Source organism: Mesorhizobium sp. M0833 (assembly GCF_040319905.1).
Classification (GTDB): domain Bacteria; phylum Pseudomonadota; class Alphaproteobacteria; order Rhizobiales; family Rhizobiaceae; genus Mesorhizobium.
Genome location: NZ_JAMYOQ010000042.1, coordinates 1 through 49,859, shown reverse-complemented (window position 1 = coordinate 49,859; position 49,859 = coordinate 1). Strand labels below are relative to the sequence as shown.

Here is a 49,859-nt window from a genome sequence, read left to right as displayed (position 1 = left end):
TCAAGACCAACATGGCTCCGCTGCGCGGTTGGGGGCCGAAGGGCGAGCGGCTGCGCGGCTTGGCCCCGCACGGCCACTGGCGCACGCTGACCTTCGTCGGCGCGCTGCGCTGCGATAACCGACCGAGCCGGCCAGCCACATGATGCCCGCCGCGCCGAAAGGTGCGGCGGGCTTTGTTTTTGCTGGGGTTCTGAATAGGATTACCTGCGCAAGGAAGGGGGCCGTGTTATGCCGATTCGTCGAAACGCTGAGCGAGCTGGTGTTTTCACCCCGTCCGAAATTGCCCTACTGGGCCGCGTGTTCGATCGGCTGAAGGTCAACGCTCAATCTGATCACGAACGTGAGGCTCTCGCATCGCGAATAATCGCAAATTCATGGCCGGCATAGAGGACGATGACAACCTTGTTTCGGCCTCCAAGCTACCGCAGGGGCGGTAGGCGCGACGCCGCCATTGAGTGTCGGACCAGAGCCCGCCCGAAAAGCGCGGCCGGTTCTTTGCATTTAGGAGCCCGGATTGACTTGCACGCCCGATCATAAAACGGAATGAGAACATCCAACCGTGGGTTTTCATGCATTCCGCCATCGATATCTCCGGCATGCCTGCCGGCGACCAGGTCGACAGCTTCATCATTCTTCCGCCGTCCGGAGCTCGGTCCGACTCGGGCTTGCGGGAGGTAGAGGCCTTCCTGAAGGGGTGTTTTCCGGAATATGAGTTCCTCGCCAATGGCGAGAGCATGCCGTTCGACGGCGAATACCAGGTGCTGCCGATCTGCGGTGTCGGGGGCGACGAACCGGGTACGCTGCGCGTGCTCGACCATCCCGACCAGTCGGTGATGATGGGTATTGCCGCCGCGCTGAAGGGTTTCAGGCCGGGGCAGAAGCCGGCGTTGAACTAGCTGGCGCGCAACGTTTTCACAGCTTCGGTCAGGCGTGCGCGATCATTGCCATGCGTCTTGATCAGCTGGCGCGCCTGGTCTGGCGTGATGCCATTCTGCTCGGCGAAATATTCGACCTCATAATCTTCGTCCGCGGAGACGCGGTTGCGGTCGCGGAAATCTCGTTTGCGCTTGTCGTCGGCCATCCGGATCCTCCTTCTTGGATCAATGGCAACGCTGGCAAGCTACTTTCGTGGCGACAGCCATGCGGAATCACGTTTCGTTCACTCTGGCTAATATAAGCTTTGTACCTAGTATTGACTGGGTGCGTAAAATTGTAAGTACCGGCGGCGGCCGCCTACGCCGGGCTGCCCGACTTCGACGCGCTGCAGAAGGCCGTGCACAGCGATCCCTACGCGATGATCCTCGGCGCGTTCGACATTCTGCATTTGAACGGCCACGATCTGCGCGACATCGGCTGCAAGGCGCGCAGGGAAATGCTCTTCGGCATCATCAAGCCGAACAGCAGGATCCAGTTCAGCGAGGCTCTACCCGGTGATGCGAAGTCGATTTTTATCTCGCCGACCAGGCGGGGCTAGAGGGGATCGTCTCCAAGCGCGCCGACAGCGCGTATCGAAGCGGCCCGACCAGCGACTGGCTGAAGACCAAGAGTTTCGTCGTCAACGAATATGAGCTGATGGGCGTCGAGAACGAGCCGGGTAAGGCCGCCATGGCCCTTTTGGCGCAGCCTGGCACCGGGCAATATGTCGGGACAGCCTTTATCTCGCTCAGCCGTGACATGAAGAAGCGGTTCTGGCAGCGCGTCCAGGATCATGCCGCCCACAAGCCCGAGGCTATTAGGAAACGCCTGCGACCAAGTGGGTGAAGCCGGGAGAGGTGAAGCTCCGCGTCAAGCACCTCCGCGGCGAGCACAAATATACACGCCATGCCTCGCTGCTGGGTTTCGACGATAAGAGCTAGGCCTATCTTTCCTAGCCCGCTGGCAGAAATCTGTCCGAAAGCGTACAATAGCAGATCGTCAGCAACAAAACATGGCCGCTGACGCTTAGGAGCGACCATCGCGCTCTTGGCCCAATACGAGGCATGCGGTGTGATGTCAGAAGAAAAAGGGCGCCCCGCCCTGAAACCCCAAATAGTAAGCGATCTTGCGCGGGAGTCAGGGGCCACCGAACAACAAATACGCGAGATAGCGTCGCTGGTCGGCTTCGATCGCAGCTCGATCTTGCGGGAAGCTCGTCTCCTCAAAAACAACAAATAACCTCAGTGGGCTTCATTCGCGAGTGAGCCGCTCGGTCGAGCCACGCTGCCTCACGGTGGCGGGCTATTTACCTTGCAGGTCGCTAGTCAGAACTCTAACGCGGCCGGCTTCGTCCAACTGCCCTGCATCGTACTTTTTAAATGCCATTTCACGGACGGCATCCAGGCCGAAGTCTTCGATCGCTTCGGTCGATGTCACGACGAGGACGCGCTCTGTTCCATCAAAGGCTTCAAGCACCAACTCGAACCGCTCAGTGGTTCCCTCTTCGCCAGTAAAAACCAGACCCATATCCCTTTCTCCCTTCCGATTAAGGTCTCGCCACTGAAAACAGCGGGAGAACAGCGAAGGCTGCCGACCCTTTTGAGCCTTTTGAGTGTTCGCTGTGGGGCCTTGTATGAAAAATCTCGCTCCGGATTTCGCGAGGAACGGCCGGAATTATCGAGATAGCCGTTCGACGGTTTCAATGATGGCCTTGGCAAGGGCCCTGATGGCCGAACGCCGGCACATGGCGCTATGTCGGGAAGCGCGTCCAGGAACACGCAGGCCTTGCGCCGAAGGGCATGAAGCGGCCGGCGACGCAATGTGTGAAGCCAGGGCTGATCGGCCGCGTGAAGCACTTGCGCGGCGAGGAAGATCGGGGGCATGCCTCTTGCAAGACTTCAGGGAAGAGAAGGGCTAGCGGGGCCATGTATTCCTCCCTGTACTTAGCCAAGATTTTAGGCAGGGATTGTTGCGGCTTTCAAGGCTTCGTACGATACCGAACAGTCGCGTTTCGGACCGGCTAAGCTGGCCCAAGCACCTCGTCGAATGGCATTACGAGGACCACTCTGCCGCTCTCGTCGGTGACCTCGAAACTGCAGTCGAACCAGTTGCGGATCGTGTACATGCGTGTGCGGAAGACGAGGTCCCGCGCATTGGCAAGCGCATGGGCGCGTAGAGCCTCATCGTCTGGCAGTTCGTCGCCTTCGGCGTCAGGTATCATCCGACCGCGATAGCGAACATTCAGGAAGTAGCGCAAGGCCGCCACTCATCTCTCTCGCTTGATCGGGAATTGGAACACGTTGGAGTATTCCTTCTCGGCGAAGCCGTAGGACTGGCCAGCAATCTGTTCCAGCTTCTCGCGATCCCGAAGCGTGATGTTTCCACGCGTGGCTCTGATCGCGCCGACGCTCTCCAGCATCTGCACCGCAATCGTGACGCCGGGCCGACGTGAACCCAACATGATGCTCATGAACTCATGCGTGAGAGGCATGTCGTCATGCTCCAGCCGGTCATGCGTCATGAGCAGCCATCGCGCCAGCCGCTCCTCGATGGAGTAGCCGGCATTGGCATAGGCCGTCTGGCTGACTTGAACGATAAAGGTATGCACGAAGCGCAGAAGGAGCGCGCGCAACGCGGGGCTCTGGTCCATCGCAGCGTGTAGGTCTCCGGCGCCAATGCGGAATGCTTCGCCCGCAGCCTGAACCATGCAGGAGTGCGGCGTGCGGTCCACGCCCAGCACCAAAGCTGTACCCACCAAACCCTCCGATCCCACCATGCCGACCTCAAACCGTCCTTCCCCGGTGTCGGCGACGATTGATGCAATCCCGTATTCTGGGAAGGTCACATGCGCGATTGTTTGATCGGCTCTGAACAGATGTTCTCGCAACTCAAATGTGACCGCCTCAAGATGCGGCTGCACCAGTGCAAAGTCGTCAGGCGACAAAGACGTCAGCAGACGATTGCGAATCATTGATTGCTGGGGCTGAGCCATGCTCGTCGCCTCCCTATCGGGCAAGAGCACGCGCATCTCTCAGTCGCTTGCGCCCTGATGTCAGCAAGCGATGGCCAAATATCCTCCTAATCCCTGTCTCTAGCAATGATATCCGGCGCTAAGTCCGCATGAGTACGAATCCGTACACAAGTTTCGGTCTGGATCGACCGGTTCGACCGTTGATGGTTTCGGCGTCTGCTGGAACTTAAAGCTTTGGTCCACCTTATGGCGATATGAGCACACGCGGGATAAACTTCCTCGACAAATGGATGCAGAACACCTGCCGGATACCGTCGGCACAGAAGTCATCTGGGTGAGCGAACTGACCCAGAAACTGTTTGCCGACGCAATGAGAGCTGAAAAGTGGATGCCCTCAAACGAACATATCGTCTGCAGTTCATCCTCAAAGCCGAGGAACTCGCTGTCCTGGACGCTTGGCGGTCTGAGAACAGACTGCCGAATCGTGCTGAGGCAGTACGGGCGTTGCTGCAACGCGGGCTCATGGCAAAGGATTATGCAGAGCCAAGCGCACGTTCGGGCGATTTCAGAATTCTCAAGCGCCCCGACGACTAGAGCGTGCATAACGCTAGGGTGGCATAGCAGCCTACTCGCGCTCAAAAAGCTCGGCCTGATCAGCCAGAAGACAAAGCTCGCCGAGGCGATCCGCTACGCTCTCTCGCGCTGGCAAGGCCTGACCCGCTTCCTCGACGACGGTCGCATTGAGATTGACAGCAACACGGTCGAGCGGTCCATCCGGCCCATCGCGCTCAACCGCAAGAACGCGCTCTTCGCCGGCTCCGACGGCGGTGCCGAACACTGGGCGGTCATTGCGTCGCTAGTCGAAACCTGCAAACTCAATGGCGTCGAGCCACTCGGCTATCTCGCCGACGTCCTCACCAGGATCGTCAACGGCTATCCCAACAGCCGAATCAACGATCTCCTGCCATGGGCCTACGTCACCGCACCCAATCTCAAGGCCGTGATCTGAGTTCGGGTGATACGCGGCCTCGCCAACTCATTCGGCTAGTTCAAGACGCCCCTGAACTCGCTGCTCGATCGCCTTCAGGAAATGGTCGGACGTCGATGTCCATCCAAAGAGTATCTGCACGAGCGTGATCGAGGCATCATGATTGCTCCTAGAGGCGTCCCAGGCGATGGGCTCGCTAGTGCAATCCGTCAGCAGTATACAGTGATAGTCCCTGAAGAAGGCATCCCGAATTGTCGACTCCACACACACGCTGGTCGTGCATCCTGTCACGATGAGGTGTTTGATGCCTGCGGTCTTCAGAACAGAATCGAGTTCGGTCTCGTAGAAACCGCTGAACCGCGTTTTGTAGAGGACGACATCCCCTGCCTTTGGCTTGAGGTCGTCAACGATATCTGTTCCCCAGGTGTCGCGGATCAGAATCCGGCTCTCGCTACCATCCGGGGCTGTCATGCTCTCACCGACCCCAAAGATCTGGAGATGTCGGATACGGTTGGGGGCGTCCGATGTCCCAAGGTCCGAGAGGTCGGAATAATACCCCATCTTCAGATAGACGATGGGCACTCTCAAATTGCGAGCGGCAGCTATTACGCTGGCAGTAGGGTCGACAGCCCGTTGAATGCCGGAGATATCGATTCCGGCTCTGTCGAACATTCCACCTTTGGAGCCGAAGTCATTCTGCATGTCCACGACGAGAACTGCAGCGTTAGCGGGATCAATTGAAATAGGTTGAGGCTTCGCGTCAATGACAAGTGGCTGCATTTTTATCCTCCCACCAGCATGAGGTGTCGCTCTTTGCGCCCTTGGTTATCATGATCCGCCACCTACATCGCGTCAACAAAGGGGGGAGCTACATCCCTGCTTAGGCGGCCCAGGAACAGCGGTTACTTCTCATCCATCGGCGTTGCTTACAAACTTGGTGCGGACGTGCTCGTTCTCTTCCATAAGCAGGATACTGGCGATTGAACCTACGACTCGGAGAAAGCGAACATGAGCCACCAAGCTGCAGTAACGCGCGCACTTCTCGTTGGCATCCCTTTCCTGATCCTGATGGCGTTTCTGCTTTGGATGGCGAACCGCTCAAGGATCGTCATGGCAAACGCCGCGAACGAGATCGCCAAAGAAATTCGGGAAAATACGGCAGCGGTGAAGGCTCTTAGCGAGCGTATCGACAAAATGGAGCGTTGAGCCCGCGAAACGGAAGTGGCGATAGAGCAACCGTCTAGGCTCAGTCGCTCGCTACTTCATTGCTTGTGAATCGTTCTTCACCAAGCAGTCTGCCGCCTCGATCAGACGCCGTTGCGCGCGTATCCTGCTGCACAGCGCGATATTCTGGGCCAGCATTTCTTCTGTGCGTCTAAGCGCGAGCTCAGTCCGATTGATGCGCTCCCTGGCATCGGCCATCGCGCGTCCGTGGGATTCCATTGTGTTGATCATGATTTGCTAACTCATGACGGACCGAATCGTTCCTCATGCCGACCGCCTCATCCTTGCTCGGGACGGTTCCCCTCCCCCGCCTTCAAAGCATGTCCAGAACCAGATGCCGGCGCCGTAGTCGTAGGAGCCAGAGGTGGTGACGGCTTCAGACGCCAGGCGGATGATAGGCGAACATTGTTCGCCGACCATCTGGTCAGCCGGTATATACGGCTTGATCGTGATCGGATTGAACGGCCTGCCCTCGGCGATCATCGTTCCCATGACCTCGTAGAGGTCGCCGTGGAGCTTTTCGCTGAAATGTTCGGCTTCAGGAATCCGGCCACGCGCCAGTAGCATTCGTTCGAATTCAGGATGGCGCCGAGCAATGCGGCCTCGGCCTCGATGGCGTCAGGGAGCGGTTGTTTGAAGTCGCGGGGATGCGCGTTCATGCAACCACCGCCAGGTCTTCGCGTTTAACCGCCTTCAACCATGGCGGGGGAGAAAAATGATCGCGTTCATCCCGATTACAATCTACCTGAATGGCAAGTCGACGGTGGTCGCATCGATAGCCGACGCTGCGATGGCACTCGAGGAACCATGGCCATATAAGGCCAAACCGCGACGGCTCGAAGCGGTCCGAATGATCAAAGAATGCATGGCGGGTCATTGCAACCAACAAGCTGCGATAGATGCCTTCAAGGCGGCCGCAGCAGAACAGGGCCTTCTTAAGCAAAGGCCTCCGCTCGTGGGTCTGAAATGACTTGGCGGAATTGTTGAAGAGCTGATCTGAAGTCACGCCGCCCTCGCCATTTTGAACCGCTGGCAGGCCTCGCCAGCCATCGCTATGCCGACGGCTTCCGCGGCATCCGCATTCTTCACGTCGATCTTCAGAACCCGGCAGCGCTCGACGGCGGTGCGCTTCCACATGGCGCGGTCGAAACCAGGCGAGCGTCCCATGCCGAGGAAATGCTTTCGCCACGTCGACGATGGGATGGTTCCCATGGAATGCCGTAGCTGCCGCCGATGATTGCCACGGCGGCGCAGACCAGCCCCTCGAGTTGCAAGGCGTTCGGGTTGAGTCCACAGGGTTGGTAAGCGTCTGGCGGGTCTTCTTGAACGAGACGACGTTGCACATCGGCTGCTCGATCGCCACGAAGTCGGGCCGGTTGCCCTTTATCATGTCGCGAAGCTGGCGACCGAGCGATTCCGCCTTCTCCTCGGCGTTCTCGCCGATGGCTTTGATGAGACCGTCTTGATCGAGGAGAGTGAGGAACCGGGCTCATAGCAGGCGAAGCCAGTTACAGTGGCGATGTCGAGGCCGAGGATAATCATGACGTCCTCGCCAACGGATTAAAAGGGTCTCCTGCGCGGTATGGCCGATCCGCTGCTCGCACCGACCTTGCGCCGGATTGACGCGGATCCAGGTCGCAGCATGAAGGTGGAAACACTCGCGCGGGATGCTGCCATGTCCGGTTCGACCTTCTTCGATCGTTTCCGGAGGGAGGTTGGCCTGGCCCCGATGGAATACGCGACCGGCTGGCGCATGGCACTGGCGAAGGAATTCCTTCGCAAGGATGTTGCCACGGCGGAGATTGCGCAACGCGTCGGCTATGGCTCGGCAAGCGCCTTCAGCGTCGCGTTCAGTCGGCATGTGGGAATACCGCCCAGCGCCTATTCGCGGGTAAACACCGCTGGGTAACGCCGGCCCGATTGCAAAATGTCGAGCAGCTGCTTTGGCCCCTCACTTGCCGATGTAGGCCGCCAGTTCATCGGGCGTTCCGTTGGGAAAACCCTGCTTCAGAAAATCCAGGAAGGCAGATACACGCGCGCTCAACAGACGCCGCGACGGGTAAAGCGCCCACAGCGCGATCTCGGAACCCTCGATATCACCCCAGTGCAGCAAAGTGCCGTCGGCCAGGTCGTGACTCACCAGCGAAATCGGCATACGAGCAGCGCCTACGCCGGTTCGCACGGCATCCCGAACCATGATGAGGGACGACAGTGCGAGAATGGGCTCGATCCCGATCGTCGCGGATCCTTCTGAAGTCACGACGTTCCAGGTCTGCCGATCGCTGGCCCCACGCACGACACCTAGCACCGAGAGATCTGCGGCCGGCCGGGGCAGATCGGGGCTTGCCACGACGACCAGGCGATCATGCAGAAAGGCTCGGCCGACAAGACTTTCATCTGGGTCCGGATTGACCCGGATGACCAGATCATAACCTTCCTCGATCATGTCCACGGCTCGGTCCTCTGTCGTGACTTCCAACCGCACGTCGGGATATTTCAATGCAAAGCCCGCCGCGATCCTGCCCATGGCTGTCTGCGAAAACAGCAGCGGCGCGCTGATCCGTAACCTGCCGCGCGGCTTGTCCCCGCCCGCCGCGATCGTGGCCGCCGTTCCGTCGAGCTCCGTCAGCAGAGAGGCTGTCCGTTCATGAAGGGCGCGTCCTTCCTCAGTGAGTTTGAGGTTGCGCGCGCCACGTTCAAAGAGCCGAAGTTGAAGGGCAGCCTCTAGTTCCGTAATCCGTCGGGACAAGGTCGCTTTGGGACGGCCGGACGCCCGCGACGCTTTGCCGAAGCCACCGTGACGCGCGACAAGGTTGAAATCGGCAAGGGCGACGAGATCCATAATCGTTCCACCTATGAGACGAACTGTCCAAATTAACGTCCTATTGGTTTAAGAATGAACCAGCCATATTCCGGGTGTCAAGCAACACCAACCCGGAGAAAATCCCATGACCATTCTCGTTACCGGCGCCACCGGCAATATCGGCGGCCAAGTCATCCATCACCTCGTCGACCGCGGCGCTGATGTCCGCGCTCTCGTCCGCGACCCCTCCAAGGCCAATTTCCCGGCAGGTGTTGCCGTCGTCAAAGGTGACTTCCTGGACGTCGACTCCCTACGTACCGCCTTCGACGGTGTCTCGACGCTCTTCCTGCTGAACGCTGTCGCACCAGACGAGTTCACCCAGGCTTTGATCGCCCTCAACGTCGCCCGCTCGGCTGGCCTCGAACGGATCGTCTACCTGTCAGTCATTCACCCGGACGTCTACGTGAACGTGCCGCACTTCGCCGGCAAGTTCGGCGTCGAGCGGATGATCGAGCAGATGGGCTTTCACGCTACCATCCTGCGTCCGGCCTACTTCATCCAGAACGATCTGACGATCAAGGACGTCATCGCTGGCTACGGCGTTTACCCGATGCCCGTCGGCGACAAGGGGCTTGCCATGATCGACGTTCGCGATATCGCGGACGTTGCTGCCCTTGAGCTGCTGCGCCGCGAACAGGCCGCACAGCCGCTCCCGATCACTCGCATCAACCTAGTCGGTCCCGATACCCTTACCGGAGCGGATATCGCCGCGATCTGGTCGGACGTGCTCGCTCGCCAGATCAACTATGGCGGCGGCGATACGGCTGCCTTCGAGCAGAACCTCAAGCAGTTCATGCCGCCATGGATGGCCTACGACATGCGCATGATGGGCGAGCGATTTTTGACCGATGGCATGCTGCCCGAGAGCAGTGATGTCGAGCGCCTGACGACGCTTCTTGGACGTCCGCTCCGCTCCTACCGCGACTTTGCCTCCGAAACCGCTCCCTCTGCCTGAGGCAATCAGCCACAATTTCAAACAAAGGACCATCAACATGATCTATTCGACCGCAACCGTCCCGGTGAATCCGGAAGGCGAAACAAAGCTCACCCGGGAGCAAGTATGGAAGGGTTTGGAACTGAAGGCGCGCGACGCGCGCCTGTTCCTCCCGCCGGGTCTCTGCACCCGCTGCGATGTCGTGGAGGAAAGTGATACCCACTTCGTGCGCGAAGCCACCATCGCCGGCTCTGACATCAGGGAGATCATCACCCTCGAGCCGCAGAGCACGGTCACCTTCTTCCAGGCGACCGGCCCACGCGAAGGCGCCATTATCAATGAGCTTTTCGAGGACGAAGCCGGCGTACTGCAGCTGAAGTTCTACTGCCACCTCGGCCTGCGCGGCAAAGAGGCTGATGGCCCAGAGGAACAGGCCGAGCAGACGCAGTTCGACAGCGACAAGGGCTACAAGTCGGCCCTGCTGTCGACGCTGAAGCGGACCCGCGAACTGCTCGCAGAGGGCCGCTCTGATTATCACCAGCATCCAACCCAACAGGGCGGCCTCCTGAGAGGCGCCAGGCTTTCAAGAGGACCAAAATCATGACCACACCCGTCTCTGAAACACGTTTCGCCGCCGTACCGAATCCTGGTGCTCGGTGCCACCGGGCCGACCGGCCGCCATATCGTCAGCCAGGCCGTAAGCCGCGGCTACGATGTCACCCTCCTCGTGCGCTCGCCGGAAAAGGCCGCAAACATGAAGGGAGTGAAGATCGTCGTTGGAGACGCCCGTGACGAGAAGGTGTTGCGCCAGGCCGTCAAGAGTCGCGATGCCGTGATTAGCGCGCTCGGCACACCCGCAAGCCCATTTCGCGAAGTCACCCTTCTTTCGACCGCGACGCGATCTTCGAGGGCGAGGCGGTGGTCACCAATGCGCCCGAGAGGCAGCCGGCGAGCGTTTCGTCCTGGTCGGTCTGCCTTATGGCGGTTGGGGGAACTTTGCCCCGGGAGTCAAATTCTCACTTCCCCTGATAGATGGATAGATGCAAGGGCTCAAATCCGGCTTCCGAAAGGAGTGTCGGCTCAAGCCCAGGCGACGCCGGAGCACTCCGGAGGACTCGGAAGCGTGACCGCGGCTGCGCCGAGCGGATCCGCTGCCGCTGGCCCGAAGCCCACGATGAGGGAAACGCGCGGGCTCGCTTCCGCTAAGGCTTCAGTACGACCTTGATGCAACCATCGTTCTTGTCGTTGAACGTCTGGTAAAGATCCGGTCCCTGTTCAAGGCTAGCGCGGTGAGTGATCACGAAGGAGGGATCAATCTCCCCGTTCTCAATGAGCTCAAGCAACTTGGGCAAGTAGTGCTGGACCGGGGTTTGCGCCATTCGAAGGGTGAGCCCCCGATTAAGCGCAGAACCCAAGGGAATTTTGTCAAGAAAGCCGCCGTAGACACCAACAACCGACACCGTGCCGAAGTTGCGGGCGCAGTGGATCGCTTGGCGCAGGACATGAGGACGGTCAGTTCCCATGAACGTCGCAACCTTGACCCTGTCCACCATCGCATATAAGCTGGAGTTGGCGAGCGGCTCGGTGCCTACTGCGTCGATACAAGCGTCGGCGCCACGTCCCTTAGTCAGTTCCTGGATAAGGTCGTAGACATCTTCGTCAAGGAAATCGATGGTAAGGGCACCCGCGCTCCGTGCCGCTTCGAGCCGCTCAGTCACAGTGTCGATTGCAATGACACGCCCTGCGCCGAGCAGGAACGCGCTGCGGATGGCCATCTGACCGACCGGCCCGCATCCCCATATGGCAACTGTATCGCCTCGCTGGATGTTGCAGAATTCCGCCGCCATGTAGCCTGTGGGAAATATGTCGGAAAGGAAGAGCACCTGCTCGTCGGTCAAGTCCGAGGGAACCTTGAGGGGACCTACATCGGCGAACGGCACCCGCAGATACTCGGCCTGGCCGCCTGGAAAGCCACCCAGGAGATGGGAATAGCCAAACAAGCCGGCAGGTGAATGGCCCCACATCTTCTCGGCTTTCTTTCTGCTTTTGGACGGATTAGATCGCTCGCATCCAGAGTAAAAGCCTCGCTTGCAGAAGAAGCACTCGCCGCAGGCAATCGTGAACGGCACTACCACGCGGTCACCGACCTTTAACTTGGAGACCTCCGTCCCAACCTCCACGACTTCGCCCATGTTTTCGTGGCCGAGGATGTCACCGCTCTCCATGTCCGGGATGATGCCGTTATAAATGTGAAGATCGGAGCCGCAGATCGCGCAGGCCGTCACTTTAATGATGGCATCTGTGGGCGTTTCGATTTTAGGATCAGGTACGCTCTCGCAGCGGATGTCGTGTTTGCCGTGCCAGGTGAGAGCGCGCATCAGAGCCTCGCGGTTTGACGCTATACGCGCTATTGATCATTTGGTTCCAACACCATAAAGAGCAAGCCAACTTCAAATGGCGGCGCGCCAGCCGCATCAAGCCAAGCCATATTGCCTCTATCGCGACCACGTCTCAGCGGCCGATGCTGGCGAAGGGATTGCCCTTTGTTGACAGCCATCGCTCGGCTTCGAACTGAGCTTAGGCCCAAAGCGCGCACCATCGCGAAGAAATCAGGACATACAGAAGAAACTGCGCGACCGGCTGGATTCGCAGGAGAAATTGAAGCGGTGACGAGCGCGGCCGCGGAAGCGCTGAGATCGGATCGCGTAGGCCCGAGAGGAGTTCTTGACTACTGCTCCGGAACCGCTGAAGTTTGCGGATGATCTCGCACGGCTTGGGCAATATCCGGACTGTATTTCGTTGCAGTGCAACTTCGGTTCACGTTGGCGCGTGCATCGAAGACCTCGTTCTCGCAGACCCGCTTGGCGAGCTCGATCGGGACGTGAACTGCCAGCGGGACCTCCACCTCGGAGATTCCAAGCTCCCTTGCAATCTGCTGTTTCACCTCTTGCCTGCCGAGCGAAACGTCGACGCCAGCACCCTGCGCATCATTCGTAGTCGGTGATGGGCCTTGGCCCGGCAAATCTTGCTGGTCGGTCTGGGCAAATGACTGTACGGCAGAAATCTGCAACGCGACCACGGCGATCCGCAAAATTCGGCGGGGGAATACTCTCATGCGCCACTCCTGCATGTGCTCTTAACAACTGCAAAAGCATTTGAAGGGTTCCAGAGGCGGGTGTGCGCTTAGCGGAACCGATGTAGCCCCGCACTGACAGGTGCGAAGTGGCCGCGTTGGCGGACCTTGGACCGCGCTGACGGTGATGCTCGTCCCGTACGCGACCGGCGTCGCACTGCTGCTCTGAGCAGGCGGTCCTCGGCTTGGCACTACATTTCCTCAACCTCGATCCGCGCGCACAGGCACGCCCGTCCACCAAACCCCCGCCAGGTGCAACGCGCTTGCTATACCGCGCTGTGCTCGTGTGCGGCGGTTTTTATCCACATGCGGAACAACTGAGCCAGGTCCAAGGTTAGGTGCCGGCAGCAAGTTCACTCCTGTAGTTGCAGGATCGGTGGCCGCGATGGCCCGCGTCTTCCATTCCCTCCGGAGACGCGGGCATTGCTTTCAAACAGCCAATGCGAAGCCTTCTCCGCATCAATAAGGCGGCGCTATCGTTCCGCATGTGCCTTGATCGGCTGGCGGCTGGACGCGACTAAGGACAGCGCCGTCTTACGGACTGCAGGATCGCGCGCAGGTCTGGAACATTGGGACGCGTTCAACGTTGTTGACCATGGCTGACGATCGCGCAAATCATCTGCTGGGCGTTGCAACCACCGCAAAGATCGGCAGCCATCCGATTCACCCCATGTTGATCCCCTTCCCGATCGCATTGCTGGTGTCGGTGTTCCTGTCGGATTTAGTGTTCTGGTCGACCGGCAATGCATTCTGGGCCGACGCATCCTTCTGGCTGCTCGGCTTTGCGCTGTTAATGAGCGCGGCAGCCGCTCTGGCCGGCTTTGCCGATTTTCTTGGAAATTCAAGGGTTCGGTCCATCAATGCCGCGTGGCATCATATGATCGGCAACGTCGTGGCCGTGGTCCTGGCGCTGGCCGGCTTCATCCTGCGCCTGAGCGCCGGCGCCGCCGAGGGCGCGTTGCCCTGGGGCCTGACGCTGTCGACGATCGTCGTTCTGCTGCTTCTTTATACCGGCTGGAAAGGCGGAACGCTCGTCTACGAGCACAGGGTAGGCGTCCATCCCGAAGAGGGTGAGGGCGTCAACTCCCGCCCGGAACTATCCCGATAAGGTTTGACGAATGGCCGATTTGCCGGGAGCCGTCATCGTGGTCACCGGCGCTTCCAGCGGCATCGGCAGAGCGACTGCCTTGGGTTTTGCTCGCAAAGGTGCACGGCTGGTGCTGGTCTCAAGAAGCGCCGACGCCCTCGACAAGGTCGCCAGGGAGTGCGCTGACTTGGGTAGTGAGGCGGTGACCTTTGCCGCCGACATGGCCGACGATGCCGCCGTGGAGAGAATGCGCAGCTTCGCCGTGTCGCGTTTCGGCAGGATCGATGTGTGGGTGAATTGCGCTGCAGTTCTGCTGTTAGGCCGCTTTGAGGAAATCGCCCCGCCGCTGCAGTCCGGAGCGGAGCGGCCCTATCGGATGCAGTCGCTGTTGGGGCGCAGCCACTGGGACGCTGATCGGCTCCGAGACGAGGTTCGCGATTATGTGGTGGAGGCGTTGGGCGATGAGGATGGTGTCCTGATCGTCGACGAGACGGGATTTGTGAAGAAGGGCGATCGTTCCGCCGGTGTCGCGCGTCAGTACTCGGGAACGGCGGGGCGGATCGAGAACAGCCACGTCGGCGTGTTCTTCGCCTACGCGAGCCGCTACGGCCAAGCGCTGGTCGATCGTTTCGGGCGCGATGTGCCAGAGCGTCGATCCCGGAGATGGTCGAGTTTGCGACCAAGCCAAAGATGGCGCGCGCCATGGTCGAGGCGGCGCTCGATGCCGGCGTCCCGTGCGCTTACGTTCTGGGCGACGCTGTCTACGGGGCGGACAGCAGCCTTCGCCGGATGCTGGAAGCTCGCGAGCAGCCCTATGTCTTGGCGGTTCGAGGCGCTCACTTCATGCGCCGGGGAGGGGATCGCCTGTTTGAGGAAACCTCGCCCGAGGAACTGGCCGGCGAGTTCGAGCCCGACGACTGGGTCTGTTATGCGGCAGGTGAAGGCGCCAAAGGGCCTCGGCTCTACGACTGGGCACGCATCCGCCGCCCTTGGACGTCAAAAGGCGGCTTCGAGCATTGGCTTCTCGTCCGCCGCAAGCGATCGACATCCGGAGAAAAAGCCTACTACCTGGTCTTCGCCCCGCCCGGTTCCTCCTTGGCCGAATTGGCGGCAGTGGCCGGCCTGCGCTGGGCGATCGAGGAGTGTTTTGAGCGCGCCAAGGATGATCTCGGACTTGATCATTGCGAGGCTCGGTCCTGGCACGGATGGCATCGCCACATGAGCCTGTGCATGGCCGCCCTGGCATTCCTCTCGAATCTATCAGCTGATCTTCGCCGCAGCGCATGGAGCAAACCGAACGAAACGAGTCCAAAGGAGCCAATCGCCGCCTGATCCGGATGGCTGCGCTCGTCCCGAGCGTCCCCGAGATCCGCTATCTCCTCGCCCGGATCCTCATCTTCCCACCGACACAAAAGCCCTTCATCATTGCCTGGTCGCTATGGCGGCGACGACATCAGGCCGCGGCCACCATCTGTCACTACAAACGGCATCGACATCCGGAACTGTAGTACTAGCAGGCGTAGCGCAAGGTCGGGAACAACAGAATCGGTTCGCCGAGGCGCTCGTGTCGTCAGTGGCGCGGCATCACCGGGCTATCTTCGGCCGGATCGACATAGCGGCCGACGGAATTGAGGTAGGCGATAATTTGCCGCTTCAGGTGCCGACGGCAGCCATATGTTTGGTCGAGACGCTTCAATTGCGGCTGGATGGCTTCAAGGCGATGGAGAGAAAGATCGGCGTCGCCAATGACCTAGCCGAAATCCCCAACCGCGCAGATCTCGCACCCAAGGGCAACGATGTCCTGGACGAATAGTGGAATCTGGTCGGTTTTCATTTGTTTCATGCTCGTGACCCGGGTGCGTAAGAGGCTACGCACCTGCGGCGCACCGCACAACGGCAGAAATGCGAGCGTGCGCACGGCGTCGCGATCAGGTGTGACTTAGCTGTGGAGCATAGGCTTGGACGCCGCCCGGCTAGCTATTTTGCGTTGTAGAAATACTTTGGCTGTGCGCGTTATGACGGCACGATTTCGACATTGTCGCCTGTTGGCGCGTCGTCGCCGCCGGCCTGAGAAATTCGGCTTCGGCCGGCTGCCGGCTCTACGATCTTGCCCGGTAGATAGGCGGCGCCGTGTCGGGCGTATAGGTCAACACGACACGATTGCCACTGCACTTTGCGTACCTGAGCTTGGAATCAGATGATCCGCCGTTGCGGCGCCTTCGATCGAGTTTAGCCTTCAGCTTTCCAAGATCGAGCGGCTGATTGTGGTGGCATTGTGGATTGTGGGAATACGCATGGATTTCCATGCGCCCGTCTATTAGCCCCTGAACTGTCCAGCCGTTTGCCGGACTCATCCCGGGAACCGTTCGGTGGTCCAATGGATCTTGCCGTCGATCTTCATTGGCTTCTGGATGATCAGCCGCTTCGGCAGGTGCTCCGGATGCACTTCGAGCAGCGTAATCTTCCCCGTCGGCTTGCAGCGGCTGCAGTCGAACCTCAGCGTTAGTGGATCGACGCCACCACCATACACCATCATCAGGTCGGCGGAACGGCAGTAGGGGACGTTGCCGCAGCTGCATTCAGCCTTGCCGAGCTTATTGTGCCGGGTCGCCTTGCCCGGCGTGACGATTGGTTCGAGCGCCATGAGAACAGAGAAGGAACATTTTCTTGGTCGTCAAGACTGGCTGTGGAATCTTTTCAACCAAATCTGGGCAGAGAAACTAGCAATTAGCGACGAACTGATCCGTGTTCCCGGCGCAATAGAGCCCGTCGACCAGAGTTACAAAAATTGAGCTTTTTCGGGGAACAGTCTTTGTGTCTGCCTGTTGGATGTGCCAGCGCATCGCGCGCATTCAGACAGGAGAAAGAAGATGAAACGCATCCTTTTGGGTTCGGCCGTGCTGGCGGTGTCGGCCGGGCTTTCCTTTGCCCAGACGACGAGCGGAACTTCGAGCGGAACCTCATCCAACGGAACCTCGACCACGACAACCATGCCCAGCACGACGGATCAGGGCACCGGCACGACGAGCAGCGGGACCAACATGTCCGGCGATCAGGGCACCGACACGACCACCACCGGCGGCACCACAAATCCGAACTCGGCCAGAGACTGCGCGCCCGGCCAGCAGACTGGCAGCGCTCAGCAGGCGGCGCCTGGTCAGCAGGACACGACAGCCAATACCGCCGCGCCGGGTCAGGTGAAAAAGACCGACCAGGGTTGTTGATGGCACATCGGCTCGGCTGGCGAGCAAGTTGCCGCCAGCCGAGCATCAGTTGAGGAACCGTGCGCTTGAGGGCAATGCAGCGGGGAGACCGAGCCGCGTGCGCTCCGCCGCAATGATCGCGGTTCGGAACCCAATCCTGCGTGAGGATTCCTGCGGCGGTTGAATCGTGATCGTCGCGCAGCCGTGACCAGCAGTGCCGCCCGCAGGCCCGCCGCGTGCGTTGGCGGAATACCGCAGCCAATCGGGCGCGCGCCATCTTTGTTGCTCAGTCCAGCTCGTCCTTGCGTGACCGGGTAATGCCGAACGATTGGTCGACTCCGGTGATGGACTGTCCGGAGCTGCCTGGCGAACGAGGAACAAGGAGGGCCGTGCCAAGTTCGGGGCGATGTACCACCGCCGCCGATCGGCGGCTGCTCAGCAACAAAAGAGGCACGGGATCACATGACCGTTCAGATTCGACTTTCCGAGATCGACCACGCCAGGCGCGAGGATCGTGGCGACGGCGCTTGGAGCATCGCACCGGACTTGGGTTATTTGCGGCTAGCAATCGTCAATGTCGTGTTCTTCGGCGCACCGGGCAGCGGAGATCGGAACTGGGTGCTGATCGATACGGGGTTGCCGACGTCCCGCAGCAGCATTCTTGCGGTCGCGGAAAGGCGGTTTGGCACGAACGCACGGCCGGCCGCGATCATCCTGACCCACGGCCATTTCGACCATGTGGGAACGGTTCTAGACCTCGCGAACAAGTGGGACGTCCCTGTCTTCGCGCATCCACTCGAGCGCCCCTATTTGGACGGAACCGCATCCTATCCGCCACCCGATCCCTGGGTCCGGGGTGGACTGATGGCGCTGCTGTCACCGCTTTTTCCACGCGGGCCAATTGATCTTGGCAACCGTTTGGAACTCTTACCTGCCGACGGATCGATCCCCGGAATGCCCGGATGGCGATGGTTACACACACCCGGGCACGCCCCTGGGCATATCTCGCTCTGGCGCGAGAAGGACCGTTCGCTGATCGTAGGGGACGCTTTCATCACCACCGGTCAGGAGTCAGTCTATGAGGTCGCCGTCCAGCGTCTCGAGATGCACGGTCCGCCGCGCTACTTCACGCCGGACTGGGATGCCGCGGAAAGATCCGTGAAGCACCTGGCTGCCCTGAACCCGCAGATGGTCATCAGTGGACACGGTGCGGCTGCTGCGGGAGTGGGAATGCGTCACGCTCTTGACAGCCTGGCTGAGCGGTTCAGGGTGTTCGCCGTCCCGCCGAAATTGAAATTTGTGCGCGAGCCGGCGGCAGTCCAAGGTAGCTGAGGCTAATCGAGCCGCCGTCGTTCTGAAGTATGGTCAAGTTGGGCAGACTCTATCTCTCGAGCCGGTAGAGTTACCCGTCGGGTCGCGCGCCCCATCGTCGCCGACAAACTCTGACAAGCGGAACAAACCCGGGAGGCGCCGGGTTAGGGCGTTCGATCGGCGCAGGGCGACTGCGGCCAAGCGCCCCGAAGTTCTGCGTCAGGAGAATCAGATGGAAAACGAGTACCCCGAAGGACGCGTCCTCTCCGCCGGCGAGCCGACCGGCAAGAAGTTGTTCGAGTCCACACGCGTCGCCATCCGCCAAGACTTGGCTTCGGTTCGCTCATCGGCCAAAACCGTGGAGGAGACCAAATGGCAAATCTGGGAAGATTGGCGATCTCGATGCTTGGCGTTCTGGCTTACCAAAATCGCGACAAGCTCTGTGAATTGATTCCGGGAGCGGGGTATCTTAACCCAAACGACCCGCAACGCAGAATTCTGGCTCAGATAACGAATGGCGTGTCGAGGGCTGATCTTGGTGAGATCCTCGACCGGTTCAGGGAGGTGGGGGCAGGATCGAAGGTCGACTCGTGGGTTGGCAGCGGGCCAAACCAACCGATCGAGCCAAGGGACGTCGAAGCGGCAATGGACGAAGGTACACTCACGTCCATTTTGATGCACACGTGTCTTTCGCGCGAGGAGCTAATCAGAAGGATTGCGCGGGATCTACCCGAGACGGTCAACGAGATGACGCCGAATGGTGAATGGCCGCCTGAGCCGACACAAGGCTTGGATAAGTCGACCCTGCTCGAGGATGTATCCCAGACTAGCCTACTCTAGCCCTCATCGCCGAGCCCAGCAGAGAAGGTGGCGTATGTATTTGTGCTCACCACGAAGGTGCTTGATCCGCAACTTCACGCCGGCTCAACCCACGGTCGCCGGTCGCTTCTTGATGCCCTCCGGAGCGGGCCGGCATGGTCCTTTACCCGTTTCCATAGCCGTTCCTTCATGTCGGGGGCCGCTCCGATATGGGCTGTCGGCGCGCTTGGAAACGATCCCCTCCAGCCCCGCTTGGTCGGCGAGATAGAAGATGGCCTTCGGATCGCCGGGTACCACCTCGCTGAACTATTCGGCTGGATGATGCCGAACAGGATTTCGCGGCGCGCCTTGCAGCCGACATCGCGTAGATCGTGGCCGTCGAGATGCATGATGTCGAAGGCGCCGAGGATCATGGCGTAGGGGTCGCTGTGAACGGCCTTCTGCAGCGCGTCGAAGTCGGGCAGCGGCCCCTGCCTCATTGGTGACGACCGCCTCGCCCTCGAAGATCGCGTTCTTGACCTCGAGCCCGCTCGCCTTCGACGAGGCCGGTATATTTGCTCGTCCAGTTGGCGCCGGACTTGCTGAAGACGCGGATGTCGTCGGGGCCGTTGATGATTAGCTGGGTGCGGTAGGGACCAGCTTGGGCTCGATCGGCGGAATGAACTCGAGGCGGCCCCTGCTACTCCTTGGTTTACGCACGGAATGGAGTCTAGGCCCGATCGCACTGGCGCCTAGGGGAACGTACGATGATCATTTTGTTAAATTAGCAATGATGCATGAACGGGCGTATAGTCCAGCCCAGCCGGGGCGAACGCTCTCAGCCGGTAGGTGCAGCGGCCAAATCGTCGTCTCCCAAATGCCGTCGGCTATCCCAACAGGTTATGACGGATGACGACTTGAGACGGGATAAGCACAATCCGCCAACTATGAGGGGCAAAATCAACGGGTCGCCGGACAACGACGAACCGGGGCATTTGGAGTTCTGTCCAATTTGCGGGCAGACATTCGATAAGCGAAACCTTGTCGAAGTGCTGCATCATCACCTTCCCGAGCATGAGCCGTTCGCGATGGATAGGTGACGCACATAGAAGCCGCCCCGGTTTTCTCGCCGCACGTGCCAGGACGGAATTTCGAACTGAAGCGCATAGCGCGGGGGGGCACGCGAGCCACTTGTCCGATCACCCGCTCAGAAATTTCTCTCAAACTTCCCGAGGAACAAGTCCGGCCCCTAGATGGTTCGGTCGTATGCAGCATGCAGGTTCGGCCATGGTTGAGGTCGACAAAAGGAAGCAGAAGGTTATCGCCGACCTTATACGACGGTGGATCACGTCAGAAGCCATCCGTGACTACCTCCGCAAGGCGCTAAACCTTCCGCTAGAAGAGGGGCTGCCGGACGAGCATAAGTCTTTGCTTGACGAAACTGATCAGGCCGACAAAGAGTGAGCACGTGTCAGCTGTGAACTGCCCGGGATGTTTGGTTAAAACGTGCGCGGCCAGACTCATCGCCCTGATCGGCTTAGAGTTACTTCCGTGCTCTCATGCTGCCGTTGCCCCACGCCGTCGATCCAAAGATAGTTGCTGAGGCGGCGTCCTCGATCAGTTCGGCTATTAGCGTGCGGACCGTAAGTCGCGTAATCGGGGTACGTTGCGTTAGGGAGCCTTTAGTTCGTCGCAATTCAACACTGTTTGTCATGCAGAACGAAGGTTGGCAGTAGACGAGAGCCTCCGCAAAACCCGCTTTCTCGGTTAGTGAGGCAATGATGCCGATAACGCCCGCCGCTTGGCGTTGGATTCTGTTAATCTAAGTCCCATGATTTGCGGCCTCGGACGGAAGAGACCGAGGCCCGCTTCTCTAGGAACAATCTCACAGTTCGGCAGTTCTCTTTTGTCACAAAGGAGATTTGAAAATGTCAGAGTCGCGAGAATGGCTGGTGCAATGGCTTCGGGACGCTCATGCCATGGAGGAGCAGGCCGAAACAATGTTGAACGGGCAGCTAAGCCGCATTGAGAACTACCCCGAGCTCAGCGACCGAATGCGCCTGCACCTAGATGAAACGAGACAGCAGGCTGCTCGGCTGAAAGCCTGTCTCGACCGGATGGATGAGGGTTCGTCCACAATGAAAGATGCTGGCGGAAAGGTGACTGCCATGGCGCAGTCGTTGAGCGGCTTCTTTGCCGCCGACGAGGTGATGAAGGGTTCCCTCGCGAGCTATACGTTCGAACACATGGAAATCGCCTCCTACACGATCCTCATTGCCGCCGCCGAATCGCTGGGCGAAACCGAGGTCGTGCGAGCTTGCGAAGACAACCTCCGAGAGGAGGTCTCGATGGCGGAATGGCTAAAAGACCATCTTCCGTCGACAACCGGGGAGTTCCTCGCGAGGGCCGAGACCGAAAGCGACACTGCTAAGCGCTGATCTGCTGCACCTGGCTGAGCGGTGCCTGGCGTCGGACGCGCAGCCCGTCACTCCAGTCGGGCACGTCGCCTCGAACAAAGGGGGTCGTCGGCTCCCTGTATTCGCCCTGCGCCAAGTTAGCATCACGGGACCACTCAATAGCCGCTGCATGTTTACTCGCAAGAGCGTTCGCGGTCCTTACTGCCCGATCTTCCGACTGCTGCTCTGCTGGACCGAAGTCAGCTGAAGGTGCCCGGTCTCGTCGACGAAGGCGTTGGCAACAATGAGTTGGGTGCCTTCTGCTGCGGTAGGATGCTCTCGCATGCTGGCTGCCTTCCTCTGCCGCGAACCTGTTCGGTGTCGCTGCGACCATCTTCGGCGGTGCCATCCCCTGCTAACTCACGACTCAAAGTAGCGGCCGCTAGAGCCAGCCCACGCTCCAGGGGCAGCGTTGGCGACGAGAGGGGCTAGTTCTCTAGCCCCACCATGGGCAGCTATGGCCTCGTTGGTCACAAGCTTCCAGTCGGCAGGATCAAGTTGCTGTTCCTGCGATCTCCGCTTTGCCCCATGGCTATTGTTCTCTCTGTGGCTGTCTAGCGGCACGCGTTGGAAGACGTAAGCTCGGCACCGAATGGAAGCTCAGCAATGCCCGGGGCTGGGCAGCTTCTATATTCAATGCTGGTCTGCAAAAGCAAGCGCAGGTCCAGCCGCGTGACCTGAAGGGAACCTTCGGGACATTGGGCCGGAACTCGTGGGGAATGAGCTGCGAGCGATGCGGAGGTTTCCATCATCAAGGCGACTGCATGGCCGGCCCGTGGGCAATTTAAGCACTGGGTCCGCCGTTTTACGTGGCGCGCGCTAACCCATTCACTTTCTTGGCGGCCCCGAAGCGGCGTCGGCGAGCGCCTGGGTTGCGAGTTTTGCTTTGATGTCGCACGCCATCCGCAAATGCTCGAGCACAGTCGGCAAAGTATCTGAGGCGAAATGCTGAAGGTCGGCATCCTGGCCTGACCCGATCTCCCATTCGAGCAGTTGCACAGTCTTCTGGTGATCGGTGATCTGGCCGCTGATATAGGCGAGGTCGAACGCTGCCCCTTCGAGCTTTTCGAGCTTGGCGCGCAGCTGCTTGTGCTCGTCGTCGAGCCCTTGCTGCAGTGGGATCTTGTCGGTCTCGGCAAGCGATTTCAGTTTCTCGTTTGCCGCTGAGTGATCGTCGACCATGCGGCTGGCAAATTCCTTGATGGCGGAATGGCCGGATTTTTTCGCAAGATTACCGAAATCGACTTCTGCCGTGCCGCCGGCGGCGGCGAGCTGCGCGAACAGCCGGTCCTGGTAATTCGTCTGATGCGGCATGGGCTGGCCCGGCGAGTCCATCAACGTGTCCGGGGCGTTACCGGCCGGATTTCCGATCTGCGCAAAGAGCGGGGATACCAAGAGAGGCGATGCGCAGAGTGCCGTCAGGCCCAAGGTCGTTGCAAGAACACGCATGAAAACCTCCACCGAAGATGTGCCGACCGGTCGGCCTGCCGCGTGTCAAAGCGCGAGCATATAGGCGACGAGATCATCCTTCTCGTCCTGGGTGAGCTTGACGCCGAGTACCAGGTTGAAAAACTCCACCGTATCGGCCAGCGTCATCAGGCGGCCGTCATGCAGATAGGGTGGCGTGTCCTTGATGCCGCGCAGCGTAAACGTCTTGATCGGCCCGTCGGGCAGTTCCACCATATCGTTGACGGTCCGCCCGGGTTTGTAGAAGCGCTCCAATTTCAAATCGTGCATGTTGTTGTCCATGAACGATGTTTGTGGGTCATGGCATGCCGAGCAGCGGCCCTTGCCCATGAACACCCGCTCGCCCGCCAGTTCCTTTTCGCTGGCCATGGCGGCATCGAGCTTTCCGAACGCATCGAGCTTCGGCGCCGGCGGAAAGTCGATGATGTTCTGCATCTGCGCCATCATCGCCACCTGATTGGTGCGGTCTGGCAGGTTGACGCCCTTCCTGGTGGCGCTGACATGGTCGCCATTGAAATAGGCGGTGCGCTGCTCGAATTCGGTGAAATCCTCGACCGAACGCAACGACCGTTTCGATCCATGAATTTGCTGATTGAACAGGCCGCGCAGGCTGGTCGAATCGAGGCGGAAGCGCGCTGCCTGCGGCCTGATATCGGGCGTTAGATGAAAGGCGGCATTGGTGTTGAAATTGGCGTGACAATCGAGGCAGGCCACTCCCATGCTTTGCCCAGCCACCTTGCGGTCCTCGGTTTGGTTGAATTCCTCCTGCGGGAACGGCGTCAACAAAAGCCGCAGACCCTCCATCTGCACCGGCGTGATGATGCCGTTCATGATTTCGTAGTAGTTGCGGATAGTCAGCAGCTCGCCGCGCGACACATCGCCAAGCTCCGGATGAGTGGTCAGGAATATCGGTGACGGGAATTCCGGGGTGAGGTAATCGGGAAGATCGAAGTCGACGTCGAAGCGCCTCAGGTCGCGTCCTTCCCGTCGGCCGACCTCGCGGATCTCCTCTTCCGGAAAGACCTGGCCTCCGGCCGCCTGTTTGACATGCGGCAGCGGCAGGCAGCCGTCAGGCAGCAGATCGCGGTCGCGGATCTCGCCAGGGCTCATCTCCGCCAGGCCCTGCCAGGTTTGGTCCTTTGCCAGCTTCACGCGGACGCCCTCCTGGACCGGCTTGGTGCCGCCGGACATTTTCACGCCCGGCATGGGACGGTCCGAAAGGTCGTATCGCGCGTCCAGCAAGGCCTTCTGGCGCGCCATCACGCGTGGCTTCTGTGCCTCGTCGTCGGCCTTGACTGCCGAGAACGGACGGGCCGGCAGCGGCCGGTAAGTGAGATCGGGCGGCAGCGGATCCGATAAGGCGCTGAGGCTGGCGGCAACAACGACAAGCGCGCACGGAACGCCCGCATTCCACACTCTGCGCATTTTTCCCTCCCGGCTGGATTTACGCCGAACCACACCGCGCGCGATTTGTTCCCCGCGGGAAAAAGCACAAGTTTCGGGTCGGGTATCTTGGGACGGGTGCGATAATTCGTGACTTATGACCTCTGCCCGCCAATTGAGATTTGGTCGAAACTACCCAAGAATCTACGCCAGTTTCTCCCCGGTGGGACCAGCAGCTTGGAGCGGGGAGGGCCGCTAGGCGTGACTAGCGAGCCTTAGGGTGCTCGCCTTCGAGCGAACTCGTGCGCTCAAGCAAATGGGAACGAGCCATGCGAACGAAGTACGTGGCGTGCTGCCCAGTATCCAGCCACAAGGCGCCCCGCAATCGGTCAATGCATCTGGCACGGCACTGCACTTGATGTCTGAGCTTGGGCGGCGCGGCTAACCTATGTATTCGCCTCTGTCCTCAGCTTTTGCGCCGCTTGGACACTTCTTCTCCCGACATTGGCTTCCCTGGTACGGTATTTTCGCCAATGCCAGACTTGGCTGCAAATTATAAAGAAGGCCTGCAGCGACAAGCACCAAAAGCGTGCCGAGCGCGGCCACCTGCCACAGACCAAGCCCGCACGCCACGCCAATTGCGCCAGACAGCCACAGGCCCGCACCGGTCGTCAGCCCGTGGATCTCGCCTCTCGAAAACAAGATCGATCCGGCAGCAAGGAAAGCGACGCCAGTGGTGACCGCTTCGACGACGCCAATCGGATCGACCTTTACGGAATCCTGCAGAAATATCGACGCGTGAACGATTTCCATCGTCAGAATGCCGAACGTAGCCGCTGCCACGCAGAGCACAATATGCGTCCGAAGCCCTGCAGGCCGATTCGCCATTCGCGTTCGAAACCGATCGCAGCACCGAAGATCGACGCCAGTAGAAGCCTCGCCGCAATGACTGGAAACGGGACGTATGTCGGATGGCCGAATTCTTGGAGAAGTTGTTGCATGAGTAGCCCAGGTTGCCCGACACAACGTGATCGGGATGGCCCGGTTCCCCAAGCGCTGCGGGTGCCGCAGCTGTGCGCTGTTTTGACATTTCGACCTTGGGGTGTCGGATTGTTTGCATGCAAACGACATTTGCGACGCTATCCTCCCCTTCCTCAAATGTACCATTCTGGGAGGAATGCATGGCTGCGCATGAGCAACATGCCGTTGAAATCGTGAGGGCGAAAGAGTGGTCGGTTCGCGTGACGGTCAATGGTACGACTACCACGGTTCCTTTCACAGCTGAGAGCTACGCGCGCTCGTTTGCAGACGGTCAGGCGTTCCGGCTGGGCGTTCAGGTCGCGGAGCTCAAAAGGTCGGCTTAGCAGCGGGGTTTGTCCCAACGTCACGGCGCCCCGACCAGCCCACGTGTCTCCGACAGCGTGGGTCACATGGTGCCGCCAGGCGCCGGGCGGCCTGAGGAGCCCGGATAGCGAGCCCAACTCGCAACCTGCATCGTGGCGTACCGTCGAATCGCTGAAGAAAGTCGCGGAGCCAGCGCTTTAATTAGTGGCTTCGGCTGCGGCCACAGGCTAGTTCGTCGCGTCCGGCAGGTCACTCAGGAGTACGCTGGCACGAGTCTCGTATCGCGTAAAGGCAACGCCATAGTGAAACGCAGGCCGTCTGGATCGTAATGCAGTTCGATCTTTGCATTGCACTGCACTGTAACCACCCTTTCGAGCAATGTCGTTCCAAAGCCTCGTCGAGTCGGCGGCTGCACAATGGGGCCGTCCCGCTCCTGCCAATGAAGATGCAGGATCTGCTCACCTGCGGAATCTGGTATCCACCATTGCACTTCAAGGCGGCCTTGCGGGCGCGAGAGGGCGCCGAATTTTGCCGAGTTGGAGGCAAGTTCATGAAACGCCATGCCGACAGGTATCGCAATGTCCGCGACGAGGGCCACATTCGGACCATGCAGTGATATTCGCGGCTCGCCATGGATCTCGTAGTGCCTCAGTTCCGCCTCAAGCAACTTCTGTAAAGAGGCCGTCTGCCAATAGTCATCTGTAAGCATTGAGTGCGTGTCGGCAAGCGACACGATTCTTGCGGAGAAATCACGCACGAAGCTGTCGACGCTATCGCTGGACCGGGCCGTCGCTCCCATCATCGCTCTCACGTTGGCCAGGGTGTTTTTGACCCGGTGATGAAGCTCGCGGATCAAGAGCTTTTGACGATCTGCGACCTCCTGTTTCTGTTCAAGGTGGGACTTGACCTCGAGCTGGCGTGCACGGGCACGCAACGCCCACCGCACCGAATTGGCCAGGCTTGAGGCCAGGAAAGGCCTTTCGAGAACGATGAGATACCGATCCAGAAACGCAAGACGCTTGTCGAATTCCGTTCCCCGCATTGCCAGAAGAACTACTGGAAAATCAGACCACGCAGGTTGGTTCTGCAGCCAGGCGGCGAATTGGCTCCGGTCGGAATTGATGAGCGCTTCTTCGGCGACGACGAGGCAGTGTGCGCTGTCGAGAAGCCGCAAAACCTCATCCAGATTTGCACAGATGCGTGTGCCGATCCCGTGTTTTGCCAGAATCGAGGCGGCTAGCTGAGCGTCTCGACCAACCGGGGCGAGCACGAGTATGACAGGTTCTTTCGGCGTCATGGCTTTTTGTCAGCGAGCAGATCGCTTTGTTTGCCCTCAAAAAAGGGCACGCCTGTAAGTATTCCCCTGAATTGGTCGAGCGGCTCGCCGACAGCTATGCCCTGGCTGCTGACCATGAATTCACGAATAGTGTCCTCATGAGGGCCAACTCGCCTCTTCACCACCGAAATCGCTCGTCGGATGCGACCGCCACTTTCGAAAAACCTCAGCAACATCACTGCATCAGACAGATAGGTCATGTCGATTGGCGCCGCCGTCTGGCCGATCAGCCCGTGATTGGCGAGCAGCAGGATCGTCACGACGCCCTTCTGGTTGAGGTAGGTGAGAATTTCATGCATCTGCAGCACAAGGTGCTGCTCTTCGGACATCGAATTGAGATACCCTGTGAGGCTGTCGATCACTACGATCCGGGCATCAAGCCGCTCGACTGCGATCTGGATCTTTGATGACAATTCGCCGGGTGAAAGATCGGCCGGGTCGATCTGTTCGAGCAGGAGCATTCCGTCTTGCAGGAAGGCCTTGAGATCCATACCGACGCCGGCTGCACGTCCCAGGAAAATGCGATCAGTTTCATCGAACAGCAGAACCAGGACGCGCTCACCGCGCTGAAGCGCTGCATGACAGTAGGAGCAGGCTATGGTGGACTTCCCCACACCCGAAGGGCCGATCAACAGCGTGCTTGTGCCCCGATCGAGGCCACCGCCGAGCAGAGTGTCCACGGCATTTCCGCTTAAGGCCGGCGAGCCGTGTTCGGCTTCAGGGTGCTCGGCGGCGACCAGTCGCGGAAAGACCGTGACCCCGCCCGGCCGGATGACAAAGTCGTGGTAACCGCCACGTATTTGCACCCCACGCATCTTTATCACCCGCAGGCGCCGCCGCTCGCCACCATAGATCGGGGTCAGTTGCTCCATACGGATGACCCCATGGCTGATCGAATGCAGGTTGAGGTCATCCTGCTCGGCCGTGAGGTCGTCGAGTAACAACACCGTCGCATGGTTGAGCAGAAAGAAGCTTTTCAGCGCCAGGACCTGCCTGCGGTAGCGTAGCGAGCCCTGCGAGAGCAGCCGGATTTCGGACAGAGAATCGAACACGACGCGCTGTGGCTTAATACGGTCGATCTCAGCCAAGGCCGCCTGCACGGTCTCCCCGAGTTCCAGGTCAGAAGAATGCACAAGCGTCTGCAACTGGGAGGGATCAAGGCTGAGTTCTGGAGGAACGAGTTCCAGAATTTCAATCCCGTCCAGAGTCCAGCCGTGCCTGCTTGCCACGGATATAAGCTCGCACTTGCTTTCGGATAGCGTAATGTAGAGGCATTTCTCGCCTTGCGAGGCCCCCTTGATAAGGAACTGAAGTCCGAGCGTGGTCTTGCCTGAGCCAGGCCTTCCCTCAACGAGGTGTGACCGAAATTTGGCATAACCCCCGCGCAAAACATAGTCGAGGCCTTCTACCCCGGTCGCTAATGGTGAGGCGTCATCTTCGTTCACGTTGCCCCTCATGTAGGTTGCTGAACAGCGTAACGATTGTCAGTTTTGATGGTTCCAGAAGGCCGAAAGGCGCTGGAAGAGCCTCCTCTACAAGCTGCTCACGACGCCGTTCATGTCGGTGAGCTGATTGGTGCTGGGCCCCCACTGCAAAGGTTCCCCTTTGCTCGGAAGGAGGCCGATAGTTAAATTCGTACAGCAACGATGGTAGACCGGAGGCGTTCGTAGGCCATGTATTTTGGATTCGGCAGCAGGTGATTTGGATGGACCGGTCTCTTTGCAACCGATCGGCTTCCAGCAGACGTGCCGGTCCCAGCTTCGGGGGTTGGATCGGAATAGAGGATGTCCATCGGCAATTGTTGTCTCGAGCACTCGCAGTCGCCGGAGAGCACTTGAACGTATAAGTGCAAACTTGCGATAACAACCAAAGTAGGTCCACAAATCTTGTCTTCAGTTTTGTCGTCAGACGTGCTCATCCGCAAAATTCGAAGAATCGCTGACATCAGCGACGATGACGCCGCGGTCCTGCGGGGCATGTCGACTCAGGAAAAGGATGTCGCAGCCAATCAGGATATCGTATCGGAAGGCGATAGCCCCACAAATTCGTTTGTGGTTCTGGACGGCCTGGTGTGTTCGTCCAAGTTTACTGGTCAGGGAAGACGGCAGATCACCAGCTTCTTTGTCGCAGGAGATATTCCCGATCTGCATGGCCTGCATCTTTCTGTCATGGATTGCAGCTTCTCGAGCCTGACGCCAAGCAGACTAGGCTTCATCCGGCATAGCGTTCTTCGCCCAATTTGCGAACAGCATCCGCGTATCGCGACGGCGTTCTGGCGATCGACCCTGATCGACGCCTCCATCTACCGGGAATGGGTCACCAATGTGGGGCGACGCGAGGCCTACGCCCGCACAGCCCACATCCTATGCGAGCTTATCGTGCGTTTGCGGTCTGTCGGACGCATCGAGGACTACGTAGCGGACCTCCCCCTCACGCAGGCCGCTCTTGGCGATGCTCTCGGCTTGTCGACTGTTCACGTGAACCGCACCCTTCAGGAACTGCGCGGCGACGGCCTGATTGCCACCTCAGGCACAAGGCTGCGTGCTCTCGACTGGCCCCGCCTGGTCCGAGCAGGAGACTTCGATCCGACGTACCTGCACCAAAGGGACATTGCTTAGCTTTTGATGAGGATGCCGATCGCATGCGACGATATTTTTTTGACAGCGGCGATGCTGAGCATCTTGTTGAAGACGACATGGGCGTGGAATGCGAAGGGATCGCGGCAGCCCGCCAAGCAGCTGTCGACGGTCTGATAGACTTGGCGCGGGAAGCACTGGGAGGTTCGGAGCAGCAACAGCTGTTGGTGGATATTCGTGACGAGAGCGGGCGAAAGATCCTGAGGCTCAGCTTGATTCTCAAAATCGAGAAGCTTGAACTCAGCGCTTCGGGATGAGTTTTGGAACAGTCATTTTGCTGCTCCCAGCATGGCAATTGAGGCGGCCGACTGGTTCGCTCGGGGCGTCGTTGTCGGTCCAACTACAGGCGCCATCATATCGGCGGCAATGGTCTGACTGCTACAATGTGGCCAGCCTGCAAAACCCTCGGGGTTAACGAATGTGAATGCTTGAGCCCATGCCCAGGGCAAGGTGGCGGGAGGTGCCTGTAGGTGCCCGCTGGATCAGGCCCAGTCGCAATCTCTCCGCGAAGCCTGTTTCTCGAGTTGTTCAACAGAGCCCAAGCAAGGCTCTGAGGGAGGCCGATTTTGTCACACAGGGGCGATACCTTGGCTCAGCAGGGCGCTGGTGAACTTTCCATCGTCGAGTTCATTCCCGCATTGCGCGCTTTCGCCCGCGCTTTTTGCCAGGCCCGGGAAGATGCCGACGATCTGGTGCAGGAAACGTTGACCAAAGGGCTGGCCAACATCGACAAGTTCGAGCCCGGAACGCGAATGAAGTCATGGCTCTTCACGATCATGCGGAACACCTATTATACGCGCTTCAGGGCTGCCACGAGGGAAGCACCAGGTATCGTTGACTGCGCCTCGCTTGCACCCGTTTCGCAGCCTGCACAGGAGTGGTCGCTGCAAAGCAAGGAGGTCCACCGGGCAATTCAAAGCTTGCCAAAATCTCAGAGCGAAGTGCTGATGCTAGTGGGGGTGCTTGGTGTCAGCTACGAAGAGACTGCCGTGATATGCGGTTGCGCCGTTGGAACGGTCAAAAGCCGGCTCACTCGCGCACGGGCAGGCGTGCTAGAGCTTCTAGGCGAAAAATCAGCACAGGAGCTGACAGAAAAACGCGATTACCTGCGCGATGCGCGATCGGCTTCAACAATGGCCGGCAACGCCTGACTATAGAGGGCCGGCTATGAGGGTTGCGGTGACGGATACTCATTCGAACTAGTGTTGCCCCATGGTCCTCCCACGAGAACGCGGGCGCGCCTTGCGGCCGTTCTGTCCTGGGATGGGAAGGTGAGATGTGGATAGAAAGACCTCAAATGCTGGAGAAGCTGAACAGCTCGAGCAATTTGAGCGCGCTTCTGCGAAACAGCGCGAACTCGCAACCGGAGGAGAGGGCGACACACCGCCAGCTGCCGCAGTCGCTGCGGCGTTGATCAGTGTTTTGGAGACCGGTCGAAACCGCGACATTTTCCAATGTCGCGAGTTGCGAACGCGATGCAGCTGACATCACGCAGGCATTGCGCCACTTTCTCCCAGGAGCTGAGATACTGTATATGCCGCCCTGGGATTGCCTGCCCTTCGACAGGGTGTGGCCCACTCGCGCCACCATGGGGCGGCGGGTTAGCGTCCTGCAAGCTATTGCGGCCCTTCCAAAAGGTCCCCGCATCACAGTTACTTTGGTCGAATCTGCCCTGCAGCGGGTACCTCCCCCCTCGCTAATCGACCAGGGTTTCGCCACCCTGCAGATCGGACAGAAGATGGACCTGGGGGCACTTCGGGTGTTGGCTGAGAGAACAGGCTATGTTGTCGACGATCAAGTCGATGAACCTGGCGAGATAGCCGTCCGCGGCGATCTTGTCGATATTTTCCCTGCCGACCGTGACGACCCAGTACGTGTTGTGCTGGGTCCTGGGGGCGCTATCTCTGAACTCAAGACGTATGACCCAGTCACTCAACGAAGCGAGCGATCTCTGCACAATGTCGTGGTTGGCCCGGCATCGGAGCTCATCGTGGAAGCCGGCAACGAGTTCGACCGCGCAGCGATGCGCACAGTCCCCATGGAGGAACGCCTGGTCTCGCTCCATTCCGACTTGCCAGCGCTTTTCGATGTCGCGTCGACAGCCTCCATCTGCTTCCTGGCTGGACTGGAAGAGATCGGGCTTGCTCGCGTGTTGGACCTCATTGAGGATGCGTGGCGCGGCAGACACCAAGTATCAGCGACGGCGGGGTTGGCCGCGAAACGATTTTATTTGTCGCGCGAAGAGTGGGATAGCGCGCTGCGGAATCGCCAGTGCTTGAGACTTACTCTGCCGGTCGGTCGAATTCCCAAATTCTACCACCTGCCGCGAGCTGGGCGCGAATTCGCCGCGTTCGCCGAGGCACGCGCAAGTTCGGGGTTTAGTGTGGTGGTGACAGGCGATGCTTCGGAACTGCGCCGAGCAGACCGGCTGATCGAGCATCAGCTCGGTCACAAGATGGAGCCAGTCGCCGACTGGCCGCAAATCCTCTCGGTCAAAAGGGGCTCTCTTCTCAAGGCGGAGTTCTATCTTACGGAGGGCTTTGTCGATCCGCTGTCCCGAATTGCAGTTGTTGCGGCAGCGGACATATTCGGTCCCTCATGGACTGCAAACGCAGGGTCCGGCAGCGGCATAGTCGAACCCGACCTGCGGGTCGGCGATCTAGTTGTCCATGAAGACCACGGCCTGGGCGTCCTTGCCGCCATCGAACAAATTGAAGTGGCTGGCCTGCAACAGGATGTCGTGAAGGTTGAATATCATGGTGGCGCTTCCTTGCTGGTTCCAGTGGAGGAGTTCGGCCGAATATGGCGCTACGGATCCGAGCCAGATGCAGTGGCCTTGGACCGACTAGACAGCGAAGGTTGGAACAAGCGGCGCCAGTCTGTGGCCCGCGAGATCGAGAAGGTGGCCAGGCGGCTGGTTACCATGGCGAAGGCCAGGTCCCGCCAGTCCGCCGAAATGATCAAGCCGTCGCGTGCCGACCTTGCGCGCTTCGCGGCGCGATTTCCATACGCCGAAACCCTCGACCAGACCGCCGCAATCCGAGCCGTAATGAACGACCTGTCGTCGGGCAAGACGATGAACCGGCTGGTCTGCGGCGACGTCGGCTTTGGAAAGACGGAGGTGGCGCTTCGGGCGTGTGCTGCCGCAGCATTCTGCGGCAAGCAGGTTGCTGTCGTTGCGCCCACCACGGTGCTCGCGCGCCAGCACTACGAGACGTTCTGCCGTCGATTCGCAGGATTCAACATCGAGGTTGCTCACCTGTCCAGGGTGGTCGGATCGACAGAGACAAGGAAAGTTAAGGACGGTCTGAGAAGCGGTAACATTGCAATCGTCGTCGGGACCCACGCTGTTGCGGCCAAGGGGGTGGCCCTTAGCAATCTGGGGCTACTCGTAATTGACGAAGAGCATCGGTTCGGGGCCAAGCTGAAGCAATCACTGCGAGGCCTGGCGCCATGCCTCCACACCTTGACGATGAGCGCTACTCCGATACCCCGCACCCTTCAATTGGCGATGGCGGGCGTGCAGGAAGTCAGCGTTCTGAATACACCGCCTGCCAAGCGGCGTCCGGTTCGCACCATCTTGGCTCCTTTCGATGCCGGTTCGGCCAAGGCTGCTCTGTTACGTGAATACCGTCGCGGGGGACAAAGCTTCTTTGTAGTTCCCCGGATAGACGACATCGGGACTGTCTTCAGACAACTGGGCAGGCTGGTTCCGCAGCTCTTGGTGAAGATCGCGCATGGCGAAATGAAAGCGCGTGAGTTGGACGAGATCGTGGTTCGCTTCGCCGCTGGCGAAGGTGACATTTTGCTGGCCACCGACATCATCGAAAGCGGACTTGATATACCGCAGGCGAACACCATTCTGGTTTGGCGGGCGGACCGTTTCGGACTTGCACAGCTCCACCAGCTTCGAGGGCGCGTAGGCAGAGGCAGACTGCAGGGCTTTGCGTTTCTGTTGACCGAGCCCGGTAAGGAATTAGCTGAAGCCACGAGGAGCCGACTTTCGGCTCTTGTGGCGCTCGACCGGCTTGGCTCTGGCCTGACCATCAGCCAAAGGGACCTCGACCTGCGCGGCGCAGGCGATCTTTTCGGCGAGGAACAGGCCGGCCACATAAAGCGGATCGGCGTAGGACTCTACCAAAAATTGCTCGAGCGTGCCTCGTCGGTTGCTCGTGGCGGCCCCTCGTCTGACACACAACTTCCGGACATCAATTTGCAAGCCGGAGGGTCATTCCCAGGAAGCTATGTGCCGGAGCCAGCGATACGCCTCAGCCTGTATTCGCGGTTGTTCCGTATGAGCACACATTCGGATCTGAATGCATTTGCCGACGAATTGGAGGATCGCTTCGGAGGCATTCCGAGCGAAGTGGCGACGCTGCTGGAGGTAACCCGACTGCGAATGGATGCAGCGCAGTTGGGCTTGAGCCAAGTCGACGTAGGACCCGAAGCGATTGCGATCACCTTTCGCACAAAACCCTCCGCGTCGGTCTGGGAGAACCTTAAAGGGGTGAATGGGTTCGAATTTCGGCGAGGCCGCTTGATCTTCAGGCCGCCAACTAAAACAGGCACTGGACAGCTGGAGGTTCTACGAAGCCTGATCGGTTCCATTCGTTCCGCGCACGCACCAGGATAACTAGTGGCGAGACCGATTGCGGGTCAAAGCACGACCCGCAATGGCCCTAGTAGCGGTCCAAGAAGGCCAGATCAGTCTTGCTGGATATGATCAAAGTCCACGGCGAGACCATGCCTGACCGCACGGTCGGCGACCATGTTCGCAAGCTCCCGGTCCGAGATTGAAGCCATCCCAACGACCTGCCTTAGCGCTCTCAAGGCGAGCCCTATCGACATGACTCTATCACGCCGGCTGCGTATGCCGACATAGTGTTCCACTAGATCTTCAAGCTGTCGCACCTCGGGCCTCCACATCTGCTCTTCCAGGCCACTATGCTGAGGTTTGTGGCGTATGCATTCACATTCGTTAAGGGACTAAGACAAACGCGCCTGGCAGCCCACCGAATGCCAGGGCATGCTGGTTGCTTGCGTGTCATATGTCACAGCGTCGCGCGCTGAATGATCGTTCGCTCAGCTGTCGCGCAGATCTGCGCATCTACCGACTTTCACTCCACTTACCCGAACTTGCGCGACCGGCCACTCTCTTCCTGACGCCGTCCCTTCGATGCGGGTATTTTTTGGGATTGTCTCTCAGCCCGTTCTTCATCTCTCCAAGAGGCAGGATGGCACCTCCCACGCACCCGGACGAAGTCTGTACGGGGCACGCAATTTGTAGGAAGTGGTCGGGAACAGGAAAGATGGTTGACCGTTCCAGCTGAATGGAAAATCGTCATGCGTCAAAGCCCGACACGATTTTGGTTGTTAGTGCTGACGTGACCACTCGTTCGGCCACGGCGGACTACCTTCGACATTGTGGCTACCGAGTTATCGAGGCAAAAGATGCCCTTGCTGCTCAAGAGGCGGTGGGGCATTCCGGCTTCTACGTAGATACCATTTTATCGGACGTTGATCTGCCAGGCGGGACGAATGGGTTTCAGCTTGCCGCGTGGGTTCGGCAGAATAGAGAAGACATCAAGGTGGTGCTGTCATCGGCCGTGGAACGAACCGCCAAAGCAGCCGGTGACCTCTGCCAGGATGGCCCTCGAATCGCCAAGCCGTATGACTTGGCAATTCTTCTGGCCCGCATCAGGAGATTGAACAGCTTGCCTTTTAGAGATTTCGACCAAAGTTCCTAAGCTTGTCAGCTTCGACACCAGACAGCAACCCTGCAGGCAGACGATCCTCATACCGGAAGTTCCGCAATGGAGCGCAGCCGAGATGCTCGGGCGGTCGCTGTGACGCGGCGGGTTGAAGTCAGCGGTCAACCGACCGTCGCTCAACCTGTTGGCTGCCGCAGAGCCGTGGCGAAGGAACAACAAGAGACTGGGCCAGTTAGACCATGCATGCGTCGATACAATGAAACAGGAGATGACAATGGCGACGAAGAAAGGCTCTCAAGGTGGCTCCAAAGGTTTGGAAGACCTTTTCCATGATGGGTTGAAAGACATTTACTACGCTGAACGCAAGATTCTGACCGCGCTCCGGAAAATGGCAAAGGGGGCGGAGTCAGAAGAGCTGAAGGCGGCGTTCGAAAAACATCGTGACGAGACAGAGGGTCAGATTGAGCGCCTGCAGCAAGTTTTCGACGCCTTTGGCAAGAGAGCCCAAGGGAAAACGTGCCCGGCGATCGACGGCATCATCGAAGAAGGACAGGAGATTTTGGAGGAATTCGAGGAGGCTCCGGCATTGGACGCGGGTCTCGTGGCTGCAGCCCAGTCCGTGGAACACTATGAAATAGCGCGCTACGGGACTCTTGTCACATGGGCCGGCTTACTTGGTCTGAAAGACGCCGTCCCGCTACTCGAACAGACGCTCAAGGAAGAAAAAGCAACCGATGAGGCGCTCACCCGACTGGGCGAAACAGGGGTCAACGAACGGGCGATGCAACAGGCGGCATAACTTCGGATCGAATCGAGGCCACCGCGGCCCGGACAGACGGATTGGACCTTGGTTGGATCCAGAGGCACACATACGCAGCAGCCGCCGCGCCGTCGACGTGGCGGTGGCCGACCGGTTCCGACTAGGCGACCGGAACTGACAATGGGGGACTGCGAATGCGATTACTTGCCCACGCCTTGGGCGACAGGATGTTGGTATGAACGAGGATACCGCTCGTCGGCCCACGGCAGGCTCTTCCGGGTTCGACAGCTTTTTCATGGCTGGTTTCGAGTGTTCCTCCCACAGGCGCGCCGACGGGGCCCGTCTTGATCTGATACGCGCGACCTCGCACGACATCCATGCACATGGCGACTATCGCCGTTGTGCCGAGCTTGGGCTTCGCACGATCCGTGACGGCTTGCGCTGGCACCTGATCGAAACCGCGCCCGGAGTCTTCGACTGGTCGAGTTGGACGTCGGCGATCGAAGCAGCCCAGGCGGCCGGGGTGCAGGTCATCTGGGATATCTTCCACTATGGCTCGCCAGACCATATCGACCAAGGTGGCCCGGGGTTTATCAAGGCCTACGTCCGTTTCGCCGCGGAAGCTGTTCGGGTTCATCGCTCCGCTACCGGGGTGGCTCCCCTGGTGTGCCCGATCAACGAGATTTCGTTTTTTGCATGGGCGGTAGAGGTCGGCTACTTCCCCCGCGTCGGGCCGAACAAGCGTGGATGGTTCAAACGACACCTTGTCAGGGCAGCGGTCGCCGGCGTGAGGGCCATGCGGGAGGCCGAACCCGGCTGCAGGTTCATCTGGGCTGAACCGCTGATCCATATTGCTCCTCGTGACCGTACTCACCCCGAGCGGCGGCGCGCCGAAAATGCTCGTCAGGGGCAATTCGAGGCTTACGACATGCTGATCGGGCGCATGGAACCGGAGTTGGGCGGTAGCGAGGACGTTGTGGACGTCATTGGCCTCAACTTCTATCCGCACAACCAATGGTACTTGAATGGCCCAACGATACCGATGGGGCACCACGAATACCGTGCACTTTCGGAAATGCTGGTCGAGGTCGCCGAGCGATACAAGAAGCCGATGTTCATCGCCGAGACCGGCGCCGAAGGTTCAGGCCGGCCAGCCTGGCTTCACTACGTTTGCGACGAAGTACGCGATGCGACGAGCCTCGGTGCACCTGTTAAGGGTATATGCCTGTACCCGGTGACGGCCTACCCAGGTTGGGACAATTCGCGCCACGCCGAAGTCGGCTTGTTCTCCACCATTCATGCGGACGGCTCGCGCACTGTTCGCAAGCCACTTGCGGACGAGTTGGAGCGCCAGCGCCAATCGTTCTTGGCGTTTGAGAAACAACAAGCAAGCGCGCTATAGCCTCGCTGATACCAACAGTGCGCGCTTTTCAGCTGCATCAACAGCACAGCATATTCTAGTCTAGAGCTGTTCGCCGAGAAACATCGTTGGCCTCTTTGGCCGTGGGTCGCCCGAACGCCGGTCAGGCCGGCGCATCATTCACTCGGCCGCCTCGCGCTGCGTCGACGTGACGAGCATCCCGCTTGCCGGCAGGCGTGTCTGAATGCGCCCGAACGTAGCCAATGCCTGGCCGACGACCTGATCCATATTGTAATAGCGATATGTTGCAAGACGTCCGACGAACCAGACCTCCGGGCAGGCCGCGGCCAAGGCTTCATAGCGCTTGTATAACGCCTCGTTTTCGGCCCGCGGCACCGGGTAATAAGGATCTCCGATGTCCGTAGGGTATTCGTAGGTGAGGCTGGTCTTCGGACTCTTCTGTCCGGTCAGATGCTTGTACTCGGTGATCCGTGTGTATTTTTCCGTCTGCGGATAGTTGACGACGGCGACCGGTTGAAACTGCTCGCAATCAAGCGTCGTGTGCTCAAAGCGCAGCGAACGGTAGGGCAAGCGACCAAGCTTCCAGTCGAAATACTCGTCGATCGGACCGGTATAGATCATCCGCTGGAAGGGGATCTTGTCGCGAATTTCGCGGTAGTCGGTCTGCAGCATGATCTTGATCTTGGGACTATCCAGCATGCGCTGGAACATGCGCGTATACCCGCCTGCCGGCATTCTCTGGAAGCTGTCGCCAAAATAGCGATCGTCGCGATCGGTCCGGGTTGGGACTCGCGCCGTCACCGACTTGCTCAGCTGGGAAGGGTCGACACCCCACTGCTTCCTCGTGTAGCCGCGAAAGAATTTCTCGTAGAGCTCTCTGCCGACAGTGCTGACCACGACGTCCTCAGCGGTGCGGACTTCTTTGACCGTTTCGCGCCGGGAAGCGAAGAAGTCCTGCAGCTGCTCGGACGTTAACTCAAGGCCGTAGAGGCGGTTTATGGTGTCGAGATTGATCGGTATCGGCAGCAGCTTTCCATCGACAAGCGACAGCACGCGATGTTCGTAAGGCCGCCATTCGGTGAATTGCGACAGATAGTCGACGATCGATTGGGCGTTGGTGTGAAAGATGTGAGGCCCGTAACGGTGAATTAGGATTCCGGCCTCGTCGTAGCAGTCATAGGCATTGCCGCCGACGTGATTTCGTCGGTCTATGATCAGGACGCTTTCCTGCCGTTGCGATGCGATACGCTCGGCCAGCACACTGCCGGCGAAACCGGCCCCTACGATCAACCAGTCGAACACGCTCACGCCCTCCTCAGGAATGGGACGACGCTCTTCATCGCAAGGGCGCGCTCGATGTGGGCAGCCATCGCGCTCCAGGTCTTCTCCCAGGACATGTCGGCGAGGTAGGCGTCGGCCTTCTTGACCAGGAAATCGCGGGGGTGGGCCAGGATCGACCGAAGCTTGGCCTCGATATCCTCCGCCTCGACAATCGCGACAAGGCCTTCGACGCCGTAGGTACGCACAACGTCGACGATCGCCGTGGACAACACCGGCAGTCCTGCCGCAAGAAACTCGGGAGTCTTGGTCGGGCTGATGTAGCGGGTCGCTTCGTTGAGCGCGAACGGCATCCAGCCGGCACTCCAATGCCTGAGATAGTTCGGCAGGTCTGCATAGGACTTGCCGCCCAGCCAATGCAGATTGCCTGCCGTGGGAAGGCTCGCCCGATCGATCTTGACGACAGGGCCGAGCATGACAAAATGCACGTCTGGCATTGCCGCAGCCGCCTGCGCGATAAGTTCAAGGTCGAGCCGTTCGTCGATGACCCCGAAGTACCCCACCCTCGGGTGCGGTATGTCGGCCTGATCGAACGGGTCCTCACCTGGCGCCCTAGCCTGATGGAAATGAGTAGCGTCGATGCTGCTCGGAAAGGGAAAGATCGCCCGGTGCAAGCTGCGCTTGGCCTCATAGAGGCTCTGCCCGCCTGTGAAGACGACATCGGCACGTTGCAACAGCGCCTTTTCCAACTGCGTCAACTCTGCGGGAGCGTCTTTGAACGCGGAGAGTTCATCCATGCAGTCGTAGACGCAGACGTCACAGGCGAGATGATCGCTGAAGCGTAGCGCCATGGGCGTGTAATACCAGGTCGTCAATCGGTCATGCGGCGTGGAGGCGAGGATCTGATCGACGAACCTGCGCTGGATCGCGTCCGCCCTGGTCGCGGACGTACCAACTGGGATCAGCGGCGTCACTATTCTAATCGTCGGGGTAATATTGTGCACCCGCATCGAAGGGTGGCGCCTCTCATCGAAGATCGGCTCTTCGAAGTAAAGTAGCTGTTGCTGTTTTGACGCCAGGGTCAGAATGTGTTGTGGTCTCTGATATACGAAGTTCCATCGGAGGTGTGAAAAGCAAATTAAAATGGACGGTTGTACAGGGATTTTTCGTGTTTTGGACCGGCCCGCCGCCATTTCCATGTAGATTATCCTTCGACATAGTTAGAAAATGCCTCGACTAACAAAAGTCAACCGAGGCAGCTTTGACATGAAGTTCACAGCCTTCTATATAACTTCCATCCCAGTAAGTTGTTCCACAGCTGCAAACTGTTCAGGCGAGACCAGCCGTCCGCTCCACTTGCGATGGCTCAACAGAGAAGGGGAGAGCCGGCCGCCCATTCGACCCACATGATGAAGCCCATCGCCTCAGGTCGGGCTCCCCAAATGTGGCCCTTTGCCACAGAACGGTTGAAATCCTTCAATCGTTCAACAACCGTTCATCGGCGGAGCTATAAATAGGCCTGCGAATCGATTCATCTGAGTCGCGCAGATGGTTCATTTGAATGGAGCCCGCGAGGAATCGAGGAATGGTTGGCGAATGAAGATCGACTTTGAAACCAACGTCTTTCCGTTGTTTCACCCGCAGGCCGTGGATGACCTGAAGGACCCCTGTCCCGTCTTCGACGGCACGCTCTGGCACGTCTTCGGCTCCAGCGGCACGGTCACGACCGAAAGCTGGAAAATACTCCATGCCACGGCGCCGGATCTCTATGGACCCTGGACAGAGCACGAGCCAATCGTCTTGCCGATTACCGGATCGGGCGTTGCGGCACCCGGCGTCATTCATGAGTGCGGCGTCTTCCACATGTTTATCCAGACCGAATTCATGAAGTCCGGCGGACGTTGCGAGCACGCGGTGTCCAATGACGGCTTTCATTGGGTGGTGCTCAATGCGGCGATATTGTCGCTGCCCGACACCGATGAGGACGGCATCTACGATCCCCACCCCGCAATCATCGGAGGCAAGCGCTACATCGTCTATTCAGGGATGCCCAAATTCACCAGGGTGCCTCAGCCTGATGTCTATCTGGCGCGCAGCCAATCCGATTCCTGGTTCGGGCCATGGAAACGTCTCGGCAAGATACTCGATCATCTCGACGTGCCGCATCACAATGCGCGCGAGCACCCAGATTACGAATGGGGGATCGAAGGCGCCCAGATCGTCGAACTGCCGGACGGTCGCGTGCTTCTCAACGCCACCTGCTTCCTCCCCGAAGGTCCGCGCGGCAGCCGGCAGCGCGTCTTCTTCGCCATCGCCGATGACGTCAAGGGTCCCTACGTTTCCGTCGGCCCCGTTCTCGACCCTGGCGAGCCCGGCGAGAATGGCCATTCGACCGTGATGATCGACGGCCGGCAACTGACCTTGTTCTATCAGAGCAGGCGTGAGGCGACGAACCATCGCTGGCGGTTCGGGTTGGCAAAGTGCGACCTGGATCGACACATACTTTCGAGAGTTGCCTAGAGGTTTAAGTTCCGGCATTTGCCGGAACGGAGGATGAAACGCTCTGGCGGTTGGTGGGACAGATCGCTTTGTAGCGGTGTTGAGGGTAGCAGGCGAAAGGCAGCGAGTGGGCGAAGCTTGCGACGGGTATCTGTACACGTCAGGCAAGCTGGTCGCCTCATAGACAACGTTGCTAGACCAGCTGCAAATCTTGCAAGGGACTGTAATTGCGCGCAGCAACACCGCCAGTCGACTCACGCGGTTTTGATCCTGAGCAGGATGTCCTGATCGTAATTTCCAAAGCCCTTGCCGAAAATGTTGATGCCGCCGGGGCGCTCGGCGTCGTCCTTGACGCCGATACGGACGCGGATTGAATGATGGCTCTTCAGATCGAGTGCGGCGAGGCCGGTTTCGGAAATCCTGAGGCCGTCGACATAGGTGGCGTCATTGGCAATTCGCCAGTTCTTCAGCTTGCCGTATTGCGAGCCCTTGAGCTTCCACCAGGAGGGCGTGAAGACGCCGCGCTTGTCGCCGAAATCCCCCGGCGACGTCCAGGTGCCGACATCGACGCCATTGATCCTCAGCGTGATGTCCGAGGGCCAATCGGCGCTGGTGCCCGGCACTTCCGAAGACAGTTCTATCGCCACTTCGAGCTCGGTGATCTCGGCATTTGCGAGCTTGGCGTTATTGGGGAACTGATATTCGACATAACCGCGCGTGAACCACAGCAAACCGGCTTTCATGCGATCCGGATCAAGGAAAGTGTTGGGAACATCGAGCAGACCGATGATGCCGTCCGGCGAACAAAGGCCGCAGGGCGCGGTAACCTCGAAGCCGGTGTAAAGCCCGACCGGCATCGACACTTCGATCGGGTCGTTCTTGACCGCACGATACTCACCCTTGAACACGACGAGCACTTCTTCAGCGGTCGGATAGCAGATTTTCTGATTGCCTTTCTTGGCTTTCTTGTTCTCGGTGCGGATCAGGCCCGCATCCTCCAGCACCTGGATGTTGGTCGAGACGGTCGACTGCGGCAGCGACAGCACGGCGGCGATTTCGTTGACATTCATCGGCCCCTTCTCGTGCAGCAGTTTCAGCATCGAGATCCGGGCCGAGGAGGCAAGCCCCTTGAGCACGGCAATGCCTTCCTCAGGTTCAATCACCAGAAAATTGCGACTCATGAAGTTGCCAGTCTATGCTCGTGACAGAGGTTATGGCTTCGCTCGTGCTCGTAAGTTGCGTTGGTGGGTGGGCATTGCAACGGCGCTGAACGAAACGCCGAGCCGGTGATTTGGTTACATCAAGCGCTCGAAAGGCAGTAAGCCCGGCATGCTGCACCAACAAGGATGGTGCGACACGTTTACATTTCTCAGAGCGTCAACTCCTTGTAATGCGGGGCGCTTGACAGCCCGCGGCCTCAATGCAGATGACTAGACGCTTGCGGCCTTAAAGGCAGACAGAAACGAGCCACGAATTGCGGCCTTTCCCCTGGCCAGTCTGCAAGGTGCCAGACCTCGACCTCGATGTTAGCGGAACCGGCGGGGATGGCACACGATGCGGTTCGCTGACATGCGTTGTGGCCGTAAGTTATACCATCGGATTCGCCACCCGATAGGGTCGGGACAGGGTTCCACCTATTGCTTTGCGCATGATCTTTCCGAAAACCGGATTCCCATTAGCGGGATCATGCGCCAGTGCCGGCCTACTTCATGCTGGCCGCGGCAGCGACCCTGTCGACCCATAGCGAGAACAGCTAGGTGCGGTATGGTGGACCATGTGGCCGGCCTGCGGAATGATATCGACAAAGCAACCAGGAATCTCGGATTGTAGCCTAAGAGCCTCGGTTTTCGCATCGAGCAACCGGTCGCCGGCCCCTGCAATAATGCCGACAGGCAGCGACAGATCATGGTAGCGGGTGAAGCGGCCGCCAGCCAGCGCGGCCGCCAGCATCAATCCCGATTCGGCTGCGATCGACCGTAGTTGCGAGGGCCGGCTGGCGATGTCCTTTGCCGACGAAGCAAACGCTGCAGAGATGATGCCGGGGCGAAATATCTTGCCTATGGCAAGCGGCGAGGTGAGCCGCACAAGCAGCGGCAGCAAGGTGTGGCAGAAAACATCCCTGGCGACAGGCAAGGCCGGCAGCGCCGCCAGTGCGAGGCCCAGGCGCGGCGGCGGATAGTAATGACCTGAGGCAAGCACGATTCCGGCAACTGATGCTGGGTGCCTGCGCGCGAGCTGGAGAGCCACCGACGCGCCCCAGGAATGGCCCAGAATGAAATATCTTTCGGTCCCAAGCTGCGCGACGGCGGCATGAATGAGATCGGCTTGCTCGGCCGCCGTCCACCATTTGCCTCGCGGCCGCGTGCTCCTGCCGAAGCCGGGCCGGTCAAAGGCGAGCACCCGGTATCTGCTGGCCGCTTTGTCGAGCATGCCGCTGGTCTTGAAATCTTCGGCCGACGAGCTGTTTCCGTGCAGCAGGATCAACGGCGTCCCGCTGCCCTGCTCAAGGAGATGCAGGCGCACCCCCGCCACTCCGACAAAGCGCCCCGACCCGTGCGGGAAAAGCGCGCGTCTGGCGCGAGCGCTGTTGTACAGCGCCAGGCCAGACAGCCCGGCGCCAAGCAGGATGGCGGCTGCTGTTGCCATTTACGATCGCGCGATACCGAAGCTTCAGGCGAAGTGTGTTGTGACACTTCTCGGCGCGCCAGGGCTGGCTCAGGTTCTGGAGGATTTCAGGGTGGGATTGGCGTGAGGCTGACTGTATTCGAAATTCCAATCGGCGGGGAAGGCAGTCATAGCGTCTTGAGTGGGCACGCAGGACGAACCCGCTGCGCGGGAGAGCGCCCGCGATTGAGGTAGAGATCAAGAACCGGCTGTCGCGCCCGCATTGAGCGTGGTTCGGCTGCTGCAGAGCATCACGGGCTTCTTCAACAAGGAGTCTGATCATGCCGTTTTCCCTTCTGCCAGGAGACGCAGCGCAATTACCTTCGCGATGTCGGCCGGTTCGCAACCTCCAACAAGGATCATCTGGTCGAGACGACTGCGACGAAATAAACGGCTGTCTTACCCTGCGGCAGGGGCTTGCTTGGCCGGTGTTCGACCGACGGGTGCGGCGGCACTACAAACCAACAACCAGACCAAAAGTGGAAAAAATGAAAAAGAGAATTGTGGCGGCGGGCATCTTGATTGCAGTCCTGACCGGCTCGACGGCTTTCGCCGATACCTATGGCAACGGTTACACGAAAAGCAACAGTACCTATGTGCAACCCTATGTCCGGTCGAGCCCTGACGGTACGGGCGTGGCGCCAGTTCGCCGATCTTCGCTCGCGCAATCCAGCGGATCGCGCTGGACACTCCCACGCCGAACCGCGCCGCCGCTTGCCGCGCGACATGCCCTCGTCCGAAGCCTTCAAGACCCGCGACCGAAGATCACGGCTCAATGCTCTTCCCATCGTCCACCTCCATCGAGGTGGATGTTGCATCAGCACAAAACGCAGCCGTCACATCACAATCGATTCATCGATCACAGGACGTGCTCTAGATCGACACGAATCTTCAGTCAAAAAGCGAGGATTAATGCTGCGGCAAACGAAGGGGGCACGGGGGGGTCTTCGCGCGAGCCAGCTATCCGATCTCCCGCTCAGAAATTTCTACCAATATTCCGACCTCCTGATGGAACCCATTCGTTCCGGGCGAGTTGCGGCTCATTGGGACGGACTTCCCGAACATGACAACGAGCAACAAAGCAGACCATCAGTCTGTCTCCGAAGCGTTTCGGAAACTGATCCGTTCCGAAGGCTATCGTCATCACGTACAAACGTTCGTAAATCTGGAGGTCGACCCAGAACTGCCGCCAACCCTACAGTCATTACTTGCGGCTATTGATCGGGCCAAACAAGGCCCGACGGAAGAAGGTCCCTAGCCGGCTGGCTGAGCGTCAGGTCAAAGAGTATAGAGGCTCGCTTCGTGGCTTGTCCCCCTGATTCCCACTCAGAAGTTATCAAACATTCTTCTTGATTTTTCTCGACAGAGGATCATGAATGTTCCCTTGGGTTCTCGCTGAGGTGGGAGGCCTTGTATGAACGTTTGGACGAACTGCCCCGACAAAGTGACTGCCAAACACCTTGTTGACGAGCTGATCCTACAAGCCCGTCGCGGCCAAATCATCTCCGTCAAAGAGACTATCGCAGCGGTGCGCCGAGACGGGCCACATCTGGCGGAAACTGACTGCGAGCTGGTGGAGCTTATTGTCAATGTTGCCCCAGCCTTTGGCCTGTTCGTCGGGTTTGATCTTCGCGAGTAACGGCCTCCTCAACAGGGCGAACCGTCGCGACATGGTCTCGATCAAAGCGGCACTACGCGAAGCTCGGGAGACTGCGCCTTATTTGGTGGCCTCCGACGAAGAACTAACCGAGGCAATCGTCGAGGCAGCAACTGCCATGGCCTCTGTGTGGCTTTCGACGGTCAACTTCAGCCGCTGTGGCATCGCAACGGAAGCGCGCCGTCCTGCTCCATTTTCACTAGTCAGAGGTAATCCGCAATTACCTTCCCAACCTGCTAAATCTGCCTGTAGAATGGGAACTGCCGGCTGAGCAAAGGTATTTGCTGGAGGAACTTGATAAGGTCGACAAAGAGTGACCGCATGGCCCTCCACTGGTTCAACCCTCCTGTCCCCGTCAAGACCGAGCATCCCGGGATCATCCACAATGTCAACAACGCCGAGGCAGCCGGCGAGGAGCTGATGAAGTGGACCAAGCGTGGCCCTTGGTGGGAGCTCGCGGTGCGCGTTTGCATGGCCGTGATTTTCGACGAGATGGAACCTGAGGAGGCCCGCAAGGCATTCCTGGCTGCTGCAAAAGAGGAGGGGACGTTACTCCCCCCCAATGACAACCAGCTAAATTGGAAGGGTATAAGGTCTATGTGTCTATGACCAAAACCGCCTTCGCGAAAGGAGCCCGCCGCCGGTGAGGGAGAGGCGACGGACCCCCCACAGCGGCTGCACATCCACGAAGAATCGACCACTGCAACCTCTAAACCCGCGGGGGCCTACATTGTTCCCTTAGCTGGGCTAAAGCGGGGTTGGTCAGCGGGCTCTTGCCGCTCTAAGTTCCCCCTATGGGTCCCCTCTGGTTCGCTCCCCCGGTCTACGTGAAGACGAAACGTCCGGGCATTCGCAATGGGATCAGCCACGTCGAGGGAGCCGCCGAGGAACTCATGGCGTGGGACACAAAGGGCCCGAAGTGGACCAAGGCGGTCCAATCCTGCGTCGATGCGTTCGAGGGCGGCGCCTCCCCCAAGAGGCCCGTGAAGCCTTTGAGCCGGCTGCCAAGGAGGCCAACGTGTATCTCTCCCCTGAGTAGGAGTATCATGGCAACCCATTGGTTCGTCCCTCCGGTATTGGTGAAGACTGAAACCAAGGTACTTGGCGTCAATGGGGCACGTCGAATAATCATCAATCGAAACATGGGGTTCGACGAGAAGATCGAAACCGTACCCACAGGGGACCGGAACGCCGGAACCGGAATGTCAGGCTTCTAAAGCCGATGGCAGAAAGAGGATACGCTGTGGCGGCATTTGAGGGCACATTCCTGCTCTTGATTATTGCCTGTGAGCTGTGCGCGAAAATCGGGAATGGAAGGGCCGGAGGCAGGAAGTACGGCGTCAGGCCGAGGCGCTAATCAAGTGGGTCGGCAAAGGATCGCGAAAAGCTCAATACGGCCTGCAGCGAAACTAAAAAAGTAGTGGCGCGTTGGACGGGGATAACGCTATTTCGTCTCTGAGTATGGTTTAGGTCAGAGTGGTCAAGCCAACGTCGCATAAGGCAATCGATGGGTCGAGCGCTAGTCAAGCGAAGTCGCCCGCTCGTGACGAGGTCACTTTAGCGCCGCCCGCTTTCCGGCCGGTCCAGCTCGCAACGCTCGTGGACACGGTCCCTGCTGGCGATCGTTGGATCCATGAGATGAAATACGACGGCTATCGTATTCTCGTTGCCGTCGGCGGTGGCGAGGCGCGAGCCTACACACGATCTGGTCTGGACTGGTCTAGCCGTTTTCCCTCGATCCTCTCCGAGGCTCGCGAGCTCAAGGTGCGCTCCGCCTTGATCGACGGCGAGGCCGTGGTTGTCGATGCGGAAGGAAGATCTAACTTCCAGGCGCTTCAGAATGCATTGAAGGGTGCCCCGGCGACTATCGACTTTTATGCGTTCGATCTGCTGCAGCTCGACGGCGAAGATCTGACAAGGCTTCCTCTTCTTGAGCGCAAGGCGAAGCTGGAGGCGATCTTGCCTGCGAAAAATCCGGTCCTTCGTTACTCCGACCATATCCTCGGCCGCGGAGAAGAGCTGCTCGATCGCTTCTGCGCAGCGGGCCTTGAGGGCGTCATCTCAAAGCTCGCAGATTCGAGTTATGTGGCGGCCCGCGGCGCAAGCTGGCTGAAGATCAAATGCATCAGGCGGCAGGAATTTGTGATTGTCGGCTGGACGCCGTCCGACAAGGTCCGCGCGTTTCGGTCCTTGATCCTTGGCGTTCATGACGGCGGCAAGCTGCGTTACGCTGGGAAAGTCGGCACCGGCTTCGACACCGCTGAACTTCTTCGTCTCTTGAAGATCATGGCGCCGCTTGAGCAGAAGGCCGCGACCGTCGACGCACCACGCGCGGAAGTGCGCGGCGCACACTGGCTCCGTCCGAAACTGGTCGCTGAGATTGCCTTCACCGAAATGACAAATGAAGGGACGTTACGACATCCGAGCTATCTTGGTCTCCGCGAAGACAAGAAGCCGGAGGTGGTCGTGCTCGAGACGGAACGTCATGCAGCCGATCTCGCCGCGTCTGCGACAACCGCCATCGCGATAAGTAGCCGTGACCGCGTCATTTATCCGGAGTCCAACATCACCAAGGGACAGCTCGCCGACCATTACGCAGCGGTCGCGGCGATCATGCTTCCTTGGGTTGGCAGCCGGCCGATCAGTCTGGTTCGATGCCCACAGGGCCGCGCGAAGAAGTGCTTCTTCCAAAAACACGACGCCGGCAGCTTTGGGGACAAAGTCCACCACGTCGGCATCACGGAGAAGGACGGGCACGAGGAACCATATCTCTATGTCGACGATGCCGACGGACTGATGACTTGCGTCCAGATGGGAACGATTGAGCTGCATGGATGGGGAGCTCGGATCGAGGATGTCGAAAAGGCCGACCGCCTCGTGTTCGACCTCGACCCCGATGAAGGCCTCGATTTTGAGGCCGTCCGCGCCGCTGCCTTTCAGTTCCGCGCTATCCTTAAATCGTTGGGACTTACGACTTTCCCGATGCTGACAGGAGGCAAAGGAGTGCACGTCATCGCGCCGCTCACCCCTGACGCGGAGTGGCCAGAGGTGAAGGACTTCGCGTCTCGCCTGGCGCAGGCGGTCGCCCGGAGCGATCCGGCCCATTTCACGGCCGTGTTGTCAAAGGCGCGCCGCAAGGGTCGCATCTTTGTGGACTATCTACGCAATCAGCGCGGGGCGACCGCGATCATGCCCTACAGCGCAAGATCACGTCCGGGCGCTCCTGTCGCGGCACCGATCACGTGGGCGGAGATGAAGACAATAGATGCGCCCTCTCATTTCCACGTGGGCGATGCTCCTGAATTAGAGAAACGCGCAGCCTCCAAAGCTCTGGCTGGATGGGGTCGCGCTGACCAATCCTTGCCCAATCTGTAGCGTCCGACGCGGGAAGAGGCAGTAAAGCCGGGATTTAAAGGCAACGCAGCGCTCATGCCTTGCCTGATTGGAACCTGCGGAGATCGGCCTCGTTTGGCTGAAGCCATGGCAAAAATCGATCCGAGGACCGTCGCCAGTCTTTTGAAGGAATACGCACAACGGGCGTCTATGCGCGGCGACAATCCCTATCGCATAAAGGCATACTTGCGCGCGGCAGATAGTCTGACGGCGCTGTCGCAGCCGCTTGATCGGATCATCGCCGCCGGCGCCCTCACCAAGATCCCGGGGATCGGTGACGCGATCGCAGACATCGTGACCAAGCTTTACCAAACCGGCACGCACCCGAGCCTTGAGAAGCTGCGCGAGGATGTTCCAGCGGGCGTGATGGAGCTGTTTGCCATACCCGGGCTTGGTCCTGATAAGATACTGAAGCTTCATCAGGCGCTCGGCGTGAACTCGCTGGCGGAGCTCGAGGCCGCAGCAAG

Annotated in this window: 46 protein-coding genes and 8 pseudogenes; 30 read left to right on the top strand and 24 right to left on the bottom strand. The window is 59.3% G+C overall.

Annotation, left to right across the window (positions count from 1 at the left end; all coding sequences use genetic code 11):
- Positions 1 to 116 (top strand): annotated as a pseudogene (locus NKH98_RS29750) (IS630 family transposase); the annotation flags it as partial.
- A gap of 453 nt (positions 117 to 569) precedes the next feature.
- Positions 570 to 896 (top strand): hypothetical protein, encoded by a 327-nt coding sequence (locus NKH98_RS29745; protein WP_352903855.1) that lies wholly within the window; start codon positions 570 to 572, stop codon positions 894 to 896.
- On the opposite strand, the gene NKH98_RS29740 is transcribed toward NKH98_RS29745, so the two are convergent.
- On the bottom strand, positions 893 to 1,081 hold the full coding sequence (locus tag NKH98_RS29740) for a DUF3606 domain-containing protein (RefSeq protein ID WP_352903853.1): 189 nt from the start codon (positions 1,079 to 1,081) through the stop codon (positions 893 to 895). The genes NKH98_RS29745 and NKH98_RS29740 overlap by 4 nt on opposite strands.
- A 213-nt stretch (positions 1,082 to 1,294) precedes the next feature.
- On the opposite strand from NKH98_RS29740, the gene NKH98_RS29735 reads away from it, so the two are divergent.
- Both NKH98_RS29735 and NKH98_RS29730 read left to right on the top strand, forming a co-directional pair.
- Positions 1,295 to 1,474 (top strand): DNA ligase-like domain-containing protein, encoded by a 180-nt coding sequence (locus NKH98_RS29735; protein ID WP_352903851.1) that lies wholly within the window; start codon positions 1,295 to 1,297, stop codon positions 1,472 to 1,474.
- A 98-nt stretch (positions 1,475 to 1,572) separates the two neighbouring features.
- On the top strand, positions 1,573 to 1,761 hold the full coding sequence (locus NKH98_RS29730) for a hypothetical protein (protein ID WP_352903850.1): 189 nt from the start codon (positions 1,573 to 1,575) through the stop codon (positions 1,759 to 1,761).
- A 456-nt stretch (positions 1,762 to 2,217) separates the two neighbouring features.
- Here the strand turns inward: NKH98_RS29730 and NKH98_RS29725 are convergent, their stop codons facing one another.
- From NKH98_RS29725 to NKH98_RS29715, 3 genes are all read right to left on the bottom strand, one after another.
- Complete coding sequence (locus NKH98_RS29725) at positions 2,218 to 2,442, bottom strand: hypothetical protein (protein ID WP_352903849.1); 225 nt, start codon at positions 2,440 to 2,442, stop codon at positions 2,218 to 2,220.
- Positions 2,443 to 2,935: 493 nt separating this feature from the next.
- Positions 2,936 to 3,181 (bottom strand): DUF6894 family protein, encoded by a 246-nt coding sequence (locus NKH98_RS29720; RefSeq protein ID WP_352903847.1) that lies wholly within the window; start codon positions 3,179 to 3,181, stop codon positions 2,936 to 2,938.
- On the bottom strand, positions 3,182 to 3,907 hold the full coding sequence (locus tag NKH98_RS29715; RefSeq protein WP_352903846.1) for a Crp/Fnr family transcriptional regulator: 726 nt from the start codon (positions 3,905 to 3,907) through the stop codon (positions 3,182 to 3,184).
- A gap of 619 nt (positions 3,908 to 4,526) precedes the next feature.
- Here NKH98_RS29715 and NKH98_RS29710 point away from each other — a divergent pair.
- Positions 4,527 to 4,895: pseudogene (locus NKH98_RS29710) on the top strand (IS66 family transposase); the annotation flags it as partial.
- 27 nt (positions 4,896 to 4,922) lie between these two features.
- On the opposite strand, the gene NKH98_RS29705 reads toward NKH98_RS29710, so the two are convergent.
- Positions 4,923 to 5,654, bottom strand: coding sequence for a cysteine hydrolase family protein (locus NKH98_RS29705; protein ID WP_352480687.1), 732 nt, complete (start codon positions 5,652 to 5,654; stop codon positions 4,923 to 4,925).
- A gap of 228 nt (positions 5,655 to 5,882) precedes the next feature.
- Here NKH98_RS29705 and NKH98_RS29700 point away from each other — a divergent pair, with 228 nt between their 5' ends.
- Positions 5,883 to 6,080, top strand: coding sequence for a hypothetical protein (locus NKH98_RS29700; protein WP_352903845.1), 198 nt, complete (start codon positions 5,883 to 5,885; stop codon positions 6,078 to 6,080).
- A gap of 51 nt (positions 6,081 to 6,131) precedes the next feature.
- Here the strand turns inward: NKH98_RS29700 and NKH98_RS29695 are convergent, their stop codons facing one another.
- Both NKH98_RS29695 and NKH98_RS29690 read right to left on the bottom strand, forming a co-directional pair.
- Positions 6,132 to 6,329, bottom strand: a complete 198-nt coding sequence (locus NKH98_RS29695; RefSeq protein WP_352903843.1) for a hypothetical protein — start codon at positions 6,327 to 6,329, stop codon at positions 6,132 to 6,134.
- Between the two features lie 33 nt (positions 6,330 to 6,362).
- Positions 6,363 to 6,757: pseudogene (locus NKH98_RS29690) on the bottom strand (DnaB-like helicase N-terminal domain-containing protein).
- Positions 6,758 to 6,813: 56 nt separating this feature from the next.
- Between NKH98_RS29690 and NKH98_RS29685 the strand changes: the two are divergent.
- Positions 6,814 to 7,068, top strand: coding sequence for a DUF982 domain-containing protein (locus tag NKH98_RS29685; protein ID WP_352903842.1), 255 nt, complete (start codon positions 6,814 to 6,816; stop codon positions 7,066 to 7,068).
- Between the two features lie 32 nt (positions 7,069 to 7,100).
- On the opposite strand, the gene NKH98_RS29680 is transcribed toward NKH98_RS29685, so the two are convergent.
- On the bottom strand, positions 7,101 to 7,310 hold the full coding sequence (locus NKH98_RS29680; protein WP_352903841.1) for a hypothetical protein: 210 nt from the start codon (positions 7,308 to 7,310) through the stop codon (positions 7,101 to 7,103).
- A 355-nt stretch (positions 7,311 to 7,665) separates the two neighbouring features.
- Here NKH98_RS29680 and NKH98_RS29675 point away from each other — a divergent pair.
- Positions 7,666 to 8,007, top strand: a pseudogene (locus tag NKH98_RS29675) (helix-turn-helix transcriptional regulator); the annotation flags it as partial.
- Between the two features lie 42 nt (positions 8,008 to 8,049).
- Here the strand turns inward: NKH98_RS29675 and NKH98_RS29670 are convergent.
- Entirely contained in the window at positions 8,050 to 8,940 is an 891-nt protein-coding gene (locus tag NKH98_RS29670; protein ID WP_352903839.1) for a LysR family transcriptional regulator, read from the bottom strand.
- A gap of 106 nt (positions 8,941 to 9,046) precedes the next feature.
- Here NKH98_RS29670 and NKH98_RS29665 point away from each other — a divergent pair, with 106 nt between their 5' ends.
- The 3 genes and pseudogenes from NKH98_RS29665 to NKH98_RS29655 form a co-directional block, all read left to right on the top strand.
- Positions 9,047 to 9,916, top strand: coding sequence for an SDR family oxidoreductase (locus tag NKH98_RS29665; protein ID WP_352903837.1), 870 nt, complete (start codon positions 9,047 to 9,049; stop codon positions 9,914 to 9,916).
- Between the two features lie 37 nt (positions 9,917 to 9,953).
- Positions 9,954 to 10,421: pseudogene (locus NKH98_RS29660) on the top strand (SRPBCC family protein); the annotation flags it as partial.
- Positions 10,422 to 10,511: 90 nt separating this feature from the next.
- Positions 10,512 to 10,799, top strand: a pseudogene (locus NKH98_RS29655) (NAD(P)-dependent oxidoreductase); the annotation flags it as partial.
- Positions 10,800 to 11,097: 298 nt separating this feature from the next.
- Here NKH98_RS29655 and NKH98_RS29650 read toward each other — a convergent pair.
- Positions 11,098 to 12,273: a zinc-dependent alcohol dehydrogenase gene (locus NKH98_RS29650; RefSeq protein ID WP_352903835.1), complete on the bottom strand. Its 1,176-nt coding sequence runs from the start codon at positions 12,271 to 12,273 to the stop codon at positions 11,098 to 11,100.
- A 350-nt stretch (positions 12,274 to 12,623) separates the two neighbouring features.
- Positions 12,624 to 13,010: a hypothetical protein gene (locus NKH98_RS29645; protein WP_352903833.1), complete on the bottom strand. Its 387-nt coding sequence runs from the start codon at positions 13,008 to 13,010 to the stop codon at positions 12,624 to 12,626.
- A 613-nt stretch (positions 13,011 to 13,623) separates the two neighbouring features.
- Here NKH98_RS29645 and NKH98_RS29640 point away from each other — a divergent pair.
- Positions 13,624 to 14,136, top strand: coding sequence for a DUF2231 domain-containing protein (locus NKH98_RS29640; protein ID WP_352903831.1), 513 nt, complete (start codon positions 13,624 to 13,626; stop codon positions 14,134 to 14,136).
- Between the two features lie 10 nt (positions 14,137 to 14,146).
- Positions 14,147 to 15,447, top strand: a pseudogene (locus NKH98_RS33065) (IS701 family transposase).
- A gap of 418 nt (positions 15,448 to 15,865) precedes the next feature.
- Here the strand turns inward: NKH98_RS33065 and NKH98_RS33060 are convergent.
- Both NKH98_RS33060 and NKH98_RS29620 read right to left on the bottom strand, forming a co-directional pair.
- Positions 15,866 to 15,949, bottom strand: coding sequence for a Y4lK-related protein (locus NKH98_RS33060; protein WP_502894345.1), 84 nt, complete (start codon positions 15,947 to 15,949; stop codon positions 15,866 to 15,868).
- 516 nt (positions 15,950 to 16,465) lie between these two features.
- Positions 16,466 to 16,759 carry a hypothetical protein gene (locus tag NKH98_RS29620; RefSeq protein WP_352903825.1) on the bottom strand — a complete coding sequence of 98 codons (294 nt, stop codon included), beginning with the start codon at positions 16,757 to 16,759 and terminating at the stop codon, positions 16,466 to 16,468.
- 226 nt (positions 16,760 to 16,985) lie between these two features.
- Between NKH98_RS29620 and NKH98_RS29615 the strand changes: the two genes are divergently transcribed.
- The 3 genes from NKH98_RS29615 to NKH98_RS29605 all read left to right on the top strand — a co-directional run bounded on the left by NKH98_RS29615 (position 16,986) and on the right by NKH98_RS29605 (position 19,469).
- On the top strand, positions 16,986 to 17,339 hold the full coding sequence (locus NKH98_RS29615) for a hypothetical protein (RefSeq protein WP_352903823.1): 354 nt from the start codon (positions 16,986 to 16,988) through the stop codon (positions 17,337 to 17,339).
- 441 nt (positions 17,340 to 17,780) lie between these two features.
- A complete protein-coding gene (locus NKH98_RS29610) occupies positions 17,781 to 18,650 on the top strand; it encodes an MBL fold metallo-hydrolase (protein ID WP_352903821.1) in 870 nt (289 codons plus the stop codon).
- 351 nt (positions 18,651 to 19,001) lie between these two features.
- A complete protein-coding gene (locus NKH98_RS29605) occupies positions 19,002 to 19,469 on the top strand; it encodes a YidB family protein (RefSeq protein ID WP_502894344.1) in 468 nt (155 codons plus the stop codon).
- 74 nt (positions 19,470 to 19,543) lie between these two features.
- On the opposite strand, the gene NKH98_RS29600 is transcribed toward NKH98_RS29605, so the two are convergent.
- Positions 19,544 to 19,927, bottom strand: coding sequence for a DNA ligase-like domain-containing protein (locus NKH98_RS29600; protein ID WP_352903820.1), 384 nt, complete (start codon positions 19,925 to 19,927; stop codon positions 19,544 to 19,546).
- Between the two features lie 787 nt (positions 19,928 to 20,714).
- On the opposite strand from NKH98_RS29600, the gene NKH98_RS29595 reads away from it, so the two are divergent.
- Together NKH98_RS29595 and NKH98_RS29590 are read left to right on the top strand one after the other, a co-directional pair.
- Positions 20,715 to 20,891: a hypothetical protein gene (locus tag NKH98_RS29595; protein WP_352903818.1), complete on the top strand. Its 177-nt coding sequence runs from the start codon at positions 20,715 to 20,717 to the stop codon at positions 20,889 to 20,891.
- A gap of 464 nt (positions 20,892 to 21,355) precedes the next feature.
- Entirely contained in the window at positions 21,356 to 21,865 is a 510-nt protein-coding gene (locus tag NKH98_RS29590; RefSeq protein WP_352903816.1) for a ferritin-like domain-containing protein, read from the top strand.
- 846 nt (positions 21,866 to 22,711) lie between these two features.
- On the opposite strand, the gene NKH98_RS29585 is transcribed toward NKH98_RS29590, so the two are convergent.
- The 5 genes from NKH98_RS29585 to NKH98_RS29565 form a co-directional block, all read right to left on the bottom strand.
- Positions 22,712 to 23,332: a DUF4142 domain-containing protein gene (locus NKH98_RS29585; RefSeq protein WP_352903814.1), complete on the bottom strand. Its 621-nt coding sequence runs from the start codon at positions 23,330 to 23,332 to the stop codon at positions 22,712 to 22,714.
- Between the two features lie 45 nt (positions 23,333 to 23,377).
- Positions 23,378 to 24,775, bottom strand: coding sequence for a cytochrome B6 (locus NKH98_RS29580; RefSeq protein WP_352903813.1), 1,398 nt, complete (start codon positions 24,773 to 24,775; stop codon positions 23,378 to 23,380).
- A 399-nt stretch (positions 24,776 to 25,174) separates the two neighbouring features.
- Entirely contained in the window at positions 25,175 to 25,621 is a 447-nt protein-coding gene (locus NKH98_RS29575; RefSeq protein WP_352903812.1) for an MgtC/SapB family protein, read from the bottom strand.
- A 709-nt stretch (positions 25,622 to 26,330) separates the two neighbouring features.
- Positions 26,331 to 27,374 (bottom strand): sensor histidine kinase, encoded by a 1,044-nt coding sequence (locus tag NKH98_RS29570; protein ID WP_352903809.1) that lies wholly within the window; start codon positions 27,372 to 27,374, stop codon positions 26,331 to 26,333.
- A complete protein-coding gene (locus NKH98_RS29565) occupies positions 27,371 to 28,870 on the bottom strand; it encodes an ATPase domain-containing protein (protein WP_352903807.1) in 1,500 nt (499 codons plus the stop codon). The genes NKH98_RS29570 and NKH98_RS29565 overlap by 4 nt, the downstream gene beginning before the upstream one ends.
- Positions 28,871 to 29,299: 429 nt before the next feature.
- On the opposite strand from NKH98_RS29565, the gene NKH98_RS29560 reads away from it, so the two are divergent.
- The 7 genes from NKH98_RS29560 to NKH98_RS29530 all read left to right on the top strand — a co-directional run bounded on the left by NKH98_RS29560 (position 29,300) and on the right by NKH98_RS29530 (position 37,922).
- On the top strand, positions 29,300 to 30,031 hold the full coding sequence (locus NKH98_RS29560) for a Crp/Fnr family transcriptional regulator (RefSeq protein WP_352903805.1): 732 nt from the start codon (positions 29,300 to 29,302) through the stop codon (positions 30,029 to 30,031).
- A 23-nt stretch (positions 30,032 to 30,054) separates the two neighbouring features.
- Entirely contained in the window at positions 30,055 to 30,306 is a 252-nt protein-coding gene (locus tag NKH98_RS29555; protein WP_352903803.1) for a DUF6894 family protein, read from the top strand.
- Between the two features lie 330 nt (positions 30,307 to 30,636).
- Positions 30,637 to 31,200 carry a sigma-70 family RNA polymerase sigma factor gene (locus NKH98_RS29550; RefSeq protein WP_352903801.1) on the top strand — a complete coding sequence of 188 codons (564 nt, stop codon included), beginning with the start codon at positions 30,637 to 30,639 and terminating at the stop codon, positions 31,198 to 31,200.
- 587 nt (positions 31,201 to 31,787) lie between these two features.
- Positions 31,788 to 34,682 (top strand): DEAD/DEAH box helicase, encoded by a 2,895-nt coding sequence (locus tag NKH98_RS29545; RefSeq protein WP_352903799.1) that lies wholly within the window; start codon positions 31,788 to 31,790, stop codon positions 34,680 to 34,682.
- Positions 34,683 to 35,379: 697 nt separating this feature from the next.
- Positions 35,380 to 35,796, top strand: coding sequence for a response regulator transcription factor (locus tag NKH98_RS29540; protein ID WP_352903797.1), 417 nt, complete (start codon positions 35,380 to 35,382; stop codon positions 35,794 to 35,796).
- 238 nt (positions 35,797 to 36,034) lie between these two features.
- Complete coding sequence (locus NKH98_RS29535) at positions 36,035 to 36,559, top strand: YciE/YciF ferroxidase family protein (RefSeq protein ID WP_352903795.1); 525 nt, start codon at positions 36,035 to 36,037, stop codon at positions 36,557 to 36,559.
- A 196-nt stretch (positions 36,560 to 36,755) separates the two neighbouring features.
- Positions 36,756 to 37,922 (top strand): glycoside hydrolase family 1 protein, encoded by a 1,167-nt coding sequence (locus NKH98_RS29530; protein WP_352903793.1) that lies wholly within the window; start codon positions 36,756 to 36,758, stop codon positions 37,920 to 37,922.
- Between the two features lie 138 nt (positions 37,923 to 38,060).
- Here the strand turns inward: NKH98_RS29530 and glf are convergent, their stop codons facing one another.
- Both glf and NKH98_RS29520 read right to left on the bottom strand, forming a co-directional pair.
- Entirely contained in the window at positions 38,061 to 39,203 is a 1,143-nt protein-coding gene (gene glf / locus NKH98_RS29525; protein ID WP_352903791.1) for a UDP-galactopyranose mutase, read from the bottom strand.
- Positions 39,204 to 39,205: 2 nt separating this feature from the next.
- Complete coding sequence (locus NKH98_RS29520; protein ID WP_352903788.1) at positions 39,206 to 40,378, bottom strand: glycosyltransferase family protein; 1,173 nt, start codon at positions 40,376 to 40,378, stop codon at positions 39,206 to 39,208.
- Positions 40,379 to 40,775: 397 nt separating this feature from the next.
- Between NKH98_RS29520 and NKH98_RS29515 the strand changes: the two genes are divergently transcribed.
- Positions 40,776 to 41,699, top strand: coding sequence for a glycoside hydrolase family protein (locus NKH98_RS29515; protein WP_352884871.1), 924 nt, complete (start codon positions 40,776 to 40,778; stop codon positions 41,697 to 41,699).
- 233 nt (positions 41,700 to 41,932) lie between these two features.
- On the opposite strand, the gene NKH98_RS29510 is transcribed toward NKH98_RS29515, so the two are convergent.
- The 3 genes and pseudogenes from NKH98_RS29510 to NKH98_RS29500 form a co-directional block, all read right to left on the bottom strand.
- Entirely contained in the window at positions 41,933 to 42,859 is a 927-nt protein-coding gene (locus tag NKH98_RS29510; protein ID WP_352903786.1) for an ArsR/SmtB family transcription factor, read from the bottom strand.
- A gap of 526 nt (positions 42,860 to 43,385) precedes the next feature.
- The gene (locus NKH98_RS29505) at positions 43,386 to 44,324 is read right to left on the bottom strand and encodes an alpha/beta fold hydrolase (protein ID WP_352903784.1); all 939 of its coding nucleotides are present in this window, start codon (positions 44,322 to 44,324) and stop codon (positions 43,386 to 43,388) included.
- Positions 44,325 to 44,972: 648 nt separating this feature from the next.
- Positions 44,973 to 45,130, bottom strand: a pseudogene (locus NKH98_RS29500) (helix-turn-helix domain-containing protein); the annotation flags it as partial.
- A 626-nt stretch (positions 45,131 to 45,756) separates the two neighbouring features.
- On the opposite strand from NKH98_RS29500, the gene NKH98_RS29495 reads away from it, so the two are divergent.
- The 4 genes from NKH98_RS29495 to NKH98_RS29480 all read left to right on the top strand — a co-directional run.
- Positions 45,757 to 45,981: a hypothetical protein gene (locus NKH98_RS29495; RefSeq protein ID WP_352903782.1), complete on the top strand. Its 225-nt coding sequence runs from the start codon at positions 45,757 to 45,759 to the stop codon at positions 45,979 to 45,981.
- A 339-nt stretch (positions 45,982 to 46,320) separates the two neighbouring features.
- Positions 46,321 to 46,608, top strand: coding sequence for a DUF982 domain-containing protein (locus NKH98_RS29490; RefSeq protein WP_352903780.1), 288 nt, complete (start codon positions 46,321 to 46,323; stop codon positions 46,606 to 46,608).
- An 867-nt stretch (positions 46,609 to 47,475) separates the two neighbouring features.
- Entirely contained in the window at positions 47,476 to 49,374 is a 1,899-nt protein-coding gene (gene ligD / locus NKH98_RS29485; protein WP_352903779.1) for a DNA ligase D, read from the top strand.
- Between the two features lie 105 nt (positions 49,375 to 49,479).
- On the top strand, positions 49,480 to 49,859 hold a 380-nt coding region (locus tag NKH98_RS29480), incomplete at its 3' end, for a helix-hairpin-helix domain-containing protein (RefSeq protein ID WP_352903858.1).

Bases quoted from the DNA above. Each gene is read 5' to 3' on its own strand.
- NKH98_RS29745 (WP_352903855.1), top strand. From the start codon at position 570: ATGCATTCCGCCATCGATATCTCCGGCATGCCTGCCGGCGACCAGGTC.
- NKH98_RS29740 (WP_352903853.1), bottom strand. From the start codon at position 1,081: ATGGCCGACGACAAGCGCAAACGAGATTTCCGCGACCGCAACCGCGTC.
- NKH98_RS29735 (WP_352903851.1), top strand. From the start codon at position 1,295: ATGATCCTCGGCGCGTTCGACATTCTGCATTTGAACGGCCACGATCTG.
- NKH98_RS29730 (WP_352903850.1), top strand. From the start codon at position 1,573: ATGGGCGTCGAGAACGAGCCGGGTAAGGCCGCCATGGCCCTTTTGGCG.
- NKH98_RS29725 (WP_352903849.1), bottom strand. From the start codon at position 2,442: ATGGGTCTGGTTTTTACTGGCGAAGAGGGAACCACTGAGCGGTTCGAG.
- NKH98_RS29715 (WP_352903846.1), bottom strand. From the start codon at position 3,907: ATGGCTCAGCCCCAGCAATCAATGATTCGCAATCGTCTGCTGACGTCT.
- NKH98_RS29705 (WP_352480687.1), bottom strand. From the start codon at position 5,654: ATGCAGCCACTTGTCATTGACGCGAAGCCTCAACCTATTTCAATTGAT.
- NKH98_RS29700 (WP_352903845.1), top strand. From the start codon at position 5,883: ATGAGCCACCAAGCTGCAGTAACGCGCGCACTTCTCGTTGGCATCCCT.
- NKH98_RS29695 (WP_352903843.1), bottom strand. From the start codon at position 6,329: ATGATCAACACAATGGAATCCCACGGACGCGCGATGGCCGATGCCAGG.
- NKH98_RS29685 (WP_352903842.1), top strand. From the start codon at position 6,814: ATGATCGCGTTCATCCCGATTACAATCTACCTGAATGGCAAGTCGACG.
- NKH98_RS29680 (WP_352903841.1), bottom strand. From the start codon at position 7,310: ATGGGAACCATCCCATCGTCGACGTGGCGAAAGCATTTCCTCGGCATG.
- NKH98_RS29670 (WP_352903839.1), bottom strand. From the start codon at position 8,940: ATGGATCTCGTCGCCCTTGCCGATTTCAACCTTGTCGCGCGTCACGGT.
- NKH98_RS29665 (WP_352903837.1), top strand. From the start codon at position 9,047: ATGACCATTCTCGTTACCGGCGCCACCGGCAATATCGGCGGCCAAGTC.
- NKH98_RS29650 (WP_352903835.1), bottom strand. From the start codon at position 12,273: ATGCGCGCTCTCACCTGGCACGGCAAACACGACATCCGCTGCGAGAGC.
- NKH98_RS29645 (WP_352903833.1), bottom strand. From the start codon at position 13,010: ATGAGAGTATTCCCCCGCCGAATTTTGCGGATCGCCGTGGTCGCGTTG.
- NKH98_RS29640 (WP_352903831.1), top strand. From the start codon at position 13,624: ATGGCTGACGATCGCGCAAATCATCTGCTGGGCGTTGCAACCACCGCA.
- NKH98_RS33060 (WP_502894345.1), bottom strand. From the start codon at position 15,949: ATGAAAACCGACCAGATTCCACTATTCGTCCAGGACATCGTTGCCCTT.
- NKH98_RS29620 (WP_352903825.1), bottom strand. From the start codon at position 16,759: ATGGCGCTCGAACCAATCGTCACGCCGGGCAAGGCGACCCGGCACAAT.
- NKH98_RS29615 (WP_352903823.1), top strand. From the start codon at position 16,986: ATGAAACGCATCCTTTTGGGTTCGGCCGTGCTGGCGGTGTCGGCCGGG.
- NKH98_RS29610 (WP_352903821.1), top strand. From the start codon at position 17,781: ATGACCGTTCAGATTCGACTTTCCGAGATCGACCACGCCAGGCGCGAG.
- NKH98_RS29605 (WP_502894344.1), top strand. From the start codon at position 19,002: ATGGCAAATCTGGGAAGATTGGCGATCTCGATGCTTGGCGTTCTGGCT.
- NKH98_RS29600 (WP_352903820.1), bottom strand. From the start codon at position 19,927: ATGAGGCAGGGGCCGCTGCCCGACTTCGACGCGCTGCAGAAGGCCGTT.
- NKH98_RS29595 (WP_352903818.1), top strand. From the start codon at position 20,715: ATGGTTGAGGTCGACAAAAGGAAGCAGAAGGTTATCGCCGACCTTATA.
- NKH98_RS29590 (WP_352903816.1), top strand. From the start codon at position 21,356: ATGTCAGAGTCGCGAGAATGGCTGGTGCAATGGCTTCGGGACGCTCAT.
- NKH98_RS29585 (WP_352903814.1), bottom strand. From the start codon at position 23,332: ATGCGTGTTCTTGCAACGACCTTGGGCCTGACGGCACTCTGCGCATCG.
- NKH98_RS29580 (WP_352903813.1), bottom strand. From the start codon at position 24,775: ATGCGCAGAGTGTGGAATGCGGGCGTTCCGTGCGCGCTTGTCGTTGTT.
- NKH98_RS29575 (WP_352903812.1), bottom strand. From the start codon at position 25,621: ATGGCGAATCGGCCTGCAGGGCTTCGGACGCATATTGTGCTCTGCGTG.
- NKH98_RS29570 (WP_352903809.1), bottom strand. From the start codon at position 27,374: ATGACGCCGAAAGAACCTGTCATACTCGTGCTCGCCCCGGTTGGTCGA.
- NKH98_RS29565 (WP_352903807.1), bottom strand. From the start codon at position 28,870: ATGAGGGGCAACGTGAACGAAGATGACGCCTCACCATTAGCGACCGGG.
- NKH98_RS29555 (WP_352903803.1), top strand. From the start codon at position 30,055: ATGCGACGATATTTTTTTGACAGCGGCGATGCTGAGCATCTTGTTGAA.
- NKH98_RS29545 (WP_352903799.1), top strand. From the start codon at position 31,788: ATGGACCTGGGGGCACTTCGGGTGTTGGCTGAGAGAACAGGCTATGTT.
- NKH98_RS29540 (WP_352903797.1), top strand. From the start codon at position 35,380: ATGGAAAATCGTCATGCGTCAAAGCCCGACACGATTTTGGTTGTTAGT.
- NKH98_RS29535 (WP_352903795.1), top strand. From the start codon at position 36,035: ATGGCGACGAAGAAAGGCTCTCAAGGTGGCTCCAAAGGTTTGGAAGAC.
- NKH98_RS29530 (WP_352903793.1), top strand. From the start codon at position 36,756: ATGAACGAGGATACCGCTCGTCGGCCCACGGCAGGCTCTTCCGGGTTC.
- NKH98_RS29520 (WP_352903788.1), bottom strand. From the start codon at position 40,378: ATGGAAATGGCGGCGGGCCGGTCCAAAACACGAAAAATCCCTGTACAA.
- NKH98_RS29515 (WP_352884871.1), top strand. From the start codon at position 40,776: ATGAAGATCGACTTTGAAACCAACGTCTTTCCGTTGTTTCACCCGCAG.
- NKH98_RS29510 (WP_352903786.1), bottom strand. From the start codon at position 42,859: ATGAGTCGCAATTTTCTGGTGATTGAACCTGAGGAAGGCATTGCCGTG.
- NKH98_RS29505 (WP_352903784.1), bottom strand. From the start codon at position 44,324: ATGGCAACAGCAGCCGCCATCCTGCTTGGCGCCGGGCTGTCTGGCCTG.
- NKH98_RS29495 (WP_352903782.1), top strand. From the start codon at position 45,757: ATGAACGTTTGGACGAACTGCCCCGACAAAGTGACTGCCAAACACCTT.
- NKH98_RS29490 (WP_352903780.1), top strand. From the start codon at position 46,321: ATGGCCCTCCACTGGTTCAACCCTCCTGTCCCCGTCAAGACCGAGCAT.